Source organism: Chryseobacterium sp. Leaf405, from assembly GCF_001425355.1.
Taxonomy (GTDB): Bacteria; Bacteroidota; Bacteroidia; order Flavobacteriales; family Weeksellaceae; genus Chryseobacterium.
Genome location: NZ_LMQN01000002.1, coordinates 57,672 through 115,342 on the forward strand (window position 1 = coordinate 57,672; position 57,671 = coordinate 115,342).

The 57,671-nt window shown below is 35.3% G+C and carries 38 protein-coding genes (1 of these 38 only partly in view); 24 read left to right on the top strand and 14 right to left on the bottom strand.

Going from position 1 to position 57,671, the window contains the following annotated elements; all coding sequences use genetic code 11:
• Positions 1–54 precede the first annotated feature (54 nt).
• Entirely contained in the window at positions 55–1,155 is a 1,101-nt protein-coding gene (locus tag ASG22_RS03080; protein WP_055980423.1) for a glycosyltransferase family 4 protein, read from the top strand.
• A gap of 155 nt (positions 1,156–1,310) precedes the next feature.
• On the opposite strand, the gene ASG22_RS03085 is transcribed toward ASG22_RS03080, so the two are convergent.
• Positions 1,311–1,736, bottom strand: a complete 426-nt coding sequence (locus ASG22_RS03085; protein WP_055980426.1) for a hypothetical protein — start codon at positions 1,734–1,736, stop codon at positions 1,311–1,313.
• 175 nt (positions 1,737–1,911) lie between these two features.
• On the opposite strand from ASG22_RS03085, the gene ASG22_RS03090 reads away from it, so the two are divergent.
• The 16 genes from ASG22_RS03090 to ASG22_RS03165 all read left to right on the top strand — a co-directional run bounded on the left by ASG22_RS03090 (position 1,912) and on the right by ASG22_RS03165 (position 29,611).
• On the top strand, positions 1,912–2,448 hold the full coding sequence (locus ASG22_RS03090; RefSeq protein ID WP_055980429.1) for a hypothetical protein: 537 nt from the start codon (positions 1,912–1,914) through the stop codon (positions 2,446–2,448).
• Positions 2,449–2,917: 469 nt separating this feature from the next.
• Positions 2,918–4,297: a glycoside hydrolase family 28 protein gene (locus tag ASG22_RS03095; protein ID WP_082504931.1), complete on the top strand. Its 1,380-nt coding sequence runs from the start codon at positions 2,918–2,920 to the stop codon at positions 4,295–4,297.
• Between the two features lie 68 nt (positions 4,298–4,365).
• Complete coding sequence (locus ASG22_RS03100) at positions 4,366–7,149, top strand: glycoside hydrolase family 2 protein (RefSeq protein WP_238586846.1); 2,784 nt, start codon at positions 4,366–4,368, stop codon at positions 7,147–7,149.
• Between the two features lie 2 nt (positions 7,150–7,151).
• The gene (locus ASG22_RS03105; RefSeq protein WP_055980435.1) at positions 7,152–8,474 is read left to right on the top strand and encodes a rhamnogalacturonan acetylesterase; all 1,323 of its coding nucleotides are present in this window, start codon (positions 7,152–7,154) and stop codon (positions 8,472–8,474) included.
• 120 nt (positions 8,475–8,594) lie between these two features.
• On the top strand, positions 8,595–11,369 hold the full coding sequence (locus ASG22_RS03110; protein WP_055980535.1) for a glycosyl hydrolase: 2,775 nt from the start codon (positions 8,595–8,597) through the stop codon (positions 11,367–11,369).
• 9 nt (positions 11,370–11,378) lie between these two features.
• Entirely contained in the window at positions 11,379–12,182 is an 804-nt protein-coding gene (locus tag ASG22_RS03115; protein ID WP_055980438.1) for a DUF4350 domain-containing protein, read from the top strand.
• 248 nt (positions 12,183–12,430) lie between these two features.
• Positions 12,431–14,311 (top strand): rhamnogalacturonan lyase, encoded by a 1,881-nt coding sequence (locus ASG22_RS03120; protein ID WP_055980441.1) that lies wholly within the window; start codon positions 12,431–12,433, stop codon positions 14,309–14,311.
• 7 nt (positions 14,312–14,318) lie between these two features.
• Complete coding sequence (locus ASG22_RS03125) at positions 14,319–15,095, top strand: rhamnogalacturonan acetylesterase (RefSeq protein ID WP_055980444.1); 777 nt, start codon at positions 14,319–14,321, stop codon at positions 15,093–15,095.
• A gap of 11 nt (positions 15,096–15,106) precedes the next feature.
• On the top strand, positions 15,107–16,267 hold the full coding sequence (locus ASG22_RS03130; RefSeq protein ID WP_055980448.1) for a glycoside hydrolase family 88 protein: 1,161 nt from the start codon (positions 15,107–15,109) through the stop codon (positions 16,265–16,267).
• Positions 16,268–16,577: 310 nt separating this feature from the next.
• Positions 16,578–17,666: an L-rhamnose/proton symporter RhaT gene (gene rhaT, locus ASG22_RS03135; RefSeq protein WP_055980451.1), complete on the top strand. Its 1,089-nt coding sequence runs from the start codon at positions 16,578–16,580 to the stop codon at positions 17,664–17,666.
• Between the two features lie 329 nt (positions 17,667–17,995).
• The gene (locus ASG22_RS03140) at positions 17,996–21,040 is read left to right on the top strand and encodes a SusC/RagA family TonB-linked outer membrane protein (protein ID WP_055980454.1); all 3,045 of its coding nucleotides are present in this window, start codon (positions 17,996–17,998) and stop codon (positions 21,038–21,040) included.
• 18 nt (positions 21,041–21,058) lie between these two features.
• Entirely contained in the window at positions 21,059–23,125 is a 2,067-nt protein-coding gene (locus ASG22_RS03145; protein WP_055980457.1) for a RagB/SusD family nutrient uptake outer membrane protein, read from the top strand.
• Positions 23,126–23,318: 193 nt separating this feature from the next.
• Positions 23,319–25,421: a bifunctional rhamnulose-1-phosphate aldolase/short-chain dehydrogenase gene (locus ASG22_RS03150; protein WP_055980460.1), complete on the top strand. Its 2,103-nt coding sequence runs from the start codon at positions 23,319–23,321 to the stop codon at positions 25,419–25,421.
• Between the two features lie 88 nt (positions 25,422–25,509).
• A complete protein-coding gene (locus ASG22_RS03155; protein WP_055980463.1) occupies positions 25,510–26,790 on the top strand; it encodes a TIM barrel protein in 1,281 nt (426 codons plus the stop codon).
• A gap of 277 nt (positions 26,791–27,067) precedes the next feature.
• Positions 27,068–28,456 carry an FGGY-family carbohydrate kinase gene (locus tag ASG22_RS03160; protein WP_055980466.1) on the top strand — a complete coding sequence of 463 codons (1,389 nt, stop codon included), beginning with the start codon at positions 27,068–27,070 and terminating at the stop codon, positions 28,454–28,456.
• A gap of 3 nt (positions 28,457–28,459) precedes the next feature.
• A complete protein-coding gene (locus ASG22_RS03165) occupies positions 28,460–29,611 on the top strand; it encodes an alpha-hydroxy acid oxidase (protein WP_055980469.1) in 1,152 nt (383 codons plus the stop codon).
• A gap of 141 nt (positions 29,612–29,752) precedes the next feature.
• Here ASG22_RS03165 and ASG22_RS03170 read toward each other — a convergent pair whose 3' ends face one another.
• The 6 genes from ASG22_RS03170 to ASG22_RS03195 form a co-directional block, all read right to left on the bottom strand.
• Positions 29,753–30,196 carry a nuclear transport factor 2 family protein gene (locus tag ASG22_RS03170; RefSeq protein WP_055980472.1) on the bottom strand — a complete coding sequence of 148 codons (444 nt, stop codon included), beginning with the start codon at positions 30,194–30,196 and terminating at the stop codon, positions 29,753–29,755.
• Positions 30,197–30,277: 81 nt separating this feature from the next.
• Positions 30,278–31,321, bottom strand: a complete 1,044-nt coding sequence (locus tag ASG22_RS03175; protein ID WP_055980475.1) for a GntR family transcriptional regulator — start codon at positions 31,319–31,321, stop codon at positions 30,278–30,280.
• 321 nt (positions 31,322–31,642) lie between these two features.
• Positions 31,643–33,778 carry a hypothetical protein gene (locus ASG22_RS03180; RefSeq protein ID WP_055980478.1) on the bottom strand — a complete coding sequence of 712 codons (2,136 nt, stop codon included), beginning with the start codon at positions 33,776–33,778 and terminating at the stop codon, positions 31,643–31,645.
• A 444-nt stretch (positions 33,779–34,222) separates the two neighbouring features.
• Complete coding sequence (locus ASG22_RS03185; protein ID WP_055980481.1) at positions 34,223–37,831, bottom strand: DUF4450 domain-containing protein; 3,609 nt, start codon at positions 37,829–37,831, stop codon at positions 34,223–34,225.
• A 233-nt stretch (positions 37,832–38,064) separates the two neighbouring features.
• The gene (locus ASG22_RS03190) at positions 38,065–39,468 is read right to left on the bottom strand and encodes a glycoside hydrolase family 28 protein (RefSeq protein WP_055980484.1); all 1,404 of its coding nucleotides are present in this window, start codon (positions 39,466–39,468) and stop codon (positions 38,065–38,067) included.
• A gap of 249 nt (positions 39,469–39,717) precedes the next feature.
• Entirely contained in the window at positions 39,718–40,074 is a 357-nt protein-coding gene (locus ASG22_RS03195; protein WP_055980487.1) for a hypothetical protein, read from the bottom strand.
• A gap of 379 nt (positions 40,075–40,453) precedes the next feature.
• Here ASG22_RS03195 and gndA point away from each other — a divergent pair, with 379 nt between their 5' ends.
• From gndA to pgl, 3 genes are read left to right on the top strand one after another with little or no spacing between them, the layout of a single operon-like run.
• Positions 40,454–41,872 (top strand): NADP-dependent phosphogluconate dehydrogenase, encoded by a 1,419-nt coding sequence (gene gndA, locus ASG22_RS03200; protein ID WP_055980490.1) that lies wholly within the window; start codon positions 40,454–40,456, stop codon positions 41,870–41,872.
• 11 nt (positions 41,873–41,883) lie between these two features.
• Positions 41,884–43,365 carry a glucose-6-phosphate dehydrogenase gene (gene zwf, locus ASG22_RS03205; RefSeq protein WP_055980493.1) on the top strand — a complete coding sequence of 494 codons (1,482 nt, stop codon included), beginning with the start codon at positions 41,884–41,886 and terminating at the stop codon, positions 43,363–43,365.
• Positions 43,366–43,384: 19 nt separating this feature from the next.
• Positions 43,385–44,095, top strand: a complete 711-nt coding sequence (gene pgl, locus ASG22_RS03210; protein ID WP_055980497.1) for a 6-phosphogluconolactonase — start codon at positions 43,385–43,387, stop codon at positions 44,093–44,095.
• A gap of 202 nt (positions 44,096–44,297) precedes the next feature.
• Here pgl and ASG22_RS03215 read toward each other — a convergent pair whose 3' ends face one another.
• Both ASG22_RS03215 and ASG22_RS03220 read right to left on the bottom strand, forming a co-directional pair.
• Positions 44,298–44,711, bottom strand: coding sequence for a VOC family protein (locus tag ASG22_RS03215; protein ID WP_055980500.1), 414 nt, complete (start codon positions 44,709–44,711; stop codon positions 44,298–44,300).
• Positions 44,712–44,834: 123 nt separating this feature from the next.
• The gene (locus tag ASG22_RS03220; RefSeq protein WP_082504932.1) at positions 44,835–46,382 is read right to left on the bottom strand and encodes a peroxidase, FMP-type; all 1,548 of its coding nucleotides are present in this window, start codon (positions 46,380–46,382) and stop codon (positions 44,835–44,837) included.
• Between the two features lie 318 nt (positions 46,383–46,700).
• Between ASG22_RS03220 and ASG22_RS03225 the strand changes: the two genes are divergently transcribed.
• From ASG22_RS03225 to ASG22_RS03240, 4 genes are all read left to right on the top strand, one after another.
• Entirely contained in the window at positions 46,701–47,192 is a 492-nt protein-coding gene (locus ASG22_RS03225) for a hypothetical protein (RefSeq protein WP_055980503.1), read from the top strand.
• 25 nt (positions 47,193–47,217) lie between these two features.
• Positions 47,218–52,254 carry a DUF4132 domain-containing protein gene (locus ASG22_RS03230; RefSeq protein ID WP_055980506.1) on the top strand — a complete coding sequence of 1,679 codons (5,037 nt, stop codon included), beginning with the start codon at positions 47,218–47,220 and terminating at the stop codon, positions 52,252–52,254.
• 270 nt (positions 52,255–52,524) lie between these two features.
• A complete protein-coding gene (locus ASG22_RS03235) occupies positions 52,525–54,867 on the top strand; it encodes a TonB-dependent receptor (RefSeq protein WP_055980509.1) in 2,343 nt (780 codons plus the stop codon).
• A 3-nt stretch (positions 54,868–54,870) separates the two neighbouring features.
• Positions 54,871–55,677, top strand: a complete 807-nt coding sequence (locus ASG22_RS03240; RefSeq protein ID WP_055980511.1) for a DUF4249 domain-containing protein — start codon at positions 54,871–54,873, stop codon at positions 55,675–55,677.
• A 107-nt stretch (positions 55,678–55,784) separates the two neighbouring features.
• Here ASG22_RS03240 and ASG22_RS03245 read toward each other — a convergent pair whose 3' ends face one another.
• From ASG22_RS03245 to ASG22_RS03265, 5 genes are all read right to left on the bottom strand, one after another.
• Positions 55,785–56,117 carry a hypothetical protein gene (locus ASG22_RS03245; protein ID WP_131726141.1) on the bottom strand — a complete coding sequence of 111 codons (333 nt, stop codon included), beginning with the start codon at positions 56,115–56,117 and terminating at the stop codon, positions 55,785–55,787.
• A gap of 114 nt (positions 56,118–56,231) precedes the next feature.
• Positions 56,232–56,570: a hypothetical protein gene (locus ASG22_RS03250; RefSeq protein WP_055980517.1), complete on the bottom strand. Its 339-nt coding sequence runs from the start codon at positions 56,568–56,570 to the stop codon at positions 56,232–56,234.
• An 80-nt stretch (positions 56,571–56,650) separates the two neighbouring features.
• Positions 56,651–56,875: a hypothetical protein gene (locus ASG22_RS03255; protein WP_055980521.1), complete on the bottom strand. Its 225-nt coding sequence runs from the start codon at positions 56,873–56,875 to the stop codon at positions 56,651–56,653.
• Between the two features lie 41 nt (positions 56,876–56,916).
• On the bottom strand, positions 56,917–57,315 hold the full coding sequence (locus ASG22_RS03260) for a hypothetical protein (protein ID WP_055980524.1): 399 nt from the start codon (positions 57,313–57,315) through the stop codon (positions 56,917–56,919).
• Positions 57,312–57,671, bottom strand: the final stretch of a protein-coding gene (locus ASG22_RS03265) for a hypothetical protein (protein WP_055980527.1). It continues 1,173 nt past the right edge of the window; the window shows 360 of its 1,533 coding nt (coding positions 1,174–1,533); the start codon falls outside the window, past its right edge — the gene reads right to left on this strand; its stop codon occupies positions 57,312–57,314. The genes ASG22_RS03260 and ASG22_RS03265 overlap by 4 nt, the downstream gene beginning before the upstream one ends.

Here is a 57,671-nt window from a genome sequence, read left to right on the forward strand (position 1 = left end):
ATTACAACAGTACCTCTTTCCTTAAAAATATTATTGAAAGGGCAGCATCGGTTTATGTCAGAGTATTTTGACGTAATAGGTGTTTCATCATCAGGAAAAGAACTGGATGACGTGAAAAATGATGAAGAGATTGATATCGTAGCCATTGACATGTCCCGAAAAGTTACTCCGCTTAAAGATATAAAATCTTTATGGAGTACATACAAATTTTTGAAAAAAGAAAAGCCTGAGATCGTACACACACACACACCCAAGGCAGGTATTGTAGGGATGCTGGCGGCAAAATTTGCAGGCGTTCCTCACAGGTTACACACCGTGGCCGGATTGCCATTAATGGAAGTAAGCGGTATAAAGCGCCAAGTTTTAAATATGGTTGAAAAATTAACATATGCTTCTGCAACGCATGTATATCCAAATTCAAACGGATTATCTGATTATATCCTAAAACATAAATATACCGATAAATACAAGCTGAAAGTAATTGGAAATGGTTCATCAAATGGTATTGATACTTCTTTTTTTTCTCCAAAACAAGTTTCCGACGCAAAGAAACAACAGTTGAAGAAAGAATTAAATATAGCAGATACAGATTTTGTCTTTGTATTTGTTGGTCGATTGGTAGGTGATAAGGGGATTAATGAATTGGTTAAAGCATTTTCTGATCTTAATAGACAAGACAACACACGCAACTTTAAATTACTACTGGTAGGTTCTCTGGAGCAGGAATTAGATCCATTGCCTGAAGACACTTTACTTGAAATCAAAACCAATCCGGATATTATTGATGTTGGTTTTCAGAAAGATGTTCGACCTTATTTTGCAATTTCTAATGTGTTGACTTTTCCAAGTTATCGGGAAGGTTTTCCAAATGTAGTAATGCAGGCAGGAGCAATGGAATTACCAAGCATTGTCTCTGATATCAACGGATGCAACGAAATTATTGTAGAAAACGAAAATGGTACAATCGTTCCGGCTAAAGATACAGAATATCTTAAAAAAGCAATGGAACGAATGTTATCAGATTCTGATTACTATTATAAACTAAAAAATAATTCCCGTCCGATGATTGAGTCTCGTTATGAGCAGTCAGTAGTCTGGAACGCTCTTTTGGGTGAATATAAAAAACTAATCAAAGAGAAAAATTTTTGTGCATGATTTGTTTATTTCAATAATATTTTGATTTCGGTTAGTGATTGAGTATTCGAAATTTAATATATAAGGTTTGAAACTCACTTTAAGCTTTTCAAACAATAAAAATATCCCGATCAAAGTCGGGATATTTTTATAAAGTATAATATTTCCATTCTTATTTATGTTCTGTTGCTGTTATAATTTTTATTGTTTTGCTGCGAAACTCCGTGAAAATTATTGTAAGTATGATAAAGATCTTTAAAATAATAATCTGTATCACTGTATTTTTCATTTGTTACAACTTGAGAAACTGAATCTACAGATTCGTAAGTATAGTGCTGCTTGACAACATTCTTTTTTTTCTTGCAGTAACAATATAAATGATCTTGTTTAATGTGTTCATCCAAACTCATTGTAATGATCTCGGTATTCTCAAGCTTCGTTGCTTTTTCAAACGTGCTTTGATCTAACGTAAAAAAAGGTTCACCATGATAAAAGAAATGATCAATAATATCAGAATGACTGTTGTATTTTTTATCCGAAGGTGTAGCAGAGTGGTAACCGTTACATTCTGTACAAAAAGCTATTTTAATTTGTATTGACATAAAATTATAATTTGGTGTACCCTCAACATATCGAAATTTGTGCCAATTATAATGGGTATGGAAGTTTACAAAATATTTTGTGTTCATTATTAACATTGATGTTTTATCCAATTGGTTAATTTTTAATACCTTTAAACTCGCAATCGTAAAAGTTTTAAAATTATTATTTATGAAGATGAAACCATTAACCCTGATCGTAGCATTAATTTTTCAACTTATCAGTCTGAATGTATTTTCGCAGAAACATTCTCATTTAAATTCTTTACTGAATAAAAATTCAGAATTTATTTTTCCGCAAACGCCGGATAAGATTTCGAAAGTTTTACGTGCAAAAGCTGTTTTTTATGAAGATGCTAATGATGAGAAATATGCTAAATGGCTTACTAAATCTGGATTAGAGCTGTATTGCAGTATCGGGAAAAATAATGTGATCAGTGAAATGTTTTTTGATATTCCCGACGATAAGTTTGTGATTGCAGAAGGCTTGCCTTTCGGTTTGGCAATAAACAAAACAACGCTGCAGGAAAGTAAAGTTAAATTCAGTAAATATGGAGCCAAAGTCGAAAAGTTGAATGATGACAGTATGTATTCAGGAGGTTCAAAGTTAATATTCAAAAAAGGCGAACATTATTCTACATTGCTTTTTGACAACAAAAATATCTTAAAATCGTTAGGAATTACAAAAGAACTCATTGATCCTGCTGCCAATTAGTAGATAGTTCTTTACATTCAATTTCTCGTTTCCAAATTTTACATTAGAAAACCCGTTGTGCATTTTGATGTATTTTCGTCACTTCGAGTGAAATTCTGAAAGAATTTTGTATCGAGAAGTTTGTAATTTTGAAGGCAGATCTATTCTCGATACATTTTTTCTCCACTTCATTACGAAAAAACACTCGAATTGACGTATCTAACATTTTCAAAATGCACAACGCATATTAGAAATATTTAGTGTAATCCATCATCTTACCTTTACTCAAACTTTTCCTAATCGCATATTCTGTTTATATTGAGTAAATTATGCAACATGAAAGAGCAGGATGCTGTAAGTTCTTAAAATTTCTATTTTTATAAAAATGAAATGAAAGATAATTTTCTTCAATAAAGAAAATTACTGTTGCTGATTTTAGATTTTATAATTTAATCATAAAAATCGGCTCATTGAGCATTAAAATTAAATTATGAAACGTCAAAATAAATCCAACTTCTTATTATCCCTGTTTGCTGTTTTCTTATTTTCATCTGCGGTAAAAAGCCAGGACAAATTCCCCGACGGAACAGCAATTCCAAAATGGTTTAAAGAAAATAAACCAACCGACATCAACAAATTAGGCAAAAAATATATCATTACTGAAAACGGAATGAAGAATGACAGTACAGTTCTTCAGACCAAAAAGCTTCAGGAAATTATTGATTTGGCTGCGAAAAATGGAGGCGGTGTGGTTATCGTACCAAAAGGAACTTTCCTAATCAGTTCGCTTTTCTTTAAACAGGGAACGCATTTATATTTAGAAAACGGAGCGAAATTAAAAGGAAGCGATGATATCAACGATTTTCCCGTTGTTACAACCAGAATGGAAGGCCAGACTGTAAAATATTTTCCAGCTTTAATTAATGCAGACGGATTGGATGGTTTCACTATTTCCGGCAAAGGCACCCTCGACGGAAATGGACTTCGATTCTGGAAATCATTTTGGAAAAGACGCGAATGGAATCCTAAATGCACAAATATGGATGAAATGAGACCGAGAATTATCTACGTGTCAAATTCAAAAAATGTTCAGATTGAAGGAATTACAGTGAAAAATTCACCATTCTGGAGTACGCATTATTATAAATCTCAGTTCGTAAAACTATTAAATCTGACGATTCTTGCACCGAAAGAACCTATAAAAGCACCAAGCACAGACGCTGTTGATATTGATGCATGTTCAAATTTTCTGATTAAAAATTGTTATATGTCGGTAAATGATGATGCCATCGCTTTGAAAGGTGGAAAAGGTCCAAAAGCCGATGTTGACCCAAATAACGGTGAAAATAGAAATATCTTGATTGAAGACAATACTTTTGGGTTCTGTCATTCTGTTTTGACTTGCGGTAGCGAATCGATTCACAATTACAATGTGCTTTTGCGTAATTCTAAAGTGAAAGACGCATCAAGATTATTACACCTAAAAATGCGTCCAGATACCCCTCAGCACTACGAATATGTAACGGTAGAAAATATTACAGGAAACGTAAAAACCTTTATTTACGTTAAAGGTTGGAACCAGTTTTTTGATTTGAAAGGAGAAGCAAGACCGAAAAAAGGATTAGCAAATAACATTACAGTCAAGAACATCGATTTAAGTTGTGAAACAGCATTTTCTATAGAAAAATCAGATTTATATGATTTAAGGGATTTCACGTTTGAAAATTTTAAAATCAAAGCCTTAAAACCTGAAATGGAAAATCTGAAAAACATCGAAAACTTAAAGCAAAAAAATCTTAAAGTAGAGCAAGTTGCTTCTCTAAGTCAATCTTACGACAAAAAAGATGATTCTGATATTTCTGCTAAATGAGTTTTTATTCCAAAATATTCGTTCTTTTATGCTTTTGCTCACAGTTTCTGCATTCTCAATCTAAGGAAATGCAATTCCTGAGCGGAACAGATTCTGAGCATACCAAAGAATGGGATTTTTGGATAAACGGCGGACGAAAATCTGGAAGCTGGAATAAAATTCAGGTTCCTTCCCAATGGGAACAGCAGGGATTTGGCTCGTACAACTACGGAAGAGATTACGTCACCTACGGCAAAAATTTCAAATTTAATGATGAAATAGGTCTTTACAAACACAAATTTCAAGTCCCCAATTCCTGGAAAGGAAAATCCATCAACATCGTTTTTGAAGGTTCGATGACCGATACCGAAGTGAAAATCAATAGAAAATTGGTGGGAGCAATTCATCAGGGTGCTTTTTATGAATTCAAATATGATATTTCCGATAAAGTTCAATTCGGAAAAGAAAATATTCTGGAAGTCAAAGTTTCAAAAATGTCGGCTGATAAATCGGTCAACAACGCAGAACGTCTGGCAGATTACTGGATTTTAGGCGGAATTTTCAGACCGGTTTATTTGGAAGCCCATCCAAAAGAATACATTTCATCGACGTCAATCGATGCCAAAGCAGACGGAACTTTCCGTTCTAATATTCATTTAAAAGGAGTCAATTCTGTCAACAATTTGAAGGTTGAATTATTCGATATTAAAAATAATTTAATTGGCGAATCTCAGGTTCAAATTCAGAAAGGAGATACTTTAAAACAGATTCAATTCTCCGTCAAAAATCCAAAACTCTGGACAGCCGAAACGCCTAATTTATACAAAGCTAAATTCAGCTTAAATAAAAACAGAAAAAATATCTTCCATACTGAAGAAAAATTCGGTTTCCGAACGATTGAAATCCGCAAAGGCGACGGAATTTACATAAACGGAACCAAAATCAAAATGAAAGGTATAAACCGTCACGTTTGGTGGCCGGAAACCGGACGTGCTGTTACAGAAAACATCGATTTAATGGACGTTCAGCTCATCAAGGAAATGAATATGAATGCCGTTCGCTGTTCGCATTATCCGCCCAATAAATCATTTTTAAAAATTTGCGATTCGCTCGGTTTATATGTTTTGGATGAATTGGCGAGTTGGCAAAAAAAATACAGCACTGAAGTTGGTAAAAAGCTCGTGAAAGAAATGGTTACGAGAGATGCCAATCATCCGTCAATCATTTTTTGGAGTAACGGAAACGAGGGCGGACATAATTTCGATTTGGATGCAGAATATGCAAAATATGACTTGTCCAACCGTCCCGTCATTCACGCGCATCACAAGCCTGGAAATGCTTTCAACGGCATCGACTGCAATCATTACGAAGATTATTACAGCACCAAAAAAATTCTTGAAGGAGAAAATATTTATATGCCGACCGAATTTTTACACGCACAGGACGACGGCGGTGGCGGAACTTCTCTGGCCGATTATTGGGAACTTCATTGGAATTCCAAGAAAGGTGCGGGCGGTTTTCTTTGGGCTTTTGTAGATGAAGGTTTGGTGCGAACGGATTTCAAAAATCAGATTGATGTCAATGCCATCAACGCTCCCGACGGAGTTTTGGGTCCACATCGCGAAAAGGAGGGAAGTTTTTATGCCATTCGGGAAATTTACAGTCCGGTAAAAATTGATTTGAAAACGTTGCCGGATGATTTTAACGGAACAATTTCTGTTGAAAACCGTTATCATTTTACGAACTTAAATGAATGTCAGTTTGAATGGAAACTAGTCAAATTCAAAACACCATTTTCTTCTGAATCAGGTTTTGATATCATTAAAACAGGAAAATCAGAATCGCCAAATATTAAACCAACTGAAAAAGGAAATATTAACTTAAATCTTCCAATCAACTGGAGAGAAAGTGAAGGTTTAATGCTAACTGCAACAGACAAATTCGGAAAAGAAATTTACACTTGGACTTGGAAAATTGCTTTAAATGAAAAATTATCGACACAATTTTCGAAATCTTTAATCAAAAAATTTCCGGTTTCTGTCGCTGAAAATGATTCATTATTTATTCTAAAATCAGAAGAAAAAGAATTTTCAATTGGTAAAAAAGATGGCTTATTAAAATCAGTGATTGTCGATAAAAAAGGCAAGAAAATGTCCTTCAAAAACGGACCGGTTTTCGTAAACGGAACAATGGAATTATCTTCTATAAAATCTTTTGTAGAAGGACAAAATCAACTCATTGAAGCAAAGTATAAAAACGGAAATAAATTCATTTGGAAACTGAATCCCAACGGAATTTTAGAATTGAATTATGAATATTCGCTTGCTGGAGATTATCAGTTTGCAGGTGTAAGTTTTGATTATTCTGAAAATTATGTCATCGGCGCAAAATGGCTGGGCAAAGGTCCTTATCACGTTTGGAAAAACCGTTTACAAGGACAGACTTATAATGTTTGGCAAAATTTAAAAAACTCAACCCGAACTGGTTTTTCTCCGTGGATTTATCCTGAATTTAAAGGTTATTTTGATGATATTTCGTGGTTGCAGTTGAATACAGCGGAAGGAAAAATTACAGTCGGAACAGAAGAAGAAAAAATGTTCGTTAGACTTTTTGATTTTTATGGAATTTACGGTGCGGAAGGCTATCCGAAATTACCAAGCGGAAATATTTCTTTCCTCGATGCTATTCCACCTTTGGGAACGGTCTTGGCGTTTAATATTAATAATGATACCTCGACTTTGGGTCTTGAAAGTGAACCGAATCATCTTAATGGAACGTTTAAAAGAACCTTATATTTCTACTTTGGATTGCCGGATTTGGGCGATGAAAATAAGCAGTTTTCTATGCCGAAAGAAAATATTTTAACCGATTGATAATGAAGAATATTGTAATCTTTTTATCGCTTTTCATTTGTTCGGTTCTTCTCGGACAGCAAACCAGTTTCAAATTTGATTTTGGTGGTGAAAGAGTTGAAGAAGGTTTCATTCCAATTAACTCAACTTCTAAATTCGACAGAAAAACTGGTTACGGATTTATGGATATTTCCGGTTTAAAATCTATTGACAACGGCGGAAATGCTTTGAAAAGAGATTTTATTACAAGCGATAAACCGTTCTATTTTTCGGTGGTTCTTCCTGAAGGAAATTATAATATTCAATTAAATCTTGGCGATTCTAAAGGAACTTCCGAAACAACCGTTCGTGTAGAAAATCGCCGTCTGATGCTGAATGATGTTAAAACAAAACAAGGCGAAATCGTTGAAAAACAAATTACCGTTCACGTCAAAGACAGCATTATCCGAAATCAGAATGGAACTCAAATAGGAATTGTAAAATTAAAACCAAGGGAAACAAAATATCTTCATTGGGATAATATGCTGACCATTGAGTTTAATGACAAAGCACCGAAAGTTTGTTCAGTCATTATTCAACCCAACAAAACGGCAAAAACCATTTATCTGACGGGCGATTCAACCGTTGTTGATGCGCAGTACGAACCCTGGGCGTCCTGGGGACAGATGTTACCGTACTTTTTCGTTCCAAATGAAGTCGTGATTGCCAATTACGCCGAAAGTGGAGAAACTTTAAAAGCATTCGAAGACCGCCACAGAATCGATAAAATATGGAATAAAATAAAATCGGGAGATTATCTGTTCATTCAGTTCGGGCACAACGACCAAAAAGCTGGCAACAGTATAAAATCCGGTTACAGAAAACGATTAAAAGAATGGATTTTAAAAGCTAAAAGTTTAGACGCAATTCCAGTTTTAGTCACTTCTATGAACCGCAGAGTTTTTGATGAAAATAATAAAATCGTCAATACTTTAGATGATTTTCCTGATGCAGTGCGGGAAATTGCGAAAGAAGAAAAAGTTGATTTAATCGATTTAAATGCTTTAAGCAAAACTTTATTTGAAGCGATGGGACCGGAAAATGCAAAGAAAGCATTCGTACATTATCAAGCCAATTCATATCCGAATCAAAAAACTGCTTTGGCTGATGATACGCATTTTAATCCTTATGGCGCTTATGAATTGGCACAATGTGTAGTGAAATCTATAGTTGACCAAAATTTACCTTTGAAGAAATATATTTCCAAAAATTATAAAAATTTTAATCCCAATAAACCCGATGCCATCAAAGATTTTCACTGGCCGGAAAGCATTTATATGGAATCTTTGAAACCTGATGGGAATTAGAATGTATTGTAATCAAAATGTGCAGTTTGTCATTCTGAATGAAACGAAGTGGAATGAAGAATCTCACATTGCTAGATTTCTCGTCCCTCGAAATGACAAATGTTAAAAATTGATTTAATAATGAATATCAAAAATATCATAAAACTCAGCGTTCTCTGTTTTGCCTTCGGAAACCTTTCCGCACAGAATCCGTGGCCACAAACTACCGAGACCGCAAAACCGTGGACACGCTGGTGGTGGATGGGAAGTGCCGTTGACGAAAAAGGTTTAGATAAGCAATTGACAACTCTTTCAAAATCTGGATTTGGCGGTGTGGAAATTGTTCCTGTTTACGGCGCAAAAGGTTTTGAAAAACAGTACATCAATTACCTTTCTCCGGAATGGATGAAAATGCTCCGGTTTACGACCGACAAAGCCAAAAGTCTGAATATGGGCGTTGATATGGCAGTCGGAACAGGCTGGCCAATCGGTGGACCGCAAGTGGATGAAGAGAATGCGGCGACCAAAATGGTTGTTCAGACATACGAAATTCAACCGAATGAAAAGTTTTCAGAGAAAATTGTTCTGAAAGATGAAAAACAGAAGAATTTAAAAACGATAAAACTCGATATTGTAACCGCTTACAATGAAAAAAATGAAGCGGTAGTTTTAACAGATAAAATCAATGCAGACGGAACTTTAAACTGGAAACCAACCTTTGGGAAATGGACTATCTATGCGATTTTTGTGGGTAAAACCTTTCAAAAAGTAAAACGTGCTGCTCCCGGTGGAGAAGGCTACACTTTGGACCATTTTTCACCAACTGCGACAAAAGATTATCTGAAAACTTTTGATAAGGCATTTGGCAATTCAAATTATGGAATCCGTTCTTTTTTCAATGACAGCTATGAAGTGTACAATGCCGACTGGACGCCGGATTTTTTAATTGAATTTAAGAAAAGACGTGGCTATGATTTAAGTCCGTACATCAAATATCTGGTGAGCGATGAAGAAAGTGAAACTGCAGGAAGAATAAAATCTGATTACAGAGAAACGCTGAGTGATTTAGTTTTGAATCGTTTTGCGCAGGATTTTACGAATTGGGCGAACTCCAAAAACTCCAAAAATACCAATCAGGCACACGGTTCGCCGGGGAATTTACTGGATTTATATGCAGCAGTCGATATTCCCGAATCGGAAACTTTTGGAAGCACGCCTTTTGATGTTGTCGGTTTGAAAAGAGATACCGCAGACATTCAGAAAGCCGATATTCCGGACATTAATATGTTGAAATTTGCTTCGTCGGCAGCGAATGTGACGGGGAAAAAATTAATTTCAAACGAAACTTTTACGTGGCTGACAGAACATTTCAAAACCTCGTGGTCACAGGCAAAACCGGAAGTGGAGCAGGTTTTTTTATCGGGAATCAATCACGTTTTTTATCACGGAACGACGTACACTCCGGCTGATGTGAAATTTCCGGGCTGGCTGTTTTATGCATCCACCAATTTCGTTCCCGAAAACAGTTTATGGTCACATTTGGAAGGGTTAAATTCCTACGTTGCCAGAACTCAAAGTGTTTTGCAAAGCGGAAAATCGGATAATGAGCTATTGGTTTACTGGCCTGTTTACGACCAATGGGCAAGTCCGAAAGGAAAAGATATGGCTTTCAAAATTCATAATATTGAAAAATGGCTGCAGCCGACCGAGTTTCATAAAAACCTCGACAGATTGGGCAAATCCGGATATTCTCTGGATATGGTTTCGGATAAAATGATTGGCGAGGCGAAGTTGGATAATCAAAATATTCAGGTTTCAAAAGAGGGTGGTTCTTATAAAGTTTTAATTGTTCCTCAACTGAGTTATTTTTCCGAATCGACTTTGAAAAATATTTTAAATTTAGCTCAGAATGGCGCTTCTGTGATTTTTCAAAGCGAACCAAAAGATGTTAAGGGATTTTTTGAGTCTGAAAAAAGAAGAAATGAGTTACAATCTTTGTGGAAATCAATTCCTTTTCAGCAAAATGGAAATTTGAAAACAGCAGCATTCGGAAAAGGGAAAATTATCCTGAGTTCTGATGTCGAAAACGGCTTGGAATATTTAAAAATAGAAAGAGAAAAATTAACTGATATCGGATTGAAATTTGTCAGAAGACAGTTCAACGGCGGAAAATATTATTACATCGTCAATCACACTTCGAAAGACATTAATCAAAATATTCCATTAAATTATATCGGAAAACAGGTCGTTTTAATGAATCCCGAAAATGGTAATTTTGGAATTGCCGAAACTCAGAATAATTCAGTTAAAGTTCAACTGAAATCAGGCGAATCTTTAATTATCAAAACTACTGAAACCCCGGATAATTCAATTTCAAAATGGAAATATATTGAGAAAGCTGAAGCTCCAATCGTTTTAAATCAACCTTGGCAATTAACTTTTAAAGAAGGCGGTCCCGAACTTCCGAAATCAAGAACTTTAACAAAACTTCAACCTTGGACGAATTTCACAGAAGATGCTTCAACACAAAGTTTTTCCGGAACCGGAGTTTATACAAGCACTTTTAATGTAAAGAAAAATAAAGCTGATGATTATCTTTTGAAGTTCGATAAACTCTACGAAAGTGCAACGGTTATTGTCAACGGAAAAGAAGTCGGAATTGTCTGGAGCAATCCATTTGAAATCAATGTAGGGAAATTTCTTGAAAAAGGAAAAAATACAATTCAAATCGAGGTTTCAAACCTAATGGCCAACCGAATCCGATATATGGACCAAAATAAAATCGAATGGAGAAATTATCACGAAATCAACTTTGTGAATATTAACTATAAACCTTTTGATGCATCTAATTGGAAAGTTCAGCCTTCCGGTTTGGATGGCGAAATTCAATTAATCCCAATTCATTATTCAAAATAAAAATTAATTATGACTAAAAATATCATAAAATCATTCGCTTTAGGAACTTTGCTGACCGTTAGTTTTGCTAATGCTCAACAGAAACCAAAAGTTGTTTTAGATAATTATTTCAACAACGAAAAAAGAGAAAATAAAGAAACCAAAGCCTTGGAATCTTGGCATTATACGTGGAATGACACCACCAACGGAGGATTTTCTTTATTAGGAGAAATCTTCCAAAAACAAGGTGCAGAAATCACTACATTGACTACAGCTCCAGCAAAAAATGATTTGAAAAACGCTAATATTTATATTATCGTTGATGCCGATATTGACAAAGAAGCATACGGCGGAAAAGCTAATTTAGTCGATGCAAAATCTATTAAAAACCTTGTAAAATGGGTTGAAAAAGGAGGTGTTTTAGTTTTATTAAGCAACGACAAGGGGAATTCTGAGTTTGAAAATTTCAATAAATTGGCGGAAAAATTCGGAATTCATTTCAATGAAGATAGTTACAACCGAGTTCAGAAAAAGGAATTTGAACAAGGAAAAGTGATGGTTCCGGCAGGAAATGAAATTTTCTCGCAACAGAAATTATATATGAAGGAAGTGGCGACGATTTCCGTGAATAGCCCAGCGAAAGAATTACTCTCTGCGGAAGGTAAAAATATCGCTGCCATTGCAAAAATAGGTAAAGGAACTGTCTTCGCATTGGGCGATCCGTGGTGTTATAACGAGTATATCGACGGCAAAAAATTACCCTCAGATTTTACGAATTATCAGGGAACTGAAGAATGGGTGAAGTGGTTATTGAAGCAGGTTTCTGTAAAATAAGGCAGATCGTGCAATCGGTTGAGCAGCTTTTCCGCCTTCCACTCCCAATCTTTTTTGCATGATGATGTCAAATTAATTGAATCTGACGACCACGCAAAAAAGGATTTCCGTTCAAGTCGGGCTGCGAGAGATTCAATGTTAAAATTTTTGTCAAGATTTAAAATTTGATAAACCTAAAATTCAATAATAACAGGCTTTAGCCGAAACTTATAAAATACGATTTGCCATTCTTTCAATAATATAGATTTATGAAAATCAAATATATAGTAATCACATCCACGATATTGCTTTCACAGATATTTTCTGCTCAACGACAAATGGAATATTTGAAGCGTGGAATCATAGCTATTCCATCAGAAACTGGTGTGTTTATAAGTTGGAGATTGCTCGGAACTGAAGCTCAAAATACTCATTTTGATTTGTATCGAACTGAAAATCATCAGACTAAAAAACTTAATGAGAAACCGTTAATTCAGGAAACCAATTTTTTAGATAAAACTGCAGACAAAGGAAAAAATTATACCTATTTCGTCAAATCAAATACAAAGAATCAAGGTGTAGATAATGATTTTGCGAAATATACAGCCAATCAGAAACCCTATTTTTCAATTCCGTTAAAAACACCAATTGGCTATACTCCGAACGATGCTTCTGTTGCAGATCTGGATGGTGACGGAGAATATGAAATCATCCTGCATCAGACGGGAAGGTCAAAAGACAACAGCCAAAAAGGAGAAACTGACCCGCCGATTATTCAGGCCTATAAAATGGATGGAAAGTTTTTGTGGGAAATTAATTTGGGCAAAAACATCAGGGAAGGAGCGCACTACACACAGTTTTTAGTCTATGATTTAGACCAGGACGGAAAAGCAGAAATTGTAATGAAAACCGCCGATGGAAGCAAAGATGGAAAAGGAAAAATTATTGGTGATGCAACAAAAAATTACGTGAACGAAAACGGAATGATTCTCTCCGGACCGGAATTTCTGACGGTTTTTAATGGCGAAACCGGCGAGGAAATTAATACGGTAAACTATCAGGTTCCAAGGTTTGCAGGTAGTTTAAATCCAACCGCAGAACAAATGACTGAAACGTGGGGCGATGCCAAAGGAAACCGGATAGATAGATTTTTAGGAGCAGTCGCCTATCTTGATGGAAAAACGCCGAGCGTGATTCTATCGAGAGGTTACTATACCAGAACGGCGATTGCAGCCTGGGATTATAAAGATAAAAAACTTAGCCTTCGTTGGCTTTTCGATACGGAAAGTTCGGAAGAAAATAAAAAATACCGCGGACAGGGAAATCATAATCTGAGTATCGCAGATGTTGATAACGACGGAAAAGACGAAATTATTTATGGCGCAATGACTGTTGATGACAATGGAAAAGTATTGAACAGTACAGGTTACGGTCATGGTGATGCTTTGCACGTTGGAGATTTAGACCCAAGCAATCCGGGATTGGAAATTTTTGATATTCAGGAAAGGTTTGATGATGCCGGAGCGCATTTCAGAGATGGAAAAACCGGAAATGTTCTTTGGAAATTACCGTCAACAGTTTACAGTGCGGCGAGTAAATTTCAAGGTCCTGGAAGAGGTTTGTCTTTAAATATTGACGCTCGTTATGAAGGTTCAGAATCTTGGGCTGCCGGTGCCGGCCTGAAAGGTATTTATAATGCCAAAGGAAAAAAAATCAGTGAGAAAAATCCCCCTGCCAATATGGGAATTTATTGGGACGGTGATTTTTTAAGCGAAATTTTAGATGGCACTGTTATTTCAAAATGGGACTGGAAAAAAGAGAAAACCAATGTTATATTTGATGCCAAAGATTTTCAATGTGAATCGAATAACGGAACCAAGAAAAATCCGTCTTTAGTGGCAGATTTATTTGGAGATTGGCGTGAAGAAGTGATGTACAGAACAGCCGATAATCAGGAATTGAGAATCTTCAGCACAACAATTCCGACAAAACATAGGTTGTATACTTTAATGCATAATCCGCAATATCGTTTAAGCATCGTTTGGCAAAATGTAGGTTACAATCAGCCTCCGCACACCGATTATTATTTGGATGAATCGATTAAGGAAATGCCAAAACCAAATATTACTACAGTTAATCCCAACAAATAAATTATTTATGAAAATCAAATTTATTATTCCGCTTCTTGCATTGATCGTATTTTTAGGAGTTTCATTCCAAAAACTTCAGGATAAACCTGTTCTTTATATTATTGGAGATTCCACGGTGCAAAATGGTTCGGGCAAAGGTTCTGATTCGCTTTGGGGATGGGGAAGTTTTATGAATTTATATTTTAATACAGATAAAATTGAAATTCAGAATCATGCAAAAGGTGGAAGAAGCAGTCGTACTTTTATTACAGAAGGCCGCTGGGATTCGATTATGAAAACCATAAAAAAAGGTGATTATATTTTGATGCAGTTTGGTCATAACGATGGTGGTGAATTGGCAGATACTTTGCGTGCAAGGGGATCAATTAAAGGAATTGGCGAAGAAACAAAAGATATTTACAATCCAATACGAAAAGTAAATGAAACCGTTTATACTTACGGATATTATATGAGAAAATATGCAAACGAGGCTAAATCCAAAGGTGCAATTCCTATCATCGTTTCACCAGTTCCAAGAAATAAATTTGATGGTAAAGGTAAAATTGAAAAAGATCAATATGGAATTTGGGCGCAGGAAGTTGCCAAACAAACCGGTGCTTATTTTTTAGATTTAAATACAATGGTCATCGAAAAATATGAAAAAATGGGCGCTGAAAAAGTAAATGCATTCTTCCCAAAAGATCATACGCATACCAACGAAGCGGGAGCAATTTTAAACGCAGAATTAGTAACGAAAGGAATTAAGCAATTGAAAGGTTGCGAACTTAAAAATTATATAAAATAAAATTGAATTATATGAAGAAACTTTTAACAGCAAGCTTTTTTGCACTAATCGTAGGAGGGATGACTTCCTGTTCGGTTCAAAAACAAGGCTCTGAAAGTAAGGTTGAACTTCCCAATAAAACCCAGGTATTGGAAGTTTCACGTAGGGCAAATCAGTATTTTATGAATAAGTGGCCGGATCCGGGTAAAGAAATAGTGGGTAAAAAAGTATGGCCAAGCAATCTTTGGACTCGTGCGGTTTACTACGAAGGTTTGATGGCTTTATATTCAATAGATCCCAAAAAAGAATATTATGATTATGCAGTAGATTGGTCGAAAAAGCACAATTGGGATATGATGCGTGGAACGTATACCCGAAATGCTGATCATCAGGCTTGCGGGCAGACTTATATCGATCTTTATGAAATTGACGGCAAGAAGCATCCTGAGAGAATTAAATTTGTAAAAGCTTCTATGGACAGCATGATTGCAACCAAACAAGTTGATGACTGGTGGTGGATCGATGCAATGCAAATGTCGATGCCAATTTTTACAAAGTTGGGTAGAATTACTGGTGAGCAGAAATATTTCGATAAAAATTACGAAATGTACGCTTATACCAAATACAAGCACGGAGGAAATGGTTTATACAATCCAAAAGATAAAATCTGGTGGAGAGACAAGAGTTTTGTTCCGCCTTACAAAGAACCGAATGGTGAAGATTGCTATTGGAGCAGAGGAAACGGCTGGGTAGTTGCTGCGTTGGCAAAAACATTGCACGATACACCAAAATCTGATCCTCATTACAAAGAATATCTACAGGATTATAAAGACTTGTTGGCAGCTTTGTTACCGATTCAGAGAGAAGATGGTTTTTGGAATGTAAGTTTGCATGATCCAACGAATTTCGGAGGAAAGGAGATGACAGGAACTGCACTTTTTGTATACGGAATGGCGTATGGAATCAATAACAATCTGATTGATAAAAAAACATATTTACCGGTTGTTGTTAAAGCCTGGAATGCTATCGTAAAAGATTCGGTTCAGCCAAACGGATTTTTAGGTTGGGTACAGGGAACTGGCAAAGAGCCTAAAGACGGTCAACCTTTAGCCATTGATAAAGTTCCGGATTTCGAAGATTATGGATTAGGTTGTTTATTATTGGCAAGCAGCGAGGTTTATAAACTAAAATAAGCTTTTTAAAATAGAGATAAGACTTAATAATGAAAATTGTTAAGTCTTTTTTATTTACAGGAATCAAATATATAGAGTTAAATAGACCTGAATAAATATCTGAAAATTTGAATAAAGTTAATTTTTGGTAAATACTATAAAATTTGAAATTAATTAAAATTAGTATAACTCACAATATTTTAGTGTATTAGGTATTTATTGTTCATCATTACAAAAAGTCTTATTTTTTCCAGGATTTTAAGCATGACACTACAAGATGCGCAATCGATTCCATCTTGGTAATTTTCAAATTCAATACATAAGATAAATTATGAATGCATTATTAGGAATTTTATTTCATTTCTTAGGAGGGTTTTCTTCGGGAAGTTTTTATTTACCATACAAAAAAGTAAAAGGCTGGTCTTGGGAAACATTTTGGCTGATAGGAGGAGTTTTCTCTTGGATTATTGTTCCGCCATTGGCCGCATTTCTTACCATTCCGGGATTTTGGGATATTATTCAGAATGCGAGTTCATCAATCTTAGGATTAACATTTTTATTCGGTGCTCTTTGGGGAATCGGAGGCTTTATGTATGGTTTGGGCGTTCGTTATTTGGGGGTAGCGTTGGGTAGCAGCATTATGTTAGGACTTACCATGGTCATCGGCTCGCTCGTTCCTTCTATTTATTATGAATTTTCTCCGCAAACAGGAAAAGATAATATCGGGCTGATGATGTCGACGTCATGGGGACAGATGGTTCTGTTAGGACTTTTCGTATGTGTTATAGGAATTATCATCAGCGGAAAAGCTGGGGTAATGAAAGACAAAGAACTTCAAACTGATTCTATCGATCCTCATGGTACAGAAGTGAAGACAGAATATAAATTTGGTTTAGGATTAATTGTTGCGATTATTTCCGGAGTTTTGAGTGCTTGTTTTAATTTCGGCTTGGAAGCTGGAAAGCCGATGGCAATTATTGCTAATGAAGCGTGGAAAGTTGCAAATCCGGGACAGGGAGAATTCCTTTTTCAAAATAATGTAACGTATGTTGTCGTGCTTTGGGGCGGAATGGCGACGAACCTAATCGGTTGTCTTTATCTTTCATTTAAAAATAAATCGTACACAGATTATACCAAGAAAAATGTACCAGTTGTAAAAAATATCATCTTTTGTGCACTTGCCGGAACGATGTGGTTTTTACAGTTTTTCTTCTACGGAATGGGAGAAAGCAAAATGGGGAACGGACCAAGTTCATGGATTTTACATATGGCATTCATTATTTTGATCGCCAATTTGTGGGGTGTTATCATTAAAGAATGGAAAGGAGTTTCCAAAAAAACAATTTCTACTATTGTTGTCGGGATGATCGTAATGTTTGTTTCTATTTTAATTGTAGGTTACGGAAATTCTTTAAGATAATTTCAATTTATACTTTTTATCCAATCATATAGTTAAGAGTTAGAATGTAACTCTTGTAAGGCACTGAAAGAAAATCAGTGCCTTTTTTTATTGTTAATAAGGATTTTTTCCAAACAATATTTGGGGAGTTGTTATTGATTTTAATAATTCATTAAAACTTATGAATTTTAAATTTTATTCTAAGTATTGTGATTAAATTGTTATTATTTTTAAATTTTTAATCAAATGTTTGCAGATAATTAAGGAAATTTATGAATTTTATGATGCAGGATATGGCAGGATGCCGAAATATTTGTAACGGTGTATTTTGGTAACATAAAATTAACTATATGTCTATTAAAATTAAACAGAAGAATTTTAAGCCACTTATCGCACCGCTATTTTTGCTTGCGTCTGGCTTTATGTTCGGACAAAAGACAGTAAAAGACACTGTAAAAGATAAGACAAAAGATATTGAAGAAGTTGTAATTATCGGTTACGGTAAGGTGAAAAAATCTGATCTTACAGGATCGGTATCTTCAGTTTCTGCAAAAGATCTGGCAGCGACACCTGCTATGAATGCTTTACAGGCCTTACAGGGTAGAGCAGCAGGATTAAATATTGTAACTGCCGGAGGTGCACCCGGAGCCAGTGCCAATGTTACCGTTCGTGGTGGTGCTTCTATCACGCAGGGGACAGAACCTTTATTTATTGTAGACGGTTTCCAATTAGATAATGCTTTGAACATTATTAATCCTAACGATATAGAAAGTATTGACGTTTTGAAAGGAGCTTCTGCTATCGCCATTTATGGTGCGCGTGGTTCTAACGGTATCATTGTAATTAAAACAAAAACGGGTAAAAAAGGAAGAGTTACAATTCAGTATAATTCTTTCATGTCATTTGATATGCTTTCAAAGAAGCTGGATATGGTTTCCAATGCAGAACAGTATGTGAAATATCAATATGAATTAGCTCAGTTGGGAGGTGGTGCAACAAAATGGAGTAATGTATTTGATAATAGTTTAGGAACAGATTCGCCTGGTTTTTATACTGGAGTATATAATAGAATCAGTAACCGTTACGGATCAGCGCCTACAATAGACTGGCAGGAAAAAATGCTTGGCGGAACAGGGCTTACGCAAAACCATAATGTGAGTGTTTCTGCCGGTACGGATAAAACGCAGGCATTCATCAGTTACAATTACAACAAACAGGATGGTTTGCTGCAAAATTTCAGTGAGACAAGAAACTCCTTACGTGCCAACATCAATTCAGAATTATATAAAGGAATACGTTTAGATTTCAGTTCAATGTTTACTTCCAATTCTACAAACGGAGGCGGAGCGTATTCAGGAATGAAAAAAATATTGCTTCAGCCTATTACAGGAGGAACATTGTTTACTCAGGATCAATTATTTAATACGCAGACTTTCCCTGATTACTCAGCATTAGATTCTAGTTTTGATACAGAAAATCCATATATTGAAACAGCAGCATCCACCCAAAACAGACGTGCAAGAACATTTTTGGCGAATATAGGGTTGGAATTTGATTTGTTGAAAGATTTTACATTCAGAACGGCTGGCTCATATAACTGGACGAACAGTAAATCAACAGCATTTTCAGATAAAAATTCCCGTGCATTTCTTACAGATCCTATCAATACAGGGATCAATGGAAGCATTGCGAATGCTGAAGCATACCGATATCAGATCACCAATACTTTAACCTATAATAAAACATTAGGTGAAAAACATAGAATTACAGGACTTATTGGACACGAAATTGTTTATGATAACAATGAAAGTAACAGCATGAGACTGATAAAATTCCCGTCTATTTTAAATTACGGGTTAGATGATATATCAAATGCTACCGTTGCCGATAAAAGTACAGATAGAAAATCAAATGCTTTAATTTCTTATTTCGGACGTGTAAACTATAGCTATGACAATCGTTATTTATTAACAGGTACTATCCGAAGAGACGGTTCTTCAAAATTTGGTCCAGATAACAAATATGGTGTTTTTCCATCAGTAGCAGCCGCATGGAGAGTTTCGCAGGAAGGTTTCTGGAAAAATTCTAAGGTTAATAATTATATCAATGATTTGAAATTCAGATATGAATTTGGGATTGTAGGTAATAACAGTATACCAAATAACGTATTCAGAACCAATGTAGTTCCTACAGATTACCCTTTGAATAATACGGTGGGTAACTTGGCCTTGATGACAAGCAGTGTGTTAGGAAACAGAGGTGTAGTTTGGGAAGAAATGAAATCTACAAACATAGGAGTAGATTTGGCTTTGTTTAATAACAGAATCAAATTAACTTCTGAATGGTATAATAACAATGTATCTGGAATGTTGTTGGAAACTGTACTTCCTGCATCTACAGGATATAAAAGTAAATATCTTAATATTGGTTCCATGAAAAATACAGGTATGGAATTTACATTGAACTCGATCAACTTAAAATCTGAAAACTTCAGATGGTCTACAGATGCCAATATAGGTTTCAACAAATCAAAAGTATTATCTCTTGATGAGGGAAGAACTTTCAGAAACTTTAGTGTAGGAAGCAGTAGAGCAGGTATGGTAACCTATTATGCTACAGTTGGAGAAGAATTAGGAGATATGTACGGATATGTTTATCAGGGAATTTACACTACCGATGACTTTACTCAGGCAGCAAACGGAACATTAACTTTAAAACCAGGAGTTGTAAAACCGGCATCAGGAACTCCTAAACCCGGAGATATGAAATTTGCTGCAGATAATGAAGCAGGAGATCAGTTTACAAGAAAGTTAGTAAAAATAGGTAACGGTACACCTGATTTTATCGGAGGAATCAGTAATAATTTTTCTTATAAAGGTTTTGATTTAGCAGTATTTTTGAAATTCAGTGTTGGTGGCGATATATATAACGCAACCAAGCAAAGTTTAAGTCCTTATGGAGTATATCAAAATGTACCTTCAGAATTTGGAGATAATTATTATCATTTGATAGACCCTAATACAGGTCAGGCAACAAATAATTTAGTTAGGTTAAAGGAACTTAATCCTAATGAAGAGTCAAGTTTGTGGAGTTTAAGCAATACTAACACGGCTAATATCACTTATCCTTCTTCATATTATGTGGAGGATGGTTCATATCTGAGAATTTCCATGGTAACGTTGGGATACTCTTTTCCAAAGGAATTTTTGAGTCATGTTAAATTGACCAACGCACGTATTTATGCTACCGTTAATAATTTAGCAACGATTACAGGATATTCAGGTTTTGACCCTGAAGTTTCGGCAGCCAGCGGTGTTGCAGTTACTCCTGGATATGACAGTTCTTCATTCCCAAGATCCAGAAGTTATGTTTTGGGTATTAATCTTACTTTTTAATATTTAATTGTTTCCATCATGAAAAATATATTCAATAATAAATACGGATTTATAAAAAAATCTCTTATCGTTTCATCTTTGCTTGTTGCTGTTGTAAGTTTCAATTCATGTAGTGATGATTTTTTAGATCAACCGGCATATAATTCATCTGACACAGAATCGGTATTCACCAATATAGAAACTGCAGATGCTTTTGTTCAGGGACTTTACAGGGGGCTTATTCCTACGGAAATGTTTTACCAATTGGGAGCAGGAGATACTGTTACCCATTCTGCTGAAGATGGATCTACGAATAATTCCAAATACAATATTTGTAATTATCAGTATGATGCTTACACTCCAAATACAGTTACGGGAATCTATTCTGCGATGTATGCAGTGATAGAAAGAACCAATATTGCGATCGACAGATTACCAGACCTGCCAGCCAGTCCAAAGCGTGAGGCATTATTAGCGGAAGCAAAAGCTATTCGTGCATTTTGCTACTACAACCTGATCAGAGTGTATGGTGATGTACCTGCAATCTGGATTCCTTTGGAAGAAGCGGATCCTAATGACCCAAACACTCTATATCCTAAGCGTGCTTCACGTGATGTAATTTATGATCGTGTTATCGCTGATATTCAGGAATCCATAAACAGTATGCCGGTATCTAACGGAACACCGGAAAGACTTAACAAACAATCTACTAATGCAATTTTAGCAAGAATTGCTTTGTATGCTGCAGGGTATTCTCTTCGTTGGGATCTGAATACAGGTGCTGCGGGTACGATGTCTCGTCGTCCTGATAACGCAAGAGTACAACAATTATATCAAATTGCAGATACTGCTGCTGCTGCTGTCATTAATGCAGGAACAAATAGCTTAGTACAAGCTCAGGGTGGTAAAAGTGGTTTTGAAGCACTGTGGTTTAATTTTGACAGAAGAAATTTTTCAGCGGTAAATCAGGAGATGCTTTGGCATATCGCTGAATACGGACCAAATACCAATTCAGCATTTGGAGTGTATGCGCATCCGGGTTCAAGAGGAGGAACGTATGGTTCTCGTAAAGCTCTGCAGTTTATACTTCCTAGTTATTATCTGTCTTTTGATCAGGCAGATAAACGAAGAGATGTTGCTACTACATCTTACAGTATCTATTTCTTAAATACAGGTTTAGCAAATGATACATGGGTAGATGTAGGAACTACTTATTCTTGTATTATGCCAGGAAAATTCAGAATCTCATGGTGTGTAGAGCCACAAGCGGCGGATGCACGTAACCTGAATATTCCTATTATGAGATATGCTGATGTATTGCTGATGTATGCAGAAACACAAAATTATTTAAATGGAGGACCAACAGCTCAAGGTATTGCTGCTTTACAGCAGGTAAGAAACCGTGCAGGAATTGGTTCTATGGCAATACCAAGCGGTCAGCAGGCATTCGAATCGGCAATTGTTCAGGAACGTAAATGGGAGTTTTCAGACGAATTTATGCTTCGTACAGATTTGATCAGAATGAATAAGCTTGAAAGTGAAATCAATGCAACCAGACAGGCAATGAAAAATCTGTCAAACCGTACGGGGCAGTTTGCAACAACTCCAATTTATCGTCTTTATAAATATCATAAGAATACACAGGTTTACGGAGACCCGTTTTTGGCAGTTACTTATATTGATTTAACAGATCCTTCGCAGATCGCACAAGTTCAGGCAGTTCCTACCAATTCATCAGGTTACGCTGCTTATCAAACAACTTTAAAGGCTATAGCATTAGCGAACGGACAAACTTCGACAGCCGATGACAAATGGTATCCTGCCAATATGTTCCAGGCATATACAAGCACATTTAACGGTAACGCAAGAAAAGCTGTAGGGTTTACAGCAGGTTTCAATCAGCTTCAGATTGGTAATATTATTTATACAAAGCCAACCGGATCGTTTGAAAACGGGGGAGTATATCCAAACTGGATTGAAGGTGGGGGAGATGGTCTTTTCTACGGATTTGTGCCTAATAAGACAGAATTACTTCCATTTGCAGCTCAGTCTGCCGGTCACCCGCTTGTTGATAACCCGAATCTTACTCAGCTTCCGGGATATTAATCATAAAATCACTTAATCATAAAATATTAATTATAAATACCTTGATTGGATGGATGTAATGAAGAGCTTAATCAACGATGAAAATAAAACGTTAATTAATCTTTAAATAAAGCATTTAGCAGTATAGTACGGGATGCTGTACCCATTACAACCATCTAATTTTGGGTAAAATTTAGAAATACAAGTAAAATCAATGGAAAACGTGAAAACATTCAAATACGTAGATTATTTATGGGATGAAGAAAAAGCAGCATCTTTTGGTGATGACCAGGTTGCTTTATTTTTATACCGTTCAAACATATTAGGAGCAGACCTTAGAATTACCAATTATGGTGGAGGTAACACCAGTTGCAAAACCATAGAAAAAGATCCGCTAACCAATGAAGAAGTTGAGGTAATGTGGGTAAAAGGTTCAGGTGGCGACATCGGAACGCTGACAAGAAAAGGAATTGCCGGATTATATACTGAAAGACTAAGAAATCTCAAAAATGTTTACGGAGGTTTAGCAGACGAAGACAGAATGGTAGGCTTATTTGATCACTGTATTTTTGATTTGGAAAGCAAAGCACCTTCTATTGACACGCCGCTTCATGGTTTACTTCCATTTAAACATATCGATCACCTTCACCCTGATGCTTTGATTGCAGTTGCTGCAGCTAAAGACAGCGAGGCAGTTACCAAAGAAATCTGGGGTGACACAATGGGATGGGTTCCTTGGCAGAGACCTGGTTTCGATTTAGGATTACAATTAGAAAAATGTTTAGCCGACAATCCTGGAATTAGAGGGATCGTTTTAGGCAGCCACGGATTGTTCACTTGGGGAGATACTTCTTACGAATCATATATGAATAGTTTGGAAGTGATCGAAATGGCTTCTGAATTTATCGCTAAAAAAATTGAAGAGAACGGACAGGTTTTTGGCGGTCAAAAAGTAGAGTCTCTATCAGCTGACGAACGTAAAAACAAAGCCGCTCAAATCATGCCTTTGCTGAGAGGTTTGGCTTCTTCTGAAAACAGAATGGTGGGTCATTTCACAGACAGCGATGTAGTGTTAGAGTTCATCAATAGTAATGATTTGGAAAGATTGGCTCCAATGGGAACTTCTTGCCCGGATCACTTTTTAAGAACTAAAATTCAGCCATTAGTGTTGACTTTAGATAAAAATGAAGATTTAAGCGATTCTAAAGCTGTTTTGGAAAAACTTAATCCACTTTTCGAACAGTACAGACAAGAATACAAAGAATATTACGAAACTTGCAAACATCCAAACAGCCCGGCAATGCGTGACCCGAATCCGGTAATCATCATTTACCCGGGAGTAGGAATGTTCAGTTTCTCAAAAGATAAGCAAACGACTCGTGTTGCAAATGAGTTTTACGTAAACGCAATTAATGTAATGCGTGGTGCAGAAGCTATTTCTGAATATACTTCATTACCAAGACAGGAAGCATTCGACATCGAATACTGGTTGTTGGAAGAAGCGAAACTTCAGAGAATGCCGAAAGAAAAACCATTATCAAGAAAAATTGCGATTGTAACTGGAGCAGGCGGTGGAATCGGTCAGGCAATTGCTGACAAAATGGTTCAGGAAGGTGCTGTCGTTGTTTTCACAGACTTGAATAAAGAAGCTGCGGAATCTGTTACAGCAAAATACAGCAAAGATCAGGCAATTGCAGTTCAGTGTGATGTTACAAGCGAAGAAGGCATTACAGAAGCTTTCAAGCAAACGATTTTAGCTTTCGGTGGTGTAGATATTTTGGTTCATTCTGCAGGTTTGGCAATTTCTAAATCGTTGGAAGATACTACAACAAAGGACTGGGATTTACTTGAAAATGTTTTGGTAAAAGGTCAGTTTTTGATCGCTAAAAATGGCGTTGAAATCATGAAAAAGCAAAATTTGGGTGGTGACATCGTAAATATTGCAAGTAAAAACGGTTTGGTCGCAGGTCCGAATAACGTAGCTTACGGAACTGCAAAAGCAGCGCAACAACACATGACAAGATTATTGGCAGCAGAATTGGCAGCGGATAAAATCCGTGTAAATGTTGTAAATCCTGACGGAGTTATCGTTGGAAGCAAAATTTGGGAAGGTTCTTGGGCAGAAGGTCGTGCAAAAGCAAACGGAATTACCGTTGAAGAATTGCCTGCATTTTACGCAAAAAGAAATCTTTTGAACGAAATTATTCTTCCGGAAGACATCGCCAACGGAGTTTTCGCTTGTGTAGCAATTTTGGATAAAAGTACAGGAAACATCATCAATGTAGACGGCGGAATGGCAAATGCTTTCCCTAGATAAAATTAATGCTGAAAAAGAATTATTTAATTTGTTAAATTGAAGGCTTGCTTTCTGTGAGCTTTCAGTTTTAAAATTTTAAAAATAAATCATGATTATAGGAAAAGATATCATTGAACAAAACAATAAAAGTGAAGTTGAAAATTTTAATTCAGACTTTGCATATTTATCAGATAAACTGACAAAATCAGGAGCCAACGTTTCTGAAATTGTTAACAAAATTGCTGACTTTCAGGTGGCAATTCCAAGTTGGGCTTTAGGAGCTGGAGGAACTCGTTTCGGAAGATTTTCGTACGGAGGTGAGCCATCTTCTTTAGAACAAAAATTAGATGATGTAGGATTAATTCATGCTTTAACGCATTCTGCAGGAGCAATTTCGCTTCATATTCCATGGGATATTCCGAGTGATGTGAAAGCGATTAAGGAAAAAGCAATGTCTCACGGATTGATTTTCGACGCAATGAATTCAAACACATTTCAAGATCAGCCGGGAGCAAAACAATCGTATAAATTCGGTTCTTTGAACGCTGCGAATGAAGATGCAAGAGCGTACGCAGTAGAACACAACAAAGAAGTAATCAGAATCGGGAAGGAATTAGACTCAAAAAGTTTAACGGTTTGGTTGGCAGACGGAGCAAGTTTTCCTGGACAATTAAATTTCCAGACAGCTCTAGCAAAAACTGAACAAAGCTTAAAAGAAATATACTCAGATCTACCGGAAGATTGGAAATTATTCATCGAATATAAACCGTACGAACCGAATTTCTATTCAACTACAATTCAGGATTGGGGAACGTCTTTCATGTTAGCTAATGCTTGTGGAGAAAGAGCGTATACTTTGGTGGATTTAGGTCACCATTTACCAAATTCAAATATCGAGCAAATCGTTGCAACCTTGATGTATAAAGGAAAGTTAGGAGGTTTCCACTTCAACGACAGCAAATATGGAGATGATGATTTAACGGTAGGTTCAATCAAACCTTATGCATTATTCTTGATCTTCAACGAATTGGTATACGGAATGGAAAATAATCTAAATAATCCTTATCCGGCTTGGATGATCGATGCAAGTCACAACATAAAAGATCCTTTAGAAGACTTATTACAATCTTTAGAAGCGATTTTAATTGCTTATGCAACGGCTCTTTTGGTTGATCAAAAAGCATTGAAAGAAGCACAGCAAAATAATGATGTTGTTTTGGCGCAGGATATTTTGCAAAATGCGTACAGAACAGATGTTCGTCCGTTATTGAGAGCGGCGAGATTACAGACAGGTGCTGCTTTAGACCCGATTTCAACCTACAGAAACCTAAAAGTAAGAGAAAATTTAATCTCTGAAAGAGGGTTACATGTAAAAGCAACAGGATTATAAACCTGTTTTAATTTGATAATTTGAACTTTCAGGTGCAATCGAAAGTTTTTAATTATATTTTGTATCCTTATATTTTTATCATTAAGGTTGAAGTGTTTAGATTGTCGGGATTTTAAGCTTGCTTGTTTAAGAAATGAGTGGATTCTTCTTAACGCATCCTACATATCTAAACACTCCTTAATGGTGTTTGAAATTGTTTGAAAAGATTTAAACAGATTCTAATCACATTGAAAAAACTAATTTACCATTCAATAATAAAATTTAATTCATCGCAAGAATGTCCAAAAAGAAGAAGGTAACCATTGTATTTGATATTGGAAAGACCAATAAAAAGTTCTTTTTATTTGATAAAAATTATAGAGAAGTCGTTCGTGAATATACAGAACTACCGCTCACAACAGATGAAGACGGCTATCCGACAGAAGACCTTGCTGCCTTACAAAATTGGATCAAAGATAATTTCAATGCTATTCTTGATGACGAAAATTATGAAGTAAAAGCCATTAATTTCTCTACATACGGAGCGAGTTTTGTGCATCTCGATCAGAAAGGAAATGTTCTGACGCCTTTGTACAATTACACCAAATCGATGGATGAGGAAATACTAGACTTATTCTACGAAAAACACGGAAGCAAAATGAAAATTGCCCGTGAAACTGCATCTCCGCAAGCCGGAATGTTGAACTCAGGATTGCAATTATTTTGGTTAAAATACAAGCATCCTGAAGTATTCAAAAAGATCCGATACAGTCTTCATTTACCGCAGTACTTATCGTATTTATTTACAGGAATTTGTGTTTCTGAATTTACGTCAATCGGCTGTCATACCAACTTATGGGATTATGATAGAGCAGATTACCACGATTGGGTATATGAAGAGGAAATTGACGCTTTATTGCCTCCAATTGTACCAACTTCTGCGAGTATCAACACTTCTTACAGAAACAAAAAAATTAAAATTGGTGTCGGAATTCACGACAGTTCTTCTGCGTTATTGCCTTATATTTTAAGCAAAAAAGAACCGTTTTTATTACTTTCAACAGGAACTTGGAGTATTTCTCTGAATCCTTTTAATGATGAAAGTCTTACAGATGAAGATATCGAAAATAATTGCCTGAATTACATGCGAATTGATGGCAAACGTGTAAAAGCATCCCGTTTTTTTATGGGTAATGAATACAAAATCCAGGTAGAAAAATTATGCGATTATTATGGAAAAGAGTATGGTTTCCATAGAGAAGTAAAGTTTGATCAGGATTTGTATCTGCGCTTAATGAAAAATAAAAATATCTATTTCCGTTTTGAAGGGATAATTTTGAAGCGAAAAATGATTACCGCAACAGATTTAAATTCATTTGCGACTTTCGAAGAAGCTTATCATCAATTGATGATTGAACTGATGGATTTACAGATTCATACCATTAAAAATGCTATTGGGAATTCAGATATTAAAAATATTTATATCGATGGCGGATTTACAGATAATGATGTATTTATGAAGCTGATGTCTCATCATTTTCAGCATTATAATGTAATGTCTACCCATTCGCCGTTGGGTTCTGCATTGGGTGCTTCAATGGTGATTTCAAATAAAGAAATCGATGAAACTTTTTTACAGCAGCATTATCAGATGAAAGTGCTTCAACCGTTAATTCTTAATTTATAAAATATGGCATTTCCATTTGATACCCGCTATGCTTCTCTTGACTTATTAATCGAAAGAGCTCAAAAAAGAATGCCGCGTTTTGCTTTCGAATATTTGGATGGCGGTTGTAATGAAAACATCAACAGAGACCGAAATATCAGTGAATTAAGAGATGTCGTTCTTCGTCCGCGTTATTTAAATAATAATTACAAAGAAGCGAATATGGAAACCGAATTGTTTGGTGTTACATATTCTGCCCCTTTCGGAATTTCCCCTGTTGGTTTGCAGGGTCTAATGTGGCCTAATGCTCCGGAAATTTTAGCGAAAGCATCTTTTAAACATAATATTCCATTTATTTTAAGTACAGTAACAACAAGCAGTATTGAAAGAATTGCTGAATTGACGGAAGGAAAAGCCTGGTATCAATTATATCATCCAAGAGAAGAATGGTTGCGTGACGATATTCTTGACCGTTGTGAAGCTTCTGGATATGATGTACTTGTAGTTTTGGCAGACGTTCCTACCTTTGGTTACAGAGCCAAAGAAATCAGAAATGGTCTGGCAATGCCGCCTCAGTTGAATTTCAGAAATGTTTCCCAAGCGTTGGTAAAGCCTCAATGGTGTCTTGAAATGTTGAAACATGGTGTTCCGAGTTTTAAAACGATGGAAAAGTACATGGATAAAAACATGAACGTAAAGCAATTGGGACAGTTCATGAATTCTACGTTTTCAGGAAGATTAAACCCAGATAGATTAAAAGCCATCCGTGACAAATGGAAAGGAAAATTGGTCATTAAAGGAGTTGCTTCCGATGAAGATGCCGCTGAAGCTGTAAGATTAGGATATGACGGAATGATCATTTCAAATCACGGCGGAAGACAGTTGGACGCCGGAGAGTCTACGATTGCCGTTGTAAAAGAAATCAGCGAAAAGTACAAAGATCAGATCAAGGTAATGATGGACAGTGGTGTAAGAACCGGTCCTGATGTTGCCCGTGCGTTGAGTTGTGGTGCAGAATTTACCTTTATGGGACGAACTTTTATGTACGCAGTCGGTGCTTTAGGAGATAAAGGCGGTGATCATATTATCGAAATGCTAAAAATGCAATTCAGACAGGTTATGGAGCAGGTTTGCTGTGAAAAACCGGAAGATTTACAAAATTTTAGAGTAAAATAAAATATTATATCAATAGGAACGGGCTTTAGCCAGTTTTTGATTTAAAAAAATCTATTGGCTTTAAACTTATCATAAGTTTTGGTGTCAAATAAAAATTCGCAAAGCCAGCTTTGCGAATTTTTATTTATTATAAGTTGACAATTATTTTTTCTTTTCAGCCTTCACTGCCTGTCTCGCCAATAGTTTCCAATCTTTTTTTATTTTAGACCAAACCAACAAAATGTCTAAAGTTACATCGCCCGGAGTTTTGCCCATATCAGCGGTTGTTGCGTAAAAATGATGACGAACAATCGCTGTATTTCCAACAATTTGTACATTTTGATTTGTGATATCAATCGTAACAAAATCAGATTTTTTACTGACCAATTTTTCAACAAATTCTGTTGCATCGTCTATATGACCGCCTGAATGTCCATAAGTCAGTTCAGGTAAGATCAAAGATTCTAATGAAGATTTATCACCGCTAATCATTGCTAATCGTAGCTTTTCTGCAGCAGCAGTAATAACATCTTTGTCATTGATTTTTTGTCCTGAAATAGTGAGTACCATGAAGAAGCTCATGGCAAAAATTAATTTTTTAAGCATAATATATTGTTAATTTTTAAAATTATTATTAGGAATGTAATCGATTGCGCATTTATATAAAATTTTATATTAAATGAAAAACTATAAAGAATCTCTTTGAATAAATTTAAAGACATTATTTACTTCTTCTTTTTTATTTTTCAGGATCATATATGCTGCAGATTCGCCCATTGCTTTAAAATCAGTAGTAATCACTGTAATTCCTAGCAATTCTTTTAACGGAGTTTCATTGTAGGAAATAATTCCGATGTCTTCACCTAATTTCATGTTATTCTGTCTTATTTGTTTTACCAGATTCACCAAATCACGCTCACGGATGGTAATAAAAATATCCTTTTGTAATTCCATATCAGGATAAATTTCGTCAAGAATTTCATAATCAAGTTTAAAATCTTTACAAAACTTCTCAAAACCACGTACAATTCGAAAAGGGTATGGATGAATAGATTTATCAGGATATACCAAAATGATTTTTTCGTATTTCTTGATTTTTTCCAAACCTTCCTCTAATGCATTATAAATGTCATGTTCAAAATCCTGAAAAATGGAACCATATTCTCCTGAAATATTAGGTTTTGTATTATCTAAAAGCAACAACTTATTTTTTGGAATCTGTTCGATAATATTTAAAACTTCCTGTGTAGAACTCGTATGTTTAGACTGTTCATCCCGAAAATGGGGCATAATAACATAATAGTCAAATCCACCCAGATTCTTTTTTAATGAATTAATGAAAAGCGTTTCGTCACAGTGATAAATATACATTTCAACATTTCCTTTGGTTCCGATGGCATTGACGAAATAATTGTAAATCATCATTTTATACGTGCTCGGTTTGTTGATGAGAAAGAAAATATTGATAATATCATTTTTATTGATACGTGAAATATAGTATCCTTTACCTTTTACCGACTCAATAATCTGTCTTTTACGAAGTTCTTTATAGGCTTTTTCTACGGTATCTCTCGACAGAAAACAGGATTCGCTGAGTTCATTAATAGAGGGTATTTTCTCTCCGATCTTAATTTCTCCGCCGTCAATTCCATTTAGGATAGAATCTACAATCTGTTTGTATTTGGGAACTCTGGAATGTTCATTGATATTTATTTCAAATGTTTCTGCCATGGCTTTGTACAAGATGTTATTATTAGTCTGAAAAAACTAATTTCAAAATTTGCTTAACGGTCGCATACAAGATACGAAAATTTAGAATAAATGATTTTCATCATGTTTAAAATTTATATTGATTTTAAATTTATGATTTTTAATATGTTATAGGTTTTGGTTTGTTGTTGTTTGAATTATTAAAATCCCCAAATTATTAACTGAGATTGAAATATCAGATTTATCGTGAAATCTTATGTTTAAATCGAACTTCAAATATTTCCAATAAAAAAGCCTGCTCCTTTCAGAACAGACTTCAACTAAATATGAATGTGAAATTTTTTAAGGCATTTTTTCGAAACCTTCAGCTTTTATTTTCCAGGTTCCGTCTTTCGGAAATCCAGGGAATTTTCCTGTGGAATTGTCCCAACCTTCCAGCATCATTGCAACGGTTGTTAAAACACCACCATTTCCAGGTAGATAAATTCTCAAACGTTCGTCCTGATAATTATGACCGTTTTTAAGATAAGTATTGGTTTGAATATCCATGAACAAAGCATCTAAAGCTTTATTTGGAAGTCCTAATCTTGCCGCATTCATTGCGGTCATCGGGAAATCCCAACCCCAGGTGTGACTCCAGTTCCATCTTTCCCAAACGATATCAAGCGTATTTTTCATTATCTTCTTATCCAATTTAGGAGATTCCGGAACCATTCCTAAAGCTCCTAAAACAGCAGGGTGATCCGTCATCCATTTTGGAAATGTGAAAGAATCCTTTGCCGATTCAGTAGATAAATAAACACCATCCTGAACAGGAAGTGGAGCTAATTTATTGATGACATCATCCCATTTTTTATCTCTTGATTCTCCCAATCTTTCTTTCCATTGTTGAGCCACTTTCAACGCCCAATCCCAGTACGCCACTTCATAAGTAGGATTAAAAGTATCTTTAGCTGGGAAAACTTCCTGAGCGGGAATGACACCTTTTCCTAAGTTGTAACGGTTTCTTTCTTTGTCGTAAGTCGCAAAATCTGCCATAAATTCTGCTGTTTCAAAAACCAGTTTTTTATATTTTTCTAAAACTTTTTTATCTTTGTTGTGACGGTATAAAAGTTCGGTCATGTAAATCAAATGCGGCTGTTCCCAAATCAAAAATGCAGCAACAGAAGACGGACTTTCATTCCCATCATTATCCGACATCTTAATCCATCTCACACCTTTGTAACCTTGTCTTTCGGCTAATTTTTTTGCTTTTTCAAATGATCTGAAATAATAATCCAATTGTTTTTCCAATATCTCAGGTCTACCCCATAAAGCATAATGAATGCCATGCCACCAATGCATTTCTGTATGTGGCTTTCCGTACCAGCTGTTGAATGTCAAACCAGTTTCCTGCGGCGGATTGCTTCCCCCACACTGAACCTTTGTTAAATATTCTGAGAGCACGACTCTGCGTTCCAATTCGTTTGCTCTTGGGTCTGTACTTCCTTCAAAATCAACAGCAGCACCGCTTTCCCAGAAGTTTTTCCAGCCAGAGGTACTTTCTTTTTCAGCGTCAGCGAATAAAGTTTTTGATGTTTTTTGATTTTTAGCTGAAAACTCAACGCTTAATTCTACCGTTTTGTTTTTTGTTGAAGGCTCGTAAACAAAATAGTGTTTTCCGGCTTCGCGTAATTTTCCATCGGTAAAATAAAACTGAGTGTAATAATCAGTACTTTGTAATGTATGTTGAATCAATCCTTGCGTTGCTTGTGACGAAACGATTTTTGTTGAATGATCATTTTCATTTCCATAGAAAGCAGCATCATCCAAAAACTGTCCGGTTGGAGAAGGATATTTCGCAAAAACTTTTAATTTGTTTTCAGAAATCAAATCAGATTCAATTTTCACCCCGATTTTATCTGAATTTTGGAAAGAAGCCGTCCAAACTTTTACCACTTTTCCTTCTAAAGAAAATTCGCTGCTAATAATTCCTGTCCAGACATCAAGCGTCTGTTTAATGTTGGTTAAATCTGATATTTTCGCTTTCTGACCGTCTTTTTTATACAGTTCAATCCCGATATTTCCCAACTGCAAACGGTGTTGGTTCACACGGTAATACTCAACGGCACCTTTGTTTCTTTCAGGTTCTTTAATTTGTACACTGTACAATGCTTTTCGTCCGTCATTATTAAAATCGTACGGTTTCAAAGTTTCCTCAAATTTATAATTCTGAGTATTCGGAAAACTGTTCCAGCCCCACTCAGATTGAGTTCCCAGCGAAACTCCTTTTTTGTAAACTTCAGGAAACGATTGCATTCCGGTAATGTCGACCGTGTAAGCAAATTTTCCGTTTCCAACTGTCAAAGAAGATAAAGTATCCACTTTTGTATTGACAACATTATGTCGCTGAACAACTTTTTTACGGTCGATTTTCTGAGCATTCAAGGACGAAATTCCCATTAAAAATATCCCGATATATGTTCCTAATTTCTTCATTTTTCTTTTATTTAGGTAATAAAAATTATTCAATTCTATATTTTATTTGGGCAGCTTTTTACTACTTCGAATGTCTATTTATTTTTTTATGGCAGACATTTCCGCCTTCCACTCCCAATCTTTTTTGCAAGACGATTTTAGTTAGATAGAACTTACAGTCCAAGCAAAAAAGGATTTCCGTTCAAGTCGGGCTGCAATTTCCGTTGTATCAAAATTAAACATCATATATTACGATTGTTGCTTTCGAATTCTTCGGCTATTTTTCGTTAAAAAATTTAAAGTCTGTTTAAATTCATCAAAATTATTTCCCCAACCCTAAAGGGAGTAATTTTGATGAAATTTTCAAAGCATTTTTCCACCCTTTAGGGTTTGGGGAAAAGAAAAATGCTTTGAGAATTTTACTTTTAACCACATTCTTAATTCGTTCATTCGTAACATCAAATCCTATTTCAAAACAGTTGCACTCATCATTCCAATCACCACATCATTGCTTACTGCAGTCAGTTTTACAGATTTCAATTCTTTATTTGGGTCAATCGGCAAATCCAGAATTGTAGCAGAACCACCATCAACCTGACGGTCTGTAAATCCTTTGATGCTCGAATATTTACTCAGAGTTCCACCTTTGTACAATTCTCCTGTCTTCAATTTTACCCGATACGGAATTTTGTCATCCGGAATTTCAAAAGCAAAATTATCATCAAACAAATCCTGCTCAATCGGCCACCAATTCGTTGGATTTTTCAACTCTAATTTTGAAGTCGAACCATCAACATATTGAACCGTAATTGTTCCGTTCACAATCTGCGACTGCATTGGATTCGTAGAACCAGCCATCAGAAAATAAATCTTCTTTCCTTTCCCTGAAATCGGAATTTCAAGAGAGTCAGAATAATTATCCCACTGACTCACAAATGCAATATTTTTATCCGTTTTATCAATTAAAAATGGAATTCCAAAGAAATCAACTTTGCCATTTTTTCTTTTGTTCATTAGTCCGCTGTCATCGATTTGAGCAGTGATTAAAGGATAACACCAATTCCCGATTCCCTGCCACGGAAGCTGTAAAGTAGGGACTTCCAGTCTTGGCGAAAGATATTTTTGATTGAAAATTTCGGTTACTTTTTCATTGTATTTTGATGCTAATGAAATGTTGTTAAATTGACCTTGATTTTCAATTTCCCAATCCGTGATTTCAATATTCTGTTTAATTCCGTTGTAATCTAAAACTATTGAATTGGTTCCTTTGCTTAAATAATTTGCAGGAATTTCAATTGTTGTATTTTGATTTTTTTGAATCGAAAAAGTTTTGTTTAAACCATTGACAGTTAGTTTTCCATTGATTGAATTTGCTGATTTTGATTGAATCTGCAATTTTTTATTCATCCACTTTGTTACCAAAGGAAAACGGATATCCACATTCACAGGTTGCCACCAAGTTGTTCCGTTTTGCTCAACTTGTACGAAAAAAGTTCCTTTTCTTTCCTGATTGTCTAATTGGATTGCGTGGTTAACCACCCCGTCTTCTCCCTTTGGTCGAATCCACCCCTCCAGAGGAGGGGAATTTTTCACTATACCTTGTGGGTTGTAGATATTTTTAATTTTCTTTTTTGAATCAAAATTCAACTGAAGATTTTCAGAAATATAATTGATGTAATCCATTTGTTCACTTCTAATTTCTTCGCCTGAATAATTGATTTCAATTTTAAAATCATTTCCTTTCGGTGTTTCAAACTGAATAATCGGCTGTAAAATAGAATTTGGTTTTACTTTCCAATCCACATTTTTACCATTTATTTTCACCGATTTGATGTTGGAATAATTCACAGGAATCTGCATTTCCAACGAAACCTGATTTTGATATTTTGATTTAAATAAATATTCTGTTTTCTTGGAAGTTCTTGTAAACTGATAATCCCAATCCGGAAGTTTCAGCTCGGCGGAATTCCAATCTTTCGGGAATCCTGGTTTGATGCTGATTTTATTTTCCAGTAAATTTGGATAAACTCCAAAAAGTCCTTCCGTCAAAGTTCTCGAAGCCACACCAATCGGGTCAGCAAAATCTCTGTACAATTCTCCACGAAAGGCATCGTAATGAGAAAGCTGTTCAAAATTCCCCGGACTGATGCCGTAATACATCGACTCAACCAAATTTCCTTTCCAAAGTTGGTAGGCATCCTCATTTCTTCCGGCTTGCCAATACGCTAAAGCGGTCTGTAAATTTTCCGCCAAAGCGACGTTGTTTATCGACCAATCGTAAGGTTGCCAATTGGTTGTTGCCAAAGTATAATACTCTTTATTTTCCGCGCCTGTAACTTTTATCGGAATTTTCGGTGTGTGATGATTGATGTATTGTAAGTTCTGATAATCCTCAAATTCATTCAAAATAAATGCATCGGAAACGTGATAGATTGACCAAATTCCAGGTTTATCGTGAACGATTTGATTGCCCAAAGCATCTTTAAATTCAGAAAAATAGCCTTTTTCTTTAATCCAAAGTTCGTTTTTCATTGCCTTTAAAATTGCATCAGCTTCCTGGTCGTAAGGTTGTGGATTTTCGCCAATAATCTTCGCTAGTTTCGCCATTTCACGGTTGGCTCTGTAATTATAAGCGGAAGTATGTGTCACTTTTCCGCCAGAATATTGCAGTGCATCGCTCGCCCAAATCGCAGCATACGCATCATACAAATCGCCACGCTTGAAATTTCGTTTTTCCCAATCCATATGGCGAACCATCGTTGGCCACATTTTCTTCAGAAATTCTTTGTCTCCAGTGTAATTAAAATGTGAAAACATCTGGTCAAAAAATACCAGATTCATATCGTAATGATGCGGTTTTGTATTGTCATTCGGATTTCTGGAAATGTATCCGCTTGAAAAAACGGATGTTCCCATTTTTTCTTCGTGTCGGGCAAGATGACGCATCGTATCCATTTCGACAGGTGCAAAATCGGGTTTCAGAACCTGCGAATTGGCATAACTTTCAAAATGTTCTTTTGCCCGGTCGTGCCAGTTCAACGCATCAGCCATGTAAGCGCCACGCCACGCATTCAACCGCATTCTCCACGCCACGGCACCGTGAAGGAATGTCGGACTTTCCCATATTCCGTCTGCAGCGATCGCTAAGTTGGCTCCGAAGTTATTCAAATCTGCATCCGGAGTTTTTAATTGAATTCTATTGGTTAAATTTAATCTCGACTTTTCAGCTTCATTAAATAGAGTTTTTAACTCTTCATCGGAAAATTTTTTATCTGATTTTCCTTTTGCAACCTGAATATAAACCGGTAGTTTTTGCGAAGAATAAGAAGCGTAAACAATTGGGGATTTGTCTATTTTATTTTTAGTAAACTCGGAAAGATTTTCTAAAGTCTGAGCATCGGTTTGCTGTAATGAATTAACATTTGAAAAACTTCCGCTAACGGTTTGCGTTTCTTTTTTCTTATTTAAATAATTAAGTTGAAACTGATTTTTATTCAACTGAAACTGATTATTCAGGCAATATTCAGGAAGTAAATAAAATCCGGATTCCGGGTCTGCGCCGATGTCGCCATTTCTGCTGAAAGTCGTTCCGCTTGCACCGCCGTAAACTGCGTAGATTTTTGTTGTAGAATCTATATTTACAGTTTCCATTTTCACCACTAAACCTTCTTCTTTTGCTTGAGCTAAAACAGTCAGTTTTAAAATCCCGTTTCCAAGAATCGGGTCTTTGATTTCATACAACATCGAACCTGGTCGGTAACGGGTTTCAATTTTATCAGCCTGAATTAATTTCTTAATTGAATTTCCTTTCTGAATAACAAACTGAAGATTCCCGCCCATCCCCGGAAGGTACAATGCGAATTCCGGCAAATCTCCCGCTTCAACTCTAGATGCACGGTTATCGCCATACAAAGCACGGTTGAATCTGTACTTTCCGTTGACCAGCAAAAAATCGCCTTTGTCTTCTTTATAATGCAGTTCACGCTCATTGTTCTGCCAATGTTTCGATTGGGAATAGGAGAGTGAGAATGCCGATACAATCAGAAGTCCGGCGAAAATGGTTTTCCTGCGCATTTTATTTTTTAAGATATTCTGTATTCATTTCTATTATATTGAATATTTCGAACACTAAGCTCACAAAGAGTTTTGAGAGTCATCTATTAAGTTTAGTCTCACAAAGCCGCTTCGCTTAAAAAAGCACACCGTTTTACAAGAAATCTTATACAAGCGAAGCGGCTTTGTGGGCTGTTACACAATATATAGTTTAAAAATATTGTGTACTTAGTGTCCAATTATACAAATCTGAATTACGGTTTTAGCTCAGTTAAAGGTTGTCCGTTAACGGTTACATTTTTAAGCGTTACATTTTTCATATAATCCACTTTGTAAGGAATCTGAACGCCAACCATTTTGGCATTAATCATCGTAAAATCTGTTACTGGTGATGATTCGTAAGCATCAGAAAATACAGCATATTTTCCACCTTTATCAACGGTTAAATTTTCAACCCAGATATTTCTCATTGTCGGAATATGATTTCCCGGTTTTTCGTAATGCATATTGAAACGCACGGCAGCTTCTTTGTAAGCACCTACTTTTGTGTTGTAGAAAAATACATTTTCGATTATTCCGCCACGGCTTGAGCTGGTTTTAATTCGTAAAGCACGATCAAGATTTTTACTGTCCATTACATTTCCGATAGCGTAAATGTTTTTCGCACCGCCTGCAATTTCACTTCCAATCACAACGCCGCCGTGACCGTCTTTCATTTCACAGTTTTCGATAATGTGATTTTCGGCAGGTCTTCCAATGTCTCTTCCGTCCTCGTCTCTTCCTGATTTGATGGCGATACAATCGTCTCCGGTGTCGAAATATGAATCTTTAATCCAAACATTTTTACAAGCTTCAGGGTCGAAACCATCGTTATTTGGTCCGTGGCTGATTACTTTTACTCTTTCGATTAAAACGTTTTCACACAACACAGGATTTAAATTCCACATCGGGGAATTTTTCACCAAAACATCCGCCATATAGAAGTTTTTAGACTTGTAAGGCTGAACGAAATTCGGTCTTAAATAATATCCATCCCCAAAAATTCTTTCTCTTGCAGGTTTTCTCTGCGCCATATATTCATGAAGTTTCGCTCTTGCAGGATTTTGTCTTCCCGGACGAGTCTCATTATAACCGTATTTTGTTGCACCGCACCAGAACCACCAATTATCCAAATCAGCATTTCCGTCCAGCGTTCCTTTGCCGGTAACTGCTATATTTTCTTCTTCGTAAGCATAAATTAAAGAGGAATAATTCATACATTCCATTCCTTCCCAACGTGTGAAAACGATAGGGTAATCTTTGCTGTCCTGACTGAATAAAATAGTTGAACCGTCGCTTAAATGTAAATTAACATTACTTTCCAGATATATTGCTCCTGTTAAGAAAATTCCGTTGGGAACAATCACTCTTCCGCCACCTTCTGCACTGCATTTTTCTATTGCTTTTTTGAAAGCTTCTGTATTTTTAGTTTTGCCGTCTCCGACTGCCCCAAAATCGGTGATCAGATAATCAACTTTTCTGAAATTTGGTTTTGTGATCTGCTTTTTAAGTGCTTTGATTTCACTTAATGGTTGTTTTGAAGAAGTCCAGGGTTTATATTGTGCCGATAAAGGTATGGCTATTAGTGAAGTGAAAAGAATAACTGCAAGTTTTTTCATAATGATCGAGAATTGTTTAGTTTTAAAATAATTCCTTTTATAATCGCAATCTAAAATAATTGTGGCTAAGAATTGTCCTGCACTGTCGGGATAGTTAAAATTCAGTGAAATTTTCTTTCTAATTAATTGTTTAGAGCTAATATAAACCACAAAAAGGAAACCTCTTAACAGAGATTTCCTATATTATCAATCGTAATGAATTTTATATTTTAATGCTAATACCGAATCGGTAATTATAACTTAATAGAATTAATTAAGTTCATAATTAGCTATTACCATTCCTATCATGAAATGCACATAATTCTGCTCAACTTCCTGTCTGTTGATCAGTTTATTTTTATATTCATAAGAGTCTAATGCTTTTGATAATCTCTCATAAGCTTCAAATTCTTCCTTAATTTTCACTCTTACATTTCCATCTCTTTTAGTAATAAGCTCATTATCCAAAGTTCTTACTTTAAACAAAACTTCGCATAATTTCGGATTAAATTTCATTGATCCTGTATATCTTTCAACTATATTGACTTTGAAAGAATCAAAAAAAATTGTGTTAAAAACAATATTAGAATTGGGCTCCTGTGTATTGAGCTCAAGTTTATAGTTCATTAATTTAAATTTTAGCAAAGATATGCTTAATTGTATAAATTTAGAGTCAATTTTAATTCTTTTTATAGTGAAAAGCATAAACAGCATTATAGTCTGATTAATTAAATTAAGGCAAAGACATTAAAATTTAATTTTTATTAGTGATTAATTGAAAATATGCATAGTAATTAAATAAAATAAGATGAAAATAAAAAAAAAGAAAATTTTATTTATTTTAAAATGGCAAAGAGCTTGTCATAAAAATAGTATAGGTATATGTAATTGTAAATAAGTGACTTGAAATAAAGTACAGGAATTTTTATGATCATTTATTTTGCTCCTAATAAGCATTTGCGTAATTTTATACTCCGTAAATAGAATTCTTATAAAAGTAAGCAAAATGGAAAGATATAATTACGGGATGATCGGTCTTGGAGTGATGGGGCGAAATCTTCTTTATAATATTGCAGATAACGGTTTTTCTATCGCAGGATTTGATCTTGACGAAGAAAAAGTAAAAGAATTGGAAGGCGGTGCTACTTCAGAAATGAATATAAAAGGCACAGACTCTTTAGAAGACTTCGTTTCTGCATTAGAAACCCCAAGAAAAATAATTTTAATGGTTCCTGCGGGAAAGCCTGTGGATGCAGTTCTGGAAAATATTACACCGCTTTTGAGCAAAGGTGATATAGTGATTGATGCAGGAAATTCTTATTTTAAAGATACCGAAAGACGTATTGCTGATCTGGCTTCGAAAAACCTTCATTTCATGGGAATGGGAGTTTCCGGAGGTGAAAAAGGAGCGAGAAGAGGGCCAAGTATTATGCCTGGTGGTGATTTGGAAGCATTTCATCTTCTTAAACCAATGTTGGAATCGATTGCAGCTAAAGTTGATGGCGAAGCTTGCACCGCTTATATGGGCAAAAGTTCTGCAGGAAATTATGTGAAAATGGTTCACAACGGAATAGAATATGCCATCATGCAGTTGATTAGTGAGGCTTACGATTTATTGAGAAAAGGAGCAAAATTAAATAACGATCAGCTTTACAATGTTTTTAAAGAATGGAATAATGGCGACATGAATTCATTCTTAATTGAAATTACCAGAGATATTTTCCAGCAAAAAGATGAGTTGACAGATGGGTATCTTGTTGATCAGATTTTAGATAAAGCCGGAGCAAAAGGAACCGGAAAATGGACTTCCGAGCAGGCAATGGAAATTGGTGTTTCTATCCCGACCATTGATATCGCTGTAACTTCAAGAATTTTATCCGCATATAAAGAAGAAAGAGTAAAGGCTTCTCAATTGTATACTAAAGAAGAAACTACAATTCCTGAGAATACCGAATTATTCATCAAAGAAGTGGGTGATGCATTGTATTTAGCTACTTTAATCAGCTATGCACAAGGATTGGCATTATTGGTTAAAGCTTCTGAAGAATATGGTTTTGAAATTCCTTTAAGAGATGTTGTGAAAATCTGGAGAGGAGGCTGTATTATCCGTTCTGTATTGTTAGAAAAATTCTATTCAGCGTATACTCAAGACGAAAATCTATCTAATATTTTATTGGACAAAGAAATTTCTGAAATCGTTAAATCAAAAATTAAATCATTAAGAAAAACAGCTGCTTTTGCGGCTTCTAATGGAATTTCAAGTTTAGGAATTCAGACTGTTTTAGGATATTTTGATGCGTATACAACAGAATCTTTACCGGTAAATTTGATTCAGGCACAGCGTGATTATTTCGGAGCACACACGTACCAAAGAATCGACAGAGAGGGTATTTTTCATACTTCTTGGCAAAACCTTAATAATTAAAATTCGGAAAAATGAACGACAATATAGTTTTGAAGCCAACGACGATCATAATTTTTGGTGCTACAGGAGATCTGGCAAAAAGAAAACTTTTTCCTGCGTTTTATAATTTATACATCGATGGCAGAATGCCCAAAGGTTTTAATATTGTAGCACTGGGAAGGGCAGATAATACCGATGAATATTTTAAAAATTACATCAAAGAAAATCTTGAAAGCTTCTCAAGAAAAAAAATAACTGCGGAAGAATGGGCTGGTTTTCAGGCTCATATTACCTATTTTCAGCATCAGCTGGATGAAGAGAAATCTTACACAAACCTGCAGGAGAAATTAGCAAAATTTGATACCGTTTACGGAACAAGAGGAAACAGGTTATTCTACTTATCAATCGGGCCGAATTTTGTTTCTACCATTTCGAATCATATCAAAAATGCGGCATTAGCTTCTGATCCGAAAAAAGACCGTATTATTATCGAAAAACCTTTTGGACATAATAAACAGTCGGCAATTGAACTCAACAGTTTACTGGCTGAAACTTTTGAAGAAGAGCAGATTTACCGTATAGACCATTATTTAGGGAAAGAGACAGTACAGAATATCTTGGCATTCCGATTTGGAAATTCTATTTTTGAACCGCTTTGGGATCGTCATCATGTAGAATCTGTTCAGATTACGGTAGCAGAAGAAGTGGGAGTTGAGACAAGAGGAAGTTTCTATGAACAGACAGGAGCACTGAGGGATATGATTCAAAACCATTTATTGCAGATTCTGTGTATGGTGGCTATGGAGCCGCCTGCTTCACTTGAATCTGGAGAAATCCGAGACCGTAAAGTCGATGTTTTGAAATCAATCCGCAGAATTTCTCCCGATAAAGTTGATCATTACGCAGTAAGAGGTCAATATGGAAAGGGAACCATCGATAAAGTTAAGGTAAAAGGCTATCGTCAGGAAGAAGGTATCGCACCAGATTCAAATACAGAAACTTTTGCAGCCGTAAAATTCTATTTAGATAACGAAAGATGGCAGGATGTTCCTTTTTACGTTCGTACAGGGAAAAAAATGAAAGAAAAGCATTCTTATATTACCATTCAGTTTAAGCCGCTTCCGCATTCTACGTTTTCAGACAGTTCACAGCTTTTATCAGCAAACAGATTGATTATCAATATTCAGCCTTTAATGGATATCAGATTGCAGTTTATGACCAAAATGCCTGGACTTTCATTGGATTTAAAACCGGTAGAAATGATCTTTGATTATTTTGCCTGTCAGGAAAACACTCCGGAAGCATATGAAACCTTATTGCTTGATGCTCTTATGGGTGATTTAACACTATTTATGCGTTCTGATCAGGTAGAAGAAGCTTGGGATGTAGTAAAAACTATTCAGGAAGCCTGGGAAAGCACAAAAGATTCATCTTTCCCGAATTATGAAGCCGGAAGCTGGGGACCTGAAGACAGTTTTGCATTGGTTGAAAGACAGGGACATAAGTGGGTTTAATTAATTAAAATTAAAGAAAATGAGCATTACGGTATTTGATGATTTAGATACATTATATAAAAAAGCGGCGGATACATTTGTTGATCTTTCAGAGAAATCAATTCAGAAGCACGGTAAATTTACGGTTGCGTTAAGCGGCGGTTCTTCTCCAAAAGCTATTTTTAAACTATTGGCAACAGAAGAATATTCACAAAAAATCGACTGGAATAAAGTATATTTTTTCTGGGTTGATGAACGTTGGGTTGCCCTAGACGACGAAAAAAGCAATGCTAAAATGACGTTTGAAACGTTGCTGAATAAAGTTCCTGTCAGTGGAGATCAGATTTTCCCGATGTATAAGGATGGAGTAGAGCCGGAAGAATATGCCAGGGAATATGAAGCGCAAATCAGAAACGTTTTGGGCGACGAGGGTGTTTTTGATTTTATTTTATTAGGAATGGGAGATGACGGTCATACGGCTTCATTATTTCCTGGTGAAGCTATTTTAGATGAGAATGAAAAATGGGTGGATGCTTATTACCTAAAACCACAGGAAATGTTCAGAATCACTTTAACGGCTCCGATTATTAATAAAGCTGAAAATATTTTGGTCGTTGCGTTCGGAGAATCTAAAAAACACGCTTTGAATGAAGTGTTGAACGGTGAATACAATCCCAAATTATATCCTTTACAATTGATTGAAAGAAAAGATGGTTTTCAGTTTTTTACAGATGAAAAAGCGAGAGGATAATCTTTTGAATTAAGAATATAAAAAAGAGCGTTGTGAATATTACTAACGCTCTTTTTTGTTTTAAATGCAAAGACTTATTATAAACATTCTATTTTTAGAAGGCAAAGGCAAAGGCAAATGAAATTTGCTTCGCGAAGCTTGAAAACAACGCTTCGTAAAATCAACTTTGCGTTAAAAAAATTACGTTTAATTTATTGTAAACTTAAATCATTTTTGGTTTAAATTTTTCCACCGCTTCCTTAGAAACCGGAGTAAAGAAATTTACCAAATTCCCATCCGGATCCCGAAATAGCAGAGATTTATTTCCCCAAGGCATCACCGTTGGCTCCTGAACAATTTGAGAAGATAGAAAATCTTTTAACCGTTCAAATTCCTGATCTGCATCATTCACTAAAAACTCAATAATTGTACTTTGATTGGAAGCAGGTTTGGCAATATGATCTCCACCAAAAAGCTGTAATGTTCTCATGCTTCCGATAGCAATAGTCGCATTTGGTGTTTGCAATTCGGCAAAATCCGGAGTGTATTGGATGGCGGTGATTCCTGTTATTTCTTCATAAAATTTCACAAGACGGTCTACGTCGGCGGTAATAATTCTTGTTGAGACTAAATTCATTCTTAAGATTTTTATCCTTCAAAGTTAAGTTGAAGTTGTGACAACAGTTTGTCAGTAGTTTTTTTCTCAAAATAAAAAAGAGGCAGTTTATTGCCCCTTAATTTAACGTTTTTATAAGTAATTTTAGCCTTTATGATAAGGACATCCTGATGGAGGATTTACACCAAGTTCACTAATTGAAGCGGGGGTTGTCATATTCATGGCTGAAGGCGCATTATAGAACTGCTCTTCAATTATTTGTCTCTGATCTGCAGGAATATCTTCGATCTTACGAAGCGTATTTACCTGGATGTGTGGCCAGCTTGTCGTACCGCCATCGTTTCCGAAATCAAATTCAAAGAATATAATCTGCTCATATTGCAGCTGTAGAATTTCTTTTCCGTCTTCAATCACAGTTTCAATCCATAAACGGAAATCGACTTCAACGGTAGGAACAAAACGGTTTACAAAAGGAACATTTAAAATTCCGCCCTGAGCACCCGTTTTCATTTTCGAGGACATTTGTATTAAAACAAAGTTTGAAACTTTCTGACCTCTTAATGTGTCTCTTAATCGTAAATCCGGTCTTACGCAATAAGGATATAATTCATTGGCAAGTATTCTCTGTGTGTAGATTTTATTGGAGCCTGGGTCATTTTCATCGGTTAATTTTTCATGTACCCAAGCTGGAGCAGGTCGGTCAAGGTCAATAGGATTGGTAGCACTTGCTCCTGCGCCACCCATTGTTCGGGAGATTGCAAGGTGATTGGTATCCCACGCAGCATCACCGTATGGAAATTCCGGTGAGCCGTCAATTAAATAACTGGAACCTTCCGGTGCAATATCTCCTAATAAAGTAATGGTACTTCCGTGAGGGATAACTCCACTTCTGGAAATAGAATAATCAGGGATGAAATAAGGTCTTGTAATTCCGTCCATTGGCTTTAGTTCCTGTGCCGGAATAATTTCGTAATATGGCTGATCTTCCTTTAACTGACTTAAAAGAATGTATGAAGAAGTACCGTTTTCGTCTCTTACCTCAACCAAAGGCTCGTTTCTGTATTCTCCTTTGTAGCCGTATTTTTCAAAGTCTTCAGTAGAAAAAGCATGAATTCCGCGGTCTCTTTCGATGGTTTCTTTAGTTGCAGCGTAATTGTAAACGTCGCTTAACCAAAGGTACATTCCGTTTTCTTCGTGAATTCCAGCGTATTGTAATTCCGGATTTCCTTCTACTTTATTAACGCTTTTAATGGTTTGATCATATTTTACCGCGCCACAGAACAGTTCCGTTGCACCACCACGGTTACGGACACCACCCGGAACAATTTCGAATGTTAATTTTTCAATATATTCTTCCGTATCGAAGCTGAATTTACCCGGAATATTATTTTGATCTGTACCAGGCGAGGGCATAATTGTCGTGTGAATTCCGCTTCCTAACGAAGGTCTGTCTATGTTTTTATTATAATTGGCATTGTAACTTACCCAAGTGCCTTCCAGTGCTGCTAAAATACCGTAGTCCACATTGTTGGCGATTTTCTGCAGGTTTTCTTCTCTAAAGGGTCTCACGGGATCATCGATAAGGAGTTTTGAATATCCATCCATGATTTGTTCTAAAGTGCCTTTCTGATTTTCAGCCGCACCCCTGAATAATTGACTCTCGTTTGTACTTTCTTTTTTTCTTTTAAGCATGATGTATCATTTTATGGTTATGATCTTTATTGGGAGATATTCAGAGATAGCATCTTAGAATCCATCTCGTTTTCAGAAATGGCTTTTTGTTTTGAGTTATCCATGGTTATCAGTTTTGTTTATCCAAAATTAATCAGAACGTGATAGATTGTTTTCAGTATTTCTACTTAATTTTTATATATTTTATTTTAAATATGCTTAAAAGGTCTTTAAACAAAGTGTTATTGTGTTATTTTATTTTCACTTAATTTAGAATTATTTTAAATAAATGTCATAATATTTTATTTTCCTTTACTGTTAAAATGGGTTAAATATTTTATGGATTTAGAAACAAAGGGTGAAAATTTCACTATATTTATTGATAATAGCTCATATATGGAAATAAATATTACGGTGAAGCAATTGGGCAAAAAGCATCCTATTCTTACGGAGCAAAAGCTTGAAATTGCTTATAATGAAAGCAGTATCTCATTAGAAAATCTATTAAAAGTAATCGTTCAGCAGCAGGTGGAAGCATTCAATGCAAAATCTTTTGAGCTGGAAGATATAGATGAATCTAAAATTCCACAGGATAATTATTTAAATATTCTGACCGATACAGGAAAAGCAGGTTTTGGAAGTATTTACAATCAAAAAAGAGCAGATCTTGAAAAAGCTCAGGAAAATGTTATTCAGGCTTTTGAAGATGGAATGTTTGTTGTTTTTTACAATGACGAACAGCTGGAAAATCTCAACCAAATTATAGACCTAAGTTTACAATATACCTTTACATTCATCAGGCTTACGTTTCTGGCAGGAAGTTATTGGTAATAAAATACACTAAATCACAAAATCAATGGAAATCAGTGAAAAATTAAAATCGAAAAAAGTTGTCGATTACCACAAGAATTTAAAGAAAGACCTGAAAGAACAGGCAGAAAAAGGATTATTATCCAAACTTTTTTCTAAAACAAAGCTAAAAAAAGAAGTTGCAGAATTCGGATTGCTTCTTCTCGGCAAAAATGATTATTTTGAAGAAATCACATTAGGTTCTTCTCAGGCTGAAAAAATCAAGGAACATATCAAAAGTAATATTTGGGAAGACAAAGAATATTACGAATTGCTGGTGTATTTCTTTGGTGATAAAGCCGACTTGGTAAAATATATATGGAACAAAATGCCTTTCAAAATGTATCAGACAGGCTACAATCGCCGTTCGTTCCGTACACCGAATAATGAAAGATTTACTTTATTGAATCAGGTGAATTTGATCAGGACTTTGCTGGAACTTCCAAGTATCTATTCTTATAGCTCGGGATATGAGTCTTATGATCTTTCTCTGGAAGAACAGATTATTTATGATACTCAGTTGTCAAATAATCGCAGTCAGTTTTACCTTTGGTCGGCAGCTATTGATACAGGAAATAAGGAAATCTGTCAGCTAATCGAAGATATTATTTTCAATAAACATCCTGAAGGAAAGGTTTCGCAAAATATCATCAAAGCTTTACTGAACAGCGAACAGCAACATTGCTGGGAATTGGTAGAAAAACTTTTGCTGGCGGCGCAGCGACAGGAAGGTTTAAGACAAACCATTTTGGAATCGCTGGATGAAACCAATACACAGGCTTTACAATACATGACGAATGTAATTGTTGAAAACAAACTGACCCGTTTTTCATCTATTGTACGATCTATCGGAACCTGGACGGGGCTCGGCTGGGAATCTGAGAAAGAAACCGTGGTTAAAAATATTGTTTCACTGGCAAATACATATTTCAACAATCCGGAGCAGATTCCTGAAGCTGTAAAAAGCAAAAATAACAATGAAGTATATATGGCGCTTTGGGTTCAGGGCGTTTGGGATGTGGAACAGACGGTTCCGTATTTACATGAATTGTTCGATAAAGGCAGTATAGAAAAGAAATGTCTGGCGATAAAATTTGCCGCAGAAACAGCTGATCCGTATATTCAGATGCCGCTGTATTATAAAGCTGTTTTAGATGGTGATCTGCAGGTTTTAGCGTTTGCCGGAAATCCGATGTCAACGTTATTGAGCTTTAATATAAAGTCAAAATTTTTCATCAATAATAAAGATTATCCCAATTTCTTTGAAAAAATTCATGAATTAACACAGAAGATAGAAGTTAAAGAAAAAAAGTTTGAAGGAAAAGTTTTCTCATGGCAAAATGCAACGTTTAAGAAAAGCGATTTATATGCTTCGATGTTTTATCTGGTAGGTGAGGATAATGAAAAACTGGATTTGGTGCTTTCTTATTTTGATCAGTTTGAATTAGTTTTAAGAGAGCAATTAACGAGAAATCTTTTGGGTGATTTCTATTGTTATTCTTACTCCTATAATTTTGAAAAGAAGAAAAAAGCGGTAACACCTTTCCAGAAAGATTTTGCCTTTAGAATTATTAAGGATAGAGGAGAGTCGCTTGTGGCTTCAGGAATCAATGTTTTACAGCAAGATCCTTTGGATAAAGAGGAAGCCATGATTTTCTATGATTTATTTAAAAGAAAAGGCGGAACTCTTCGTAAAAAACTGATCGAATTGATGCTGAAACAGGAAGATTCAGTATTAATCCCATTGGTGGAGGAATTAACTACGAAAGGCGACATTGAGCAGAGAACCGCTTCATTGGATATTATGCTTCAGCTTCAGAAAGATAAAAGATTGTCTGAGCAGATTACAAAATGGACAATGCAGTATGCCGAAAAAGCGAAAATTTCAGATAGAGAAAAAAGTTTGTTAGATCAGATTAATCCTTCCGAAGATCAGGAAATTCTCTCTGCTAAAAATGGATTCGGGTTTTATAATCCTTCTGTTAAATCAAAATATGAATTGCCAAAAGTAGAAGCCGATTCGGTGTATGCGAAAGCGACTCAAAAAGATAAATATGGCTTTACGCAATCGTTGGATCATATTAAAAAAGAGCTAAAGAATTTGAATGATTTATTTCTTCAACACAAAGATTATGAATATGAAGTGGAAGACTGGAACGGTTCTTTAACAAAAGAATTGATGGGAAACAGTTTCAGGCAAATCAAAAGAAACACAGAAGGATTTACAGGTGAAGAAATATTTGCCAATTATCCCTTGCATGAGGTTTGGGAACAATGGTATAAAGATTCTAAATTGGAACCGAGAGATTTGTTTTTGTTGACATTTGTTGAAAGTTGTGACCGTAAAAAGTTCAGGGATTTTCTTGAAAATTATGTGTTTTATCATAAAGATTTCATTCCGAATCCTCTTAAAAACGATTATTACTGGAACAATCCGGTTAAAAATATTATTGCATCCTTGGAATACAAATTTGCCTTTGAAGAACAGACCGATTTCCTTATTGATGCGTGCAGCAATTTGTTTGCCCATCTTCCAAAAGATATAATTAATTATAAATCAAAACCAAGCGAATACTATTACAGTTATAATGGAGACGGATGGCAAAGTACGGGCTTTTTCAATGTGTTTTTGCAGTCGATTCCGTTTAAGAAACTGACCGACAAACAGTTTGCAAAAGTCTGGAATTTATACCGATGGATGCAGTTCAACGGATTGGAAGAAAATATACAGCATACAGTTCCTGATTTTTATCTGTTCTGCAAAGCTTATGAGTTAAATCTTATTACCAAAGATGAATTGTATGAAGGAATTTTTACGGCAGAAAGAGCAATCCGGGATCTTACAACAACTAAGTTTTATCACAACAGTGAAAAATATCTGGAAGTTTTTCCTTTCCTGAAACCTATTATTGCAGAAATTCAGAATAAATTTTTGGATATTGAATTGATTCGTGGGGATGCCAACACTTCAGTTTCTCATTTTGTACAGGAATTTCAGACGATATATAGCGCTGAGCGTTTTGTTCAGATTTTAAAAGGTTTAGGCAAATCGAATTTGTATGCCAATTATATCTACAGTTATGGTAATGAAAGTATGACCAAACAAAAGCTGTTTTCTTATTTGTTGTCTAACTGTTATCCATTGGAAAGCGATACGCAGGAATTGTTTAATGAAATGATGAAGAAAGAGAAAATTGCCGAACTTCGTTTGATTCAGGCTGCCGTTTATGCACCGCAATGGCAGAAATTTATCAGTAATTATTTAGGTTGGAAAGGGTTGGATTCTGCCATCTGGTGGATGCACGCTCACACAAAAACAGGTTCTTATCAGGCACAGAATTCCAGTCTGGAAAGTGAAGTGGCAAAATATTCTTCCGTAGATGTTCAGGAATTTCAGGATGGTGCGGTTGATAAAGATTGGTTTATCCAAGCCTATAAAGAATTAGGAAAGGCACGTTGGGAAATGTTGTACGAATCTGCAAAATATATCTCTGATGGAAACGGTCACCGAAGGGCAAGATTGTATTCTGATACGCTGACAGGTGATTTGAAAATAAAAGAAGTAACCGCAAAAGTAAAAGATAAACGTGATCAGGATTATCTTCGAGTGTACGGATTAGTACCTTTAAGCAAAACAAATCCTGACAAAGACGTTTTAAACCGATACGAATACATTCAGCAATTTAAAAAGGAGAGTAAAGAATTTGGTTCTATGAAACAGGCGAGCGAAGCACTGGCGATTCGTGTAGCGTTGGAAAATTTAGCCAGAAATGCTGGTTATCCCGATCCGATTCGTCTGACCTGGGCAATGGAAACAAAGCAGATTCAAAATCTGTTATCAAAAGAAACTCAGGTTACGATTGATGGCGTTACGGTTGGTTTAATTATTGAGGACGACGGAAAATCTGAATTGGTAGTTTTCAGAGAGGATAAACAGTTAAAATCAATTCCGCCAAAGATTAAAAAAGATAAAGCGGTTATAGAATTGGCAAATAACCGTAAAATTATGCGTGAGCAGTGGAGCCGCTCCCGAAAAGGATTGGAAGAAGCCATGATAAGAGGTGATGAATTTTTCTATACGGAAATCAAAAAACTTTTTGAACATCCGGTGATTATAAAGCATTTAGAAAAGTTAGTTTTTATTTCCAATGATAATACAATAGGATTTTTCCATGATGGAAACTTGGTTGATGCCCAAGGAGAAATTCATGAATTAAATGACGAAAGTACACTGAGAATTGCACATTGCGCAGACTTGCATCAATATTCCGTTTGGAGTGATTTTCAGCATTATTGTTTTAAAGAAAAACTGATTCAGCCATTTAAACAGATTTTCAGGGAACTCTATGTTCCTACACCGGATGAATTGCAGGAAAAATCGGTTTCCCGTCGTTATGCCGGGCATCAGATTCAGCCAAAACAGGCGTTAGCTTTACTGAAAACCCGAGGCTGGAAAGTAGATTACGAAGAAGGATTGCAGAAAGTGTATCATAAAGAAGGTTTTCAGGTCAAATTATATGCTATCGCAGATTGGTTTTCCCCCGCAGATGTTGAAAGTCCGACACTTGAGACGATAGAATTCCATTCGTTAAAAGATTATAAAAATATTCCTTTTGAAGAAATCAATCCGAGATTGTTTTCTGAGGTAATGCGTGATATTGATCTGGTAGTTTCCGTAGCTCACGTGGGTGGAGTAGATCCGGAAGCGAGCCATTCATCCATTGAAATGAGAGCGGTACTAATGAAAGAAACAGCAAGATTGTTTAAAATGGATAACGTAACGATTGAAGGATCTCATGTATTGATTAAAGGACAAATGGCAGACTACAGTGTGCATTTGGGAAGTGCAGTTGTACATCAGGTTCCAGGTAAGTATCTGTCGATTCTCCCTGTTCATTCACAGCACCGAGGTCGACTGTTTTTACCTTTTGCCGATGATGATCCGAAATCTGCTGAGGTTTTATCGAAAGTATTATTATTGGCAAAAGATCATGAAATACAGGATCCGACAATACTTTCTCAGACTAAAAAAGAATTTGTATAAATTTTAAAAATTTCATTTAAAAAAATAGAGATTGTTTCCAAAAAGCAGTCCCTATTTTTTTTATTAATTGCCGATGTTGAAAAATAATTTTTAAAACAGTTTTCTGTCAAAATATTTTTAAAATACTGGCGTTCTGTATAGCAAGTGACAGGAAGTCTTCAATTAAATAAATTTCATACGTCTGACCGTAACGAAAACCCCGATCAATAGACTAATCAACCAAAAACATAATTATTCCGAAAAGCTCTACTACATTAAATAATAAACTGAATGCAAACATCTTTTCTCAAAATTGCCACTTCCGCAGCAGCAATTTGTTTTAGTACCATTGTTTTTGGACAGCAAAAGTACTCGGTAAGCGGCACGGTAAAAGACAAAAAAAATGGAGAGTTATTAATCGGAGTAACAGTAAAAGTGGCTGAAGATCCCACCATTTCAGTCGCTGCCAATGAATATGGTTTTTATTCTCTTTCGCTTCCCAAAGGAACTTATAATTTAATTATTTCCAACCCCGGTTTTAAAGATTTTCAACAAAGTATTAATGTTGAAGATAATGTAAAACAAGACCTTGAGTTGAGTTCAGGAGAGGGAGAAGAAAGAACAGGGAAAATCGATGAAGTCGTAATTTCCGGCATTAAAAAGGATAAAAATCTGACTTCCGCACAAATGGGAACGGAAACTTTAAGTATCAAAAATATCGAAAAGCTACCTGTTTTATTTGGAGAAAAAGACGTAATGAAAACGATACAGCTTTTACCCGGAATCAAAAGTAACGGGGAAGGTAGCAGCGGATTTTCCGTGAGAGGTGGCGCAACCGATCAAAACCTGATTTTATTGGATGAAGCGGCAGTTTACAATGCTTCACATCTGCTTGGATTTTTCAGTACATTTAACAGTGATGCCTTAAAAGATGCAAGTATTATTAAAGGAAACAGCCCTGCTCAGTACGGAGGGCGACTTTCTTCTGTTTTGGATGTTAAAATGAAGGATGGAAATAATAAAGATTATAACGTTAACGGAGGAATTGGTTTAATCAGCAGCAGATTGAGCGTTGAAGGACCTATTCAAAAGGAGAAATCATCATTTATTGTTTCCGGAAGAAGAACTTATGCTGACTTATTTTTAAAAAGCACAGAAGATTTCAAAGACAGTAAATTATATTTTTATGATTTAAATTTAAAAGCCAATTATCAGATCAATGAAAATAACCGATTGTATTTATCAGGATATTTCGGACGAGATGTGTTGGGATTGGGCGATACTTTTTCAACAGATTGGGGAAATACAACGGCAACTTTACGCTGGAACAGTATTATCAGTAGTAAATTATTCTCAAATACATCTTTTATTTACAGCAATTACAATTATAATGTAAGTTTAAGCAGTAACAATAATACTTTCGGACTTGATTCTAAAATAGAAGACTGGAATTTAAAACAGGATTTTAGCTGGTTTGCCGGAAATAAACATTCTGTAAAGTTTGGATTACAATCAATTTATCATACGATTACGCCGAGTAGCGCTTCAGGAACGAGTGTGAGCAGTTTTCCGAGAAATCCGAGATATTCCTGGGAAAATGCATTATACATCAATGATGATTTTAAAGCGACTGAAAAATTAACCATCAATTACGGAGCAAGACTTTCGATGTTCAGTGTTTTAGGAGGTGATACTTTTAATACCTATCAAAATGGAGTTCTTACCGATTCTGAATTTTTAGAAAAAGGAAAATTCGGAAAAACGTATGTCAATCTTGAGCCTAGGATTACAGCTAATTACAGAATTAATGAAGTCAGCAGCGTGAAAGGAGGATATTCCAGAAATACGCAAAATCTCCATTTATTGAGCAACAGCGGAAGCGGAAATCCTACTGATCAATGGATTGGAAGCAGTTATACTGTAAAACCTGAAATTGCAGATCAGGTAAGTGTAGGCTATAGCAGAAATTTTAACAATAATAATTATGAACTGAATGCTGAGGTTTATTACAAATCTATGCAGAATCAGATTGATTATAAAAACGGAGCGCAAATCAGTTTCGACACTGCAGCAGACGTTGAAAGTGAATTATTATTCGGAAAGGGAAGAGCTTACGGTTTAGAATTGATTGCCAAAAAGAAAAGTGGAAAATTAACAGGTTGGATTTCTTATACTTTATCAAAAACGGAAAGAAAAATCGACGGAATTAATGATAATCAGTGGTATGATGCAAGACAGGACAAAACGCATGATTTATCAATTGTTGCAACGTATCAGCTGAATCCGAAGTGGTCTTTCTCAGGATTATTCCTTTACAGCACAGGAAATGCAGTGACTTTCCCAACAGGAAAATATGAACTGAACGGGCAAACGATTTTCCAGTATAGCAATAGAAATGCAGACAGAATGCCTGCTTACCACAGAATGGATCTGAGTGCAACGTATGAGCCTAGTGTAGGTTCCAATAAACGCTTCAAAGGTTCTTGGTCGTTTGGAATTTACAATGTATACGGACGTGAAAATGCGTATACCATTAATTTTGAAGACAATCCGGACAAACCGGGAACGACTCGTGCGATGCAGACTTCATTGTTCCGTTGGGTACCAAACATCACGTATAATTTCAAATTTTAATTCATGAAAAATATATTTTTAATCATATTATCAATTTTTTTAGTAACTTCTTGTGAAAAAGAAATCGACCTTGATTTGGAGGATCAAAGCGGGAAAATTGTCATTGAAGGAAACATAACCGACCAAGCCGGACCTTATTATGTGAAAATTACGAAATCTGTTGCCTTTACGCAAACTAATCAATATCCTGCAATAGAAAATGCTCAGGTTGTTTTAAGCGATAATACGGGACAAACCGAAACGTTAAGTTATGTCGGCAACGGAACGTATCAAACCTCAACTTTTGTGGGACAATCGGGAAGAACGTATACTTTGAAAATCAATGCTGAAGGACAGCAATACACCGCTGAAAGTACAATGCCTGAAGCCGTTTCATTCGACGGACTGGATCAGGATTCTTTCATGGTTGGAGGAGAAACAAGTTACACACTTTTACCTGTTTTTACAGATCCCACACCTTTAGGAAACCGCTATCTTTTTGTATATACCGTAAATAACAATCCTAAGAAATTCTTTTCAGAATTTTCTGATAATGTAAATAACGGAATGCCAAATCAAAGACCTTTAATTTTACCCAATGATGATGAAGAAGCAGATGATATTAAAGTTGCTGTAGGAGATACAATTCATGTTGAAATGCAATGTATTGATGACAAGGTGTACACTTTTTATTCTGCACTTTTACAGCTTTCAGGAGGCGGTCCCGGCGGTGGCGTAACTCCAACGAATCCACCAAGTAATATCACTAATGGGGCGCTGGGATATTTTTCGGCACATACGGTGAAAACGAGAAATACCGTGATTCAGTAAAATCATTAATTTTAAGTTTACTAAATAAATTTTTTCAATCCCCGTTTTATAGCGGGGATTTTTTACTCGTTGTCTTAGGATTAAAGAGTGAGATTATGAGAGCCATATTATTTAAAATCAATAAATAATGTGTCATTTTTTCCTTCAATAAATGAGAAATTTATTTTTTCACCATGCTGGCTCCATACTGTTTTAATTGTATCGATAGTTGATTCTCTGTTAAAAACTAATAAGTCACCAATTGAGTTTTTATCTTTTCTTAATTGAAAAAATCCTTTATCATTTGTATACGTGCAATTATTTTTATTTTGCTCGCAAACTTTTATATTTTCCAAAGGCTTTTTTTGGTGATTATATATATACCCTTCATATGATTTTGATGATGGTGTACATGAATTAATAAAAGAAACCGCCATTATATTTATAAAAAAATATTTCATTATTATTTAATTTGAATTTTAGTTAACCAAATCATTCCTAAAACATCCTACCATTCTTATCCTTTTAGCATATAATCGAATATTAGAGAAAAAAGTGAGATCATAAAATACGTATTATTTTAAATCAATAAATAATGTGTCGTTTCTTCCCTCAATAAATGAATAATTTATTTTTTCACCACCAGATGTTCGAATTACTTGTATAGAATCAATTATTTTATTATTTTTTTGAATCATTAGAAATGTTGAAATCGAATTACTGCGTTTTTTCAATTTAAAAAAAACTTTATCATTAGTAAACGTGAAATTTGAATTAAAATCCTTTTCAAAAATTTTTAAATGAACATACGGAGCATTTTTATTGTAAATAAATCCTTCATAGGAATTAAAATTAATATCAGAACAATTGTTGATAATTATTGTTGACAGGAATAATAATATTAGGTTTTTCATTTTATATTCAATTTTGTTAACCAAATTAACCCAAATATATCTTTTGTTGAGGTTACAATAAGATTCTAGTCATACTTAGCTTAACTTGGATTATTTTTAAAATAACGCATGAGATTAATTTCTTTAGAATTTTTTTCAGTATTATAACTATATTTTCCATTAGGAACTTGACTTATTTTAGATGAATCATTATGAGAAAAAGAGTATAAAATGCCATTGTAAGCCTTTAGTATTGAATGTCCTAATTCATGTGTTGTTGTTAAAATTTTAATCTTCTTTTGCTTCGTTTGAATATCCCCACCCATTACTGTATTTTAACCTCAGTTTGGGCTAAAATGATTATCCACTATTCTTTCTCCAAATAAATATTATTAAAATTGACAGTATCGATATACTCACCACTTTTATTTTTAAAAGATCTAATGTCTAAGTTCTTTTCCTTATATCCTTTTATTTTCAAACGATTTACATAAGCCATATGTTTAACTATAAAATTACGTTCTCCCCTTAAATTATAAGGATTATATTCAAAGCGTTCTCCTTTTATAAAAAATTGACCTTCATAATTGCTAATTGCTGTATCTGGTGTATTTAATAATGCATTAGGTTTATATATTTTAACATTTTTCAAAGGTTTGTTTTCTTCTTTAGAATAAACAGTTCCTTTTATGGAAGGATAATAAACATAATGTTTTTTACAGCTGAATAATAATATCATAAAAACTGCTAAAATTATTTTTTTCATTTTATCTCAATTTTAGTTAACCAAATTACTTTTAAGAGATCAAGTTCAGATATTATTGTTCTTGGTATATCATAGTAACGTTGGTAATATTTCATTAAATCTATTTCTCCAGTTTCAGGAATATCTGGCGCATCTTCATCAGTGTTTTGACTAATTAAGTTTAATCCAGTAGTCGTACTCTTATGACTTTTAGAATAAATGCTACCACCATACGTTAGTAATATTTCATGTCCAATCTCATGGGCAGATACCATCTTATAGTCTTCAAGCAGTGGAGATAAATTTGATAAAACATTTTTTTTCTCAACTTTGTTTTCACTTCTATAATACCATCCTTTGAGATGATAAAAGTTTGA

Bases quoted from the DNA above. Each gene is read 5' to 3' on its own strand.
- ASG22_RS03160 (WP_055980466.1), top strand. From the start codon at position 27,068: ATGTCCAAAAAGAAGAAGGTAACCATTGTATTTGATATTGGAAAGACC.
- ASG22_RS03100 (WP_238586846.1), top strand. From the start codon at position 4,366: ATGCAATTCCTGAGCGGAACAGATTCTGAGCATACCAAAGAATGGGAT.
- ASG22_RS03130 (WP_055980448.1), top strand. From the start codon at position 15,107: ATGAAGAAACTTTTAACAGCAAGCTTTTTTGCACTAATCGTAGGAGGG.
- ASG22_RS03245 (WP_131726141.1), bottom strand. From the start codon at position 56,117: ATGAAATATTTTTTTATAAATATAATGGCGGTTTCTTTTATTAATTCA.
- ASG22_RS03125 (WP_055980444.1), top strand. From the start codon at position 14,319: ATGAAAATCAAATTTATTATTCCGCTTCTTGCATTGATCGTATTTTTA.
- ASG22_RS03155 (WP_055980463.1), top strand. From the start codon at position 25,510: ATGATTATAGGAAAAGATATCATTGAACAAAACAATAAAAGTGAAGTT.
- ASG22_RS03090 (WP_055980429.1), top strand. From the start codon at position 1,912: ATGAAACCATTAACCCTGATCGTAGCATTAATTTTTCAACTTATCAGT.
- ASG22_RS03175 (WP_055980475.1), bottom strand. From the start codon at position 31,321: ATGGCAGAAACATTTGAAATAAATATCAATGAACATTCCAGAGTTCCC.
- ASG22_RS03215 (WP_055980500.1), bottom strand. From the start codon at position 44,711: ATGAATTTAGTCTCAACAAGAATTATTACCGCCGACGTAGACCGTCTT.
- zwf (WP_055980493.1), top strand. From the start codon at position 41,884: ATGAACGACAATATAGTTTTGAAGCCAACGACGATCATAATTTTTGGT.
- ASG22_RS03165 (WP_055980469.1), top strand. From the start codon at position 28,460: ATGGCATTTCCATTTGATACCCGCTATGCTTCTCTTGACTTATTAATC.
- rhaT (WP_055980451.1), top strand. From the start codon at position 16,578: ATGAATGCATTATTAGGAATTTTATTTCATTTCTTAGGAGGGTTTTCT.
- ASG22_RS03225 (WP_055980503.1), top strand. From the start codon at position 46,701: ATGGATTTAGAAACAAAGGGTGAAAATTTCACTATATTTATTGATAAT.
- gndA (WP_055980490.1), top strand. From the start codon at position 40,454: ATGGAAAGATATAATTACGGGATGATCGGTCTTGGAGTGATGGGGCGA.
- ASG22_RS03115 (WP_055980438.1), top strand. From the start codon at position 11,379: ATGACTAAAAATATCATAAAATCATTCGCTTTAGGAACTTTGCTGACC.
- ASG22_RS03095 (WP_082504931.1), top strand. From the start codon at position 2,918: ATGAAACGTCAAAATAAATCCAACTTCTTATTATCCCTGTTTGCTGTT.
- ASG22_RS03180 (WP_055980478.1), bottom strand. From the start codon at position 33,778: ATGAAGAAATTAGGAACATATATCGGGATATTTTTAATGGGAATTTCG.
- ASG22_RS03150 (WP_055980460.1), top strand. From the start codon at position 23,319: ATGGAAAACGTGAAAACATTCAAATACGTAGATTATTTATGGGATGAA.
- ASG22_RS03220 (WP_082504932.1), bottom strand. From the start codon at position 46,382: ATGCTTAAAAGAAAAAAAGAAAGTACAAACGAGAGTCAATTATTCAGG.
- ASG22_RS03240 (WP_055980511.1), top strand. From the start codon at position 54,871: ATGAAAAATATATTTTTAATCATATTATCAATTTTTTTAGTAACTTCT.
- ASG22_RS03085 (WP_055980426.1), bottom strand. From the start codon at position 1,736: ATGTCAATACAAATTAAAATAGCTTTTTGTACAGAATGTAACGGTTAC.
- ASG22_RS03195 (WP_055980487.1), bottom strand. From the start codon at position 40,074: ATGAACTATAAACTTGAGCTCAATACACAGGAGCCCAATTCTAATATT.
- ASG22_RS03255 (WP_055980521.1), bottom strand. From the start codon at position 56,875: ATGGGTGGGGATATTCAAACGAAGCAAAAGAAGATTAAAATTTTAACA.
- ASG22_RS03140 (WP_055980454.1), top strand. From the start codon at position 17,996: ATGTCTATTAAAATTAAACAGAAGAATTTTAAGCCACTTATCGCACCG.
- pgl (WP_055980497.1), top strand. From the start codon at position 43,385: ATGAGCATTACGGTATTTGATGATTTAGATACATTATATAAAAAAGCG.
- ASG22_RS03120 (WP_055980441.1), top strand. From the start codon at position 12,431: ATGAAAATCAAATATATAGTAATCACATCCACGATATTGCTTTCACAG.
- ASG22_RS03110 (WP_055980535.1), top strand. From the start codon at position 8,595: ATGAATATCAAAAATATCATAAAACTCAGCGTTCTCTGTTTTGCCTTC.
- ASG22_RS03260 (WP_055980524.1), bottom strand. From the start codon at position 57,315: ATGAAAAAAATAATTTTAGCAGTTTTTATGATATTATTATTCAGCTGT.
- ASG22_RS03080 (WP_055980423.1), top strand. From the start codon at position 55: ATGTCAGAGTATTTTGACGTAATAGGTGTTTCATCATCAGGAAAAGAA.
- ASG22_RS03105 (WP_055980435.1), top strand. From the start codon at position 7,152: ATGAAGAATATTGTAATCTTTTTATCGCTTTTCATTTGTTCGGTTCTT.
- ASG22_RS03235 (WP_055980509.1), top strand. From the start codon at position 52,525: ATGCAAACATCTTTTCTCAAAATTGCCACTTCCGCAGCAGCAATTTGT.
- ASG22_RS03190 (WP_055980484.1), bottom strand. From the start codon at position 39,468: ATGAAAAAACTTGCAGTTATTCTTTTCACTTCACTAATAGCCATACCT.
- ASG22_RS03170 (WP_055980472.1), bottom strand. From the start codon at position 30,196: ATGCTTAAAAAATTAATTTTTGCCATGAGCTTCTTCATGGTACTCACT.
- ASG22_RS03230 (WP_055980506.1), top strand. From the start codon at position 47,218: ATGGAAATCAGTGAAAAATTAAAATCGAAAAAAGTTGTCGATTACCAC.
- ASG22_RS03145 (WP_055980457.1), top strand. From the start codon at position 21,059: ATGAAAAATATATTCAATAATAAATACGGATTTATAAAAAAATCTCTT.
- ASG22_RS03185 (WP_055980481.1), bottom strand. From the start codon at position 37,831: ATGCGCAGGAAAACCATTTTCGCCGGACTTCTGATTGTATCGGCATTC.
- ASG22_RS03250 (WP_055980517.1), bottom strand. From the start codon at position 56,570: ATGAAAAACCTAATATTATTATTCCTGTCAACAATAATTATCAACAAT.